54 protein-coding genes (1 of these 54 only partly in view) are annotated in these 56,841 nt (G+C 64.8%); 35 read left to right on the top strand and 19 right to left on the bottom strand.

Annotated features, from left to right (window positions below):
• The first annotated feature begins 153 nt into the window (after window positions 1–153).
• From AB4Z51_RS08675 to AB4Z51_RS08655, 5 genes are read left to right on the top strand one after another with little or no spacing between them, the layout of a single operon-like run.
• A complete protein-coding gene (locus AB4Z51_RS08675) occupies window positions 154–1,893 on the top strand; it encodes a dipeptide ABC transporter ATP-binding protein (protein ID WP_441497289.1) in 1,740 nt (579 codons plus the stop codon).
• A gap of 30 nt (window positions 1,894–1,923) precedes the next feature.
• Window positions 1,924–2,103 carry a DUF4089 domain-containing protein gene (locus tag AB4Z51_RS08670; RefSeq protein WP_063979946.1) on the top strand — a complete coding sequence of 60 codons (180 nt, stop codon included), beginning with the start codon at window positions 1,924–1,926 and terminating at the stop codon, window positions 2,101–2,103.
• Window positions 2,104–2,110: 7 nt separating this feature from the next.
• Window positions 2,111–3,505: an AtzE family amidohydrolase gene (locus AB4Z51_RS08665; RefSeq protein WP_441497288.1), complete on the top strand. Its 1,395-nt coding sequence runs from the start codon at window positions 2,111–2,113 to the stop codon at window positions 3,503–3,505.
• 1 nt (window position 3,506) lies between these two features.
• Window positions 3,507–3,899, top strand: a complete 393-nt coding sequence (gene hpxZ, locus AB4Z51_RS08660) for an oxalurate catabolism protein HpxZ (RefSeq protein WP_071909099.1) — start codon at window positions 3,507–3,509, stop codon at window positions 3,897–3,899.
• A 4-nt stretch (window positions 3,900–3,903) separates the two neighbouring features.
• Window positions 3,904–4,626 carry a GntR family transcriptional regulator gene (locus AB4Z51_RS08655; RefSeq protein WP_441497287.1) on the top strand — a complete coding sequence of 241 codons (723 nt, stop codon included), beginning with the start codon at window positions 3,904–3,906 and terminating at the stop codon, window positions 4,624–4,626.
• A 111-nt stretch (window positions 4,627–4,737) separates the two neighbouring features.
• Here AB4Z51_RS08655 and atzF read toward each other — a convergent pair whose 3' ends face one another.
• Both atzF and AB4Z51_RS08645 read right to left on the bottom strand, forming a co-directional pair.
• Window positions 4,738–6,543 carry an allophanate hydrolase gene (gene atzF / locus AB4Z51_RS08650; protein WP_441497286.1) on the bottom strand — a complete coding sequence of 602 codons (1,806 nt, stop codon included), beginning with the start codon at window positions 6,541–6,543 and terminating at the stop codon, window positions 4,738–4,740.
• Between the two features lie 204 nt (window positions 6,544–6,747).
• Complete coding sequence (locus AB4Z51_RS08645) at window positions 6,748–7,254, bottom strand: MarR family winged helix-turn-helix transcriptional regulator (protein WP_441497285.1); 507 nt, start codon at window positions 7,252–7,254, stop codon at window positions 6,748–6,750.
• 149 nt (window positions 7,255–7,403) lie between these two features.
• On the opposite strand from AB4Z51_RS08645, the gene AB4Z51_RS08640 reads away from it, so the two are divergent.
• Window positions 7,404–9,254, top strand: coding sequence for a feruloyl-CoA synthase (locus AB4Z51_RS08640; protein WP_441497284.1), 1,851 nt, complete (start codon window positions 7,404–7,406; stop codon window positions 9,252–9,254).
• A gap of 352 nt (window positions 9,255–9,606) precedes the next feature.
• Here the strand turns inward: AB4Z51_RS08640 and AB4Z51_RS08635 are convergent, their stop codons facing one another.
• Complete coding sequence (locus AB4Z51_RS08635) at window positions 9,607–10,113, bottom strand: MarR family winged helix-turn-helix transcriptional regulator (protein WP_208067636.1); 507 nt, start codon at window positions 10,111–10,113, stop codon at window positions 9,607–9,609.
• 83 nt (window positions 10,114–10,196) lie between these two features.
• Between AB4Z51_RS08635 and AB4Z51_RS08630 the strand changes: the two genes are divergently transcribed.
• The 3 genes from AB4Z51_RS08630 to AB4Z51_RS08620 are packed head-to-tail and all read left to right on the top strand — an operon-like array spanning window position 10,197 to window position 13,005.
• Window positions 10,197–11,405, top strand: coding sequence for a cytochrome P450 (locus tag AB4Z51_RS08630; protein WP_441497283.1), 1,209 nt, complete (start codon window positions 10,197–10,199; stop codon window positions 11,403–11,405).
• A gap of 12 nt (window positions 11,406–11,417) precedes the next feature.
• Window positions 11,418–11,741 carry a 2Fe-2S iron-sulfur cluster-binding protein gene (locus AB4Z51_RS08625; protein ID WP_441497282.1) on the top strand — a complete coding sequence of 108 codons (324 nt, stop codon included), beginning with the start codon at window positions 11,418–11,420 and terminating at the stop codon, window positions 11,739–11,741.
• A gap of 52 nt (window positions 11,742–11,793) precedes the next feature.
• Window positions 11,794–13,005: an ABC transporter substrate-binding protein gene (locus AB4Z51_RS08620; protein ID WP_441497281.1), complete on the top strand. Its 1,212-nt coding sequence runs from the start codon at window positions 11,794–11,796 to the stop codon at window positions 13,003–13,005.
• A 220-nt stretch (window positions 13,006–13,225) separates the two neighbouring features.
• On the opposite strand, the gene AB4Z51_RS08615 is transcribed toward AB4Z51_RS08620, so the two are convergent.
• Window positions 13,226–14,488, bottom strand: coding sequence for an NAD(P)/FAD-dependent oxidoreductase (locus AB4Z51_RS08615; RefSeq protein ID WP_071909108.1), 1,263 nt, complete (start codon window positions 14,486–14,488; stop codon window positions 13,226–13,228).
• A 300-nt stretch (window positions 14,489–14,788) separates the two neighbouring features.
• Here AB4Z51_RS08615 and AB4Z51_RS08610 point away from each other — a divergent pair, with 300 nt between their 5' ends.
• Window positions 14,789–15,961, top strand: a complete 1,173-nt coding sequence (locus tag AB4Z51_RS08610; protein WP_247312836.1) for an ABC transporter substrate-binding protein — start codon at window positions 14,789–14,791, stop codon at window positions 15,959–15,961.
• A 179-nt stretch (window positions 15,962–16,140) separates the two neighbouring features.
• Here the strand turns inward: AB4Z51_RS08610 and AB4Z51_RS08605 are convergent, their stop codons facing one another.
• From AB4Z51_RS08605 to AB4Z51_RS08565, 9 genes are all read right to left on the bottom strand, one after another.
• Complete coding sequence (locus AB4Z51_RS08605; RefSeq protein WP_441497280.1) at window positions 16,141–18,012, bottom strand: bifunctional sugar phosphate isomerase/epimerase/4-hydroxyphenylpyruvate dioxygenase family protein; 1,872 nt, start codon at window positions 18,010–18,012, stop codon at window positions 16,141–16,143.
• Window positions 18,009–18,746, bottom strand: coding sequence for an ABC transporter ATP-binding protein (locus tag AB4Z51_RS08600; protein ID WP_441497279.1), 738 nt, complete (start codon window positions 18,744–18,746; stop codon window positions 18,009–18,011). Before AB4Z51_RS08600 ends, AB4Z51_RS08605 begins: the two co-directional genes overlap by 4 nt.
• 9 nt (window positions 18,747–18,755) lie before the next feature.
• Window positions 18,756–19,499 carry an ABC transporter ATP-binding protein gene (locus AB4Z51_RS08595; RefSeq protein WP_441497278.1) on the bottom strand — a complete coding sequence of 248 codons (744 nt, stop codon included), beginning with the start codon at window positions 19,497–19,499 and terminating at the stop codon, window positions 18,756–18,758.
• Window positions 19,496–20,494 carry a branched-chain amino acid ABC transporter permease gene (locus tag AB4Z51_RS08590; protein WP_441497277.1) on the bottom strand — a complete coding sequence of 333 codons (999 nt, stop codon included), beginning with the start codon at window positions 20,492–20,494 and terminating at the stop codon, window positions 19,496–19,498. The genes AB4Z51_RS08595 and AB4Z51_RS08590 overlap by 4 nt, the downstream gene beginning before the upstream one ends.
• On the bottom strand, window positions 20,491–21,366 hold the full coding sequence (locus tag AB4Z51_RS08585; protein ID WP_028148063.1) for a branched-chain amino acid ABC transporter permease: 876 nt from the start codon (window positions 21,364–21,366) through the stop codon (window positions 20,491–20,493). Before AB4Z51_RS08585 ends, AB4Z51_RS08590 begins: the two co-directional genes overlap by 4 nt.
• Window positions 21,367–21,596: 230 nt before the next feature.
• A complete protein-coding gene (locus AB4Z51_RS08580) occupies window positions 21,597–22,727 on the bottom strand; it encodes an ABC transporter substrate-binding protein (protein ID WP_063979908.1) in 1,131 nt (376 codons plus the stop codon).
• Window positions 22,728–22,776: 49 nt separating this feature from the next.
• Window positions 22,777–23,655, bottom strand: coding sequence for a shikimate dehydrogenase (locus tag AB4Z51_RS08575; protein ID WP_085399241.1), 879 nt, complete (start codon window positions 23,653–23,655; stop codon window positions 22,777–22,779).
• A gap of 144 nt (window positions 23,656–23,799) precedes the next feature.
• Window positions 23,800–24,738: a LysR family transcriptional regulator gene (locus AB4Z51_RS08570; RefSeq protein WP_441497276.1), complete on the bottom strand. Its 939-nt coding sequence runs from the start codon at window positions 24,736–24,738 to the stop codon at window positions 23,800–23,802.
• Between the two features lie 249 nt (window positions 24,739–24,987).
• Window positions 24,988–25,164 carry a hypothetical protein gene (locus AB4Z51_RS08565; RefSeq protein WP_014491261.1) on the bottom strand — a complete coding sequence of 59 codons (177 nt, stop codon included), beginning with the start codon at window positions 25,162–25,164 and terminating at the stop codon, window positions 24,988–24,990.
• 165 nt (window positions 25,165–25,329) lie between these two features.
• Here AB4Z51_RS08565 and AB4Z51_RS08560 point away from each other — a divergent pair, with 165 nt between their 5' ends.
• From AB4Z51_RS08560 to AB4Z51_RS08520, 9 genes are all read left to right on the top strand, one after another.
• Window positions 25,330–26,067 (top strand): helix-turn-helix transcriptional regulator, encoded by a 738-nt coding sequence (locus AB4Z51_RS08560; protein ID WP_063979905.1) that lies wholly within the window; start codon window positions 25,330–25,332, stop codon window positions 26,065–26,067.
• An 83-nt stretch (window positions 26,068–26,150) separates the two neighbouring features.
• Complete coding sequence (locus tag AB4Z51_RS08555; RefSeq protein ID WP_441497275.1) at window positions 26,151–26,810, top strand: acyl-homoserine-lactone synthase; 660 nt, start codon at window positions 26,151–26,153, stop codon at window positions 26,808–26,810.
• A 1-nt stretch (window position 26,811) separates the two neighbouring features.
• Window positions 26,812–27,030, top strand: coding sequence for a hypothetical protein (locus AB4Z51_RS08550; protein WP_008540920.1), 219 nt, complete (start codon window positions 26,812–26,814; stop codon window positions 27,028–27,030).
• Window positions 27,031–27,326: 296 nt separating this feature from the next.
• Entirely contained in the window at window positions 27,327–28,244 is a 918-nt protein-coding gene (locus AB4Z51_RS08545; protein WP_008143427.1) for a branched-chain amino acid ABC transporter permease, read from the top strand.
• The gene (locus AB4Z51_RS08540; RefSeq protein WP_354113895.1) at window positions 28,241–29,185 is read left to right on the top strand and encodes a branched-chain amino acid ABC transporter permease; all 945 of its coding nucleotides are present in this window, start codon (window positions 28,241–28,243) and stop codon (window positions 29,183–29,185) included. Before AB4Z51_RS08545 ends, AB4Z51_RS08540 begins: the two co-directional genes overlap by 4 nt.
• On the top strand, window positions 29,178–29,945 hold the full coding sequence (locus AB4Z51_RS08535) for an ABC transporter ATP-binding protein (RefSeq protein ID WP_441497274.1): 768 nt from the start codon (window positions 29,178–29,180) through the stop codon (window positions 29,943–29,945). The genes AB4Z51_RS08540 and AB4Z51_RS08535 overlap by 8 nt, the downstream gene beginning before the upstream one ends.
• Window positions 29,938–30,666 (top strand): ABC transporter ATP-binding protein, encoded by a 729-nt coding sequence (locus AB4Z51_RS08530; RefSeq protein ID WP_441497273.1) that lies wholly within the window; start codon window positions 29,938–29,940, stop codon window positions 30,664–30,666. Before AB4Z51_RS08535 ends, AB4Z51_RS08530 begins: the two co-directional genes overlap by 8 nt.
• A 152-nt stretch (window positions 30,667–30,818) precedes the next feature.
• A complete protein-coding gene (locus tag AB4Z51_RS08525) occupies window positions 30,819–31,700 on the top strand; it encodes a helix-turn-helix transcriptional regulator (protein ID WP_441497272.1) in 882 nt (293 codons plus the stop codon).
• Window positions 31,701–31,810: 110 nt separating this feature from the next.
• The gene (locus AB4Z51_RS08520) at window positions 31,811–34,102 is read left to right on the top strand and encodes a TonB-dependent siderophore receptor (RefSeq protein ID WP_441497271.1); all 2,292 of its coding nucleotides are present in this window, start codon (window positions 31,811–31,813) and stop codon (window positions 34,100–34,102) included.
• Window positions 34,103–34,420: 318 nt separating this feature from the next.
• Here AB4Z51_RS08520 and AB4Z51_RS08515 read toward each other — a convergent pair whose 3' ends face one another.
• Window positions 34,421–35,857, bottom strand: a complete 1,437-nt coding sequence (locus tag AB4Z51_RS08515) for a glutamine synthetase family protein (RefSeq protein ID WP_441497270.1) — start codon at window positions 35,855–35,857, stop codon at window positions 34,421–34,423.
• 163 nt (window positions 35,858–36,020) lie between these two features.
• The gene (locus tag AB4Z51_RS08510; protein WP_441497269.1) at window positions 36,021–37,379 is read right to left on the bottom strand and encodes an aromatic ring-hydroxylating dioxygenase subunit alpha; all 1,359 of its coding nucleotides are present in this window, start codon (window positions 37,377–37,379) and stop codon (window positions 36,021–36,023) included.
• Between the two features lie 113 nt (window positions 37,380–37,492).
• On the opposite strand from AB4Z51_RS08510, the gene AB4Z51_RS08505 reads away from it, so the two are divergent.
• The 4 genes from AB4Z51_RS08505 to AB4Z51_RS08490 all read left to right on the top strand — a co-directional run bounded on the left by AB4Z51_RS08505 (window position 37,493) and on the right by AB4Z51_RS08490 (window position 40,709).
• The gene (locus tag AB4Z51_RS08505; protein WP_085399249.1) at window positions 37,493–38,278 is read left to right on the top strand and encodes an IclR family transcriptional regulator domain-containing protein; all 786 of its coding nucleotides are present in this window, start codon (window positions 37,493–37,495) and stop codon (window positions 38,276–38,278) included.
• Between the two features lie 68 nt (window positions 38,279–38,346).
• Window positions 38,347–38,679: a PRC-barrel domain-containing protein gene (locus AB4Z51_RS08500; RefSeq protein WP_014491274.1), complete on the top strand. Its 333-nt coding sequence runs from the start codon at window positions 38,347–38,349 to the stop codon at window positions 38,677–38,679.
• Between the two features lie 85 nt (window positions 38,680–38,764).
• Window positions 38,765–40,498 carry a YbaL family putative K(+) efflux transporter gene (gene ybaL / locus AB4Z51_RS08495; protein ID WP_441497268.1) on the top strand — a complete coding sequence of 578 codons (1,734 nt, stop codon included), beginning with the start codon at window positions 38,765–38,767 and terminating at the stop codon, window positions 40,496–40,498.
• Window positions 40,449–40,709: a hypothetical protein gene (locus AB4Z51_RS08490; RefSeq protein ID WP_441497267.1), complete on the top strand. Its 261-nt coding sequence runs from the start codon at window positions 40,449–40,451 to the stop codon at window positions 40,707–40,709. The genes ybaL and AB4Z51_RS08490 overlap by 50 nt, the downstream gene beginning before the upstream one ends.
• Window positions 40,710–40,774: 65 nt before the next feature.
• Here AB4Z51_RS08490 and AB4Z51_RS08485 read toward each other — a convergent pair whose 3' ends face one another.
• A complete protein-coding gene (locus tag AB4Z51_RS08485) occupies window positions 40,775–41,170 on the bottom strand; it encodes a group II truncated hemoglobin (RefSeq protein WP_441497266.1) in 396 nt (131 codons plus the stop codon).
• A gap of 268 nt (window positions 41,171–41,438) precedes the next feature.
• The gene (locus AB4Z51_RS08480) at window positions 41,439–42,455 is read right to left on the bottom strand and encodes a helix-turn-helix transcriptional regulator (RefSeq protein ID WP_441497296.1); all 1,017 of its coding nucleotides are present in this window, start codon (window positions 42,453–42,455) and stop codon (window positions 41,439–41,441) included.
• Between the two features lie 28 nt (window positions 42,456–42,483).
• Between AB4Z51_RS08480 and AB4Z51_RS08475 the strand changes: the two genes are divergently transcribed.
• From AB4Z51_RS08475 to boxB, 5 genes are all read left to right on the top strand, one after another.
• A complete protein-coding gene (locus AB4Z51_RS08475) occupies window positions 42,484–44,025 on the top strand; it encodes a benzoate-CoA ligase family protein (RefSeq protein ID WP_441497265.1) in 1,542 nt (513 codons plus the stop codon).
• A 247-nt stretch (window positions 44,026–44,272) separates the two neighbouring features.
• Window positions 44,273–45,091, top strand: a complete 819-nt coding sequence (locus AB4Z51_RS08470) for an alpha/beta fold hydrolase (RefSeq protein ID WP_441497264.1) — start codon at window positions 44,273–44,275, stop codon at window positions 45,089–45,091.
• An 18-nt stretch (window positions 45,092–45,109) separates the two neighbouring features.
• Entirely contained in the window at window positions 45,110–45,637 is a 528-nt protein-coding gene (locus AB4Z51_RS08465; protein WP_441497263.1) for a DUF309 domain-containing protein, read from the top strand.
• Between the two features lie 116 nt (window positions 45,638–45,753).
• Entirely contained in the window at window positions 45,754–47,442 is a 1,689-nt protein-coding gene (boxC, locus tag AB4Z51_RS08460; protein WP_441497262.1) for a 2,3-epoxybenzoyl-CoA dihydrolase, read from the top strand.
• A gap of 128 nt (window positions 47,443–47,570) precedes the next feature.
• Entirely contained in the window at window positions 47,571–49,007 is a 1,437-nt protein-coding gene (gene boxB, locus AB4Z51_RS08455) for a benzoyl-CoA 2,3-epoxidase subunit BoxB (protein WP_441497295.1), read from the top strand.
• A gap of 187 nt (window positions 49,008–49,194) precedes the next feature.
• Here the strand turns inward: boxB and AB4Z51_RS08450 are convergent, their stop codons facing one another.
• Both AB4Z51_RS08450 and AB4Z51_RS08445 read right to left on the bottom strand, forming a co-directional pair.
• Entirely contained in the window at window positions 49,195–49,995 is an 801-nt protein-coding gene (locus AB4Z51_RS08450; protein WP_441497261.1) for an SDR family oxidoreductase, read from the bottom strand.
• A gap of 182 nt (window positions 49,996–50,177) precedes the next feature.
• On the bottom strand, window positions 50,178–51,236 hold the full coding sequence (locus AB4Z51_RS08445) for a polysaccharide deacetylase family protein (RefSeq protein WP_441497260.1): 1,059 nt from the start codon (window positions 51,234–51,236) through the stop codon (window positions 50,178–50,180).
• Window positions 51,237–51,400: 164 nt separating this feature from the next.
• Here AB4Z51_RS08445 and AB4Z51_RS08440 point away from each other — a divergent pair, with 164 nt between their 5' ends.
• The 7 genes from AB4Z51_RS08440 to AB4Z51_RS08410 all read left to right on the top strand — a co-directional run.
• Window positions 51,401–52,795: an OmpA family protein gene (locus AB4Z51_RS08440; RefSeq protein WP_441497259.1), complete on the top strand. Its 1,395-nt coding sequence runs from the start codon at window positions 51,401–51,403 to the stop codon at window positions 52,793–52,795.
• Between the two features lie 2 nt (window positions 52,796–52,797).
• Window positions 52,798–53,094, top strand: coding sequence for a hypothetical protein (locus AB4Z51_RS08435; RefSeq protein WP_063979886.1), 297 nt, complete (start codon window positions 52,798–52,800; stop codon window positions 53,092–53,094).
• A 336-nt stretch (window positions 53,095–53,430) separates the two neighbouring features.
• Window positions 53,431–54,021: a TetR family transcriptional regulator C-terminal domain-containing protein gene (locus AB4Z51_RS08430; protein WP_441497258.1), complete on the top strand. Its 591-nt coding sequence runs from the start codon at window positions 53,431–53,433 to the stop codon at window positions 54,019–54,021.
• Entirely contained in the window at window positions 54,018–54,950 is a 933-nt protein-coding gene (locus AB4Z51_RS08425) for a haloalkane dehalogenase (protein WP_441497257.1), read from the top strand. Before AB4Z51_RS08430 ends, AB4Z51_RS08425 begins: the two co-directional genes overlap by 4 nt.
• 11 nt (window positions 54,951–54,961) lie before the next feature.
• Window positions 54,962–55,189 (top strand): Rdx family protein, encoded by a 228-nt coding sequence (locus tag AB4Z51_RS08420; protein WP_354118930.1) that lies wholly within the window; start codon window positions 54,962–54,964, stop codon window positions 55,187–55,189.
• A 445-nt stretch (window positions 55,190–55,634) separates the two neighbouring features.
• The gene (locus tag AB4Z51_RS08415; RefSeq protein ID WP_441497256.1) at window positions 55,635–56,690 is read left to right on the top strand and encodes a UPF0104 family protein; all 1,056 of its coding nucleotides are present in this window, start codon (window positions 55,635–55,637) and stop codon (window positions 56,688–56,690) included.
• 33 nt (window positions 56,691–56,723) lie between these two features.
• On the top strand, window positions 56,724–56,841 hold the 5' end (the start) of the coding sequence (locus AB4Z51_RS08410; RefSeq protein WP_441497255.1) for an ATP-binding protein. Its footprint extends 1,181 nt past the window's final position; only the first 118 of its 1,299 coding nucleotides appear in the window; it begins with the start codon at window positions 56,724–56,726; its stop codon lies beyond the right edge, outside the window.

The raw sequence follows: 56,841 nt of genomic DNA, 5'->3' as shown, positions 1-56,841 counted from the left end.
ACCCCTCTCCCCAACCCTCCCCCGCAAGGGGGGAGGGAGCGAGAGGCTCGTGCCCGCCTCACACGCAAATTTCCCGCCGAAATTCTCCAATGATTCCAACCCCATTCTACTGTGCATGGGGTTGTTTTCGACATTTTTGATCGGGAGGCCCTCGTGACCGCCCAGCCCCTGCTCGACGTCCAGGACCTCACGGTCGAATTCACCACCCGCCGCGGCATCGTCAAAGCCGTGCAGCACGTCAACATCTCCGTCGCCAAGGGCGAGACGCTCGCCATCGTCGGCGAGTCCGGCTCCGGCAAGTCGGTGACGTCCTATGCAGTGATGCGCATCCTCGATCGCGCCGGGCGGATCGCCGAAGGCTCGGTGATGTTCTCCGGCATCGACGTGAAGGCGGCCAGCGAAGACCAGATGCGCGATCTGCGCGGCCGCGAAGTCTCGATGATCTTCCAGAACCCGCGCGCGGCGCTGAACCCGATCCGGAAAGTGGGCGACCAGATCGAGGACGTGCTGCGCACCCATGTGCAGCAGGCGATGGTTTCGGACCACGGAGAAAAGGCGATCGAGGCGCTGGAGCAGGTCAAGATCGCGCGCCCGCGCGAGCGCTACCACGCCTATCCGTTCGAGCTGTCAGGCGGCATGTGCCAGCGCGTCGTCATCGCGCTTGCGCTCGCCTGCAATCCGCAGCTCCTGATCGCGGACGAGCCGACGACGGGTCTCGACGTCACCACCCAGAAGGCGGTGATGGACCTGATCGTCGAGCTGACCAAGCGCAAGGCGATGTCGACGATTCTCATCACCCACGATCTCGGTCTCGCCGCCGCCTATTGCGACCGCGTCGTGGTGATGGAAAAGGGCCGCGTTGTCGAGACCGCGAAAGCCGCCGATATCTTCGCCAACCCGCAGCACCCCTACACCAAGAAGCTGATGCGCGCCACGCCGCGGCTCGGCGTGTCCTTGCGGGATTTGTTGGCCGAGGAGGAGGGCGCGTCCTCATCCGCAGCCGTCATGGCCGGGCCTGACCCGGCCATCCATCAGCCTTCGCAAGGTGAGACCTCCAAGCCCCTCCTGCTCATCGAAAAGCTCGTGAAAGAGTATCCCCGCCAGGGCGCCACCGCCACGCTCGGAAAACTGTTCGGCCGCAAGCCGCCGGTGGAGCCGGACGTCTTCCGCGCCGTCGACGGCATCAGCCTCTCCATCGGCCATGGCGAGAGCGTCGGCCTGGTCGGCGAGTCCGGCTGCGGCAAATCGACGACGTCGATGATGGTGATGCGGCTGCTCGACCAGACCTCGGGCCTGATCCAGTTCGACGGCGAGGACATCGGCGCCATCCAGCCGGCGTCGTTTGCCCGGCTGCCGCAGCGCAGCCGCATCCAGATGGTGTTCCAGGACCCGACCGACAGCCTCAACCCGCGTTTCACCGCCGCCCGCGCCATCGCCGACCCCATCATGCAGCTCGGCGACATCAGGGGCCGCGATGCACTGCGAGCGCGCTGCGAGGAGCTCGCCACCATGGTCGGGCTGCCGCACAATCTGCTGGATCGGTTTCCGCACCAGCTCTCCGGCGGCCAGAAGGCCCGCGTCGGCATCGCGCGCGCCATCGCGCTGCATCCAAAACTCGTCATCCTGGACGAGCCGACCGCGGCGCTGGACGTCTCGGTGCAGGCCGTGGTCCTCAATCTGCTTCAGGACCTGAAAGCGCGCTTAGGTATGAGTTATCTGTTCGTCTCGCATGATTTGAACGTAGTGCGCTTGTTGTGCGATCGTGTCATTGTCATGCGGACAGGTCGAATCGTCGAAGAGGGCCCTTCCGAAAAGGTCCTCAGCGATCCGCAGGACGACTATACCAAGGAGCTGCTGACGGCGATCCCGCATCCGCCGTTGCAGGTCCACTAAGAGTGCACTGAGAGATTGTTTGGGAGCGTGATGGCCGAGCCGCTGGACGAGTATATCGACGCCGTATCGAAAGCGCTGGCGCTGCCGGTCGAGGAGGCCTGGAGGCCGGCGGTGCGCGCCAATCTCGAAGTCTCGCTCCGGCTTGGCCGACTGGTCGACGAATTCGCGCTGCCGGACGAGACCGAGCCCGCGCCGATCTTCACGGTCTGACCCCGCCATGACCACCAAGCCAGAGATGACGGCTGCGGACATCGCCAAGGCTGTGGCCGGCGGCAAGATGTCGGCACTCGATGCCACCGAAGCAGCGCTCGCGCGCATCAAGCAGCACGATGGCGTCCTCAACTCCTTCACCGACGTCACCGCCGACCGTGCCCGTGCGAAGGCGCGTGCTGTTGATGCCGACATTGCTGCCGGCAAGGAGGTTGGCCCACTCGCCGGTGTTCCCTTCGCGGTGAAGAACCTGTTTGACGTCGCGGGGCTTCCGACGCGGGCCGGCTCGAAGATCAACCGCGACCTTGCGCCTGCCAAGCGCGACGCCACGCTGATCGAGCGGATGGAAGCCGCCGGTGCCGTGCTCGTCGGCGCGCTCAACATGGGCGAGTACGCCTATGACTTCACCGGCGAGAACGTCCATGACGGTCCCTCGCGCAATCCGCATGACACGACCCGGATGACCGGCGGCTCGTCCGGTGGTTCGGGGAGCGCAGTTGGCGGCGCGCTGGTGCCGATCGCACTCGGCTCGGACACCAATGGCTCGATCCGCGTGCCGTCCTCCTTCTGCGGCATCTTTGGTTTGAAGCCGACCTATGGCCGGCTGTCGCGGGCGCGCTCGTTCCCGTTCGTCGCGAGCCTCGATCATCTCGGCCCGTTCGCGCGCTCGGCGACCGATCTCGCGCTCGCCTATGACGCGATGCAGGGACCGGATGCGGATGATGCTGCCTGCACCACGCGCGGTCTGGAGCCGACGCTGCCGCTACTCGCCAATCCGGTGTCGGACCTGCGCATCGCGATTGCCGGCGGGCACTTTCAGAACAACGTGTTTCCCGAGGCCGTCGAGGCCGTCAGCCGCGTCGCCAAGGCGCTCGGCGCGACGAAGATCGTTGACGTGCCCGAAGCCTCGCGCGCCCGCGCGGCGGCCTATGTCATCACCACCACCGAAGGCGCCTCGCTGCATCTCGATCGCCTGCGCAAGCGCCCGAACGATTTCGATCCCGCCGTGCGCGACCGGCTGATCGCCGGCGCCATGGTGCCGGCGCCGCTGGTCGACCGCGCGCAGAAATTCCGCCGCTGGTATCGCGCGCAGCTCGCCGAGATCTTCAAATCCGTCGACGTGCTGATTGCGCCGGCCACGCCCTGCACCGCGCCGAAGCTCGGCCAGGTGAATTTCACGCTCGACGGCGTGGAGTTGCCGGTTCGCGCCAATATCGGCATCCACACCCAGCCGATCTCGTTCATCGGATTGCCGGTGGTCGCCGTGCCGGTACCGCTCGAGCCGCTGCCGATCGGAGTCCAGATCATCGCCGCGCCCTGGCGCGAGGACATCGCGCTGCGCGTGGCGCACGCATTGGAGAAGATGGGCGTGGTCTCCGCGCCGTCGCCGAGAGGAATCTAAAATGGAGATCGATCTCCCCGAGGTGATCGCGGAAGTCAAAGCCGCGTTCGATCGCTATGAGCAGGCGCTCGTCACCAACGACGTCGCCGTGCTCGGCGAGCTGTTCCGCAACGATCCCCGCACGCTGCGCTACGGCATCGGCGAGAACCTTTACGGCTATGAGGCGATCTCCGGCTTCCGCGCCGGCCGCTCGCCGGTCGGCCTGAACCGCCGCACCGCGAAAACCGTGATCACCAGCTATGGCCGCGACACGGCCGTGGCCTCCACTCTGTTCTACCGCGACACGGCTCCCGGCAAGGTCGGCCGGCAAATGCAGACCTGGATTCGCTTCGCGGAGGGCTGGCGCGTCGTCGCCGCCCATGTCAGCATCATCGACGAGTCGAAAGAGACCTGATCGTATGACGCTTGACGATCTTCCGCCCGGAATATTGCCGGCCGAGCCGGTGGTGCCGCGCGTCGACCGGGCCCAGCCCAGCCTGCACAAGATCACGCGCGCCGAGGAACTGCGGCTTCAACTCGCCGACGAGATCGTGCGTGGAACCCTGGCGCCCGGCGCGCCGCTTGATGAAACCGACATCGCGCGGCGCTTCAGCGTCTCGCGCACACCGGTCCGCGAGGCGTTGCGCCAGCTGGTGGCGAGCGGCCTCGTCGAATCGCGCGCCCATCGCGGCGCGGTGGTGGCGCAGCCCTCGGTCGARCGTCTCAAGAGCATGTTCGAGGCAATGGCGGAGCTCGAGGCGCTGTGCGCGGGCCTTGCCGCCGAGCGCATGTCCACTGCCGAGCGCCACGGTCTCGAAGCCATCCACGAAGAGCTGCGCGTGCTCAGTTACGCCGGCAATCCCGATCGCTTCCACGAGGTCAACGAGCGCTTCCACAATGCGATCTATGCGGGATCGCGGAACGGCTACATCGCCGAGATCACGCTGGCGACGCGCGTCCGCGTGCAACCGTTCCGCCGCGCCCAGTTCCGCAACCTCGGCCGATTGGCAAAGTCGCAAGCCGAGCACGACCGCGTCGTCGTTGCCATCATGCGCGGCGACAAGCAGGGCGCCGCCGCCGCCATGCGAGCGCATATCGAGCTGGTGCGCGGGGAGTATGAGATTTACGCGGTGTCGGTTTAGAGCGGCAAACGCGATACCGTAGGGTGGGCAAAGGCGCAAGGCACCGTGCCCACCGTCTCTCCTGGCCAATAGTGATGGTGGGCACGCTACGCTTTGCCCACCCTACGAGACCTACGCCGTCGCGGCCTCCGCCATGAACTTCCGCCAGCCACCATACGCCGTGATGTCCCGCGCCTCGCCCAGCACCTCCGGCTCGACGAGAAACCCCTTCACACTGCGGCCATCCGCAAGCCTGATTGTGCCGATTGCCATCGGCGCGGGAATCGCATTCACGAACTTGCCGAAAGCCGACGACGACAGCGACCAGATCTCCAGCTCGATCGACGCGCCCGTGCCAGCCTCGACGCGCAGCATGCCCGGCTTCGGTGGCGTGGTCTTGAGTGCGTAGAGCTTGTAGTCGGGCGCGGTCTTGGTCGCTTCGATCAGTTGACCGTTCAATGCCTGCAATTCGCCGTTCAGTGCCATGCCGGACAGGTGCGCGCCGACGACCGCGATCGGAATCTCGTCGCTGCCGTTTGCTGCGAGCGGCGCCAGCGGTGCCTGCGCAACGCCCTTCGCGCCGACGGTCAGTTTCGTATCCGCATGGAATGCACGGCCGATGCTCGCAAGCAGCGCATCGCGCCCCGCAGGCGCGAGCAGCGTGATGCCGAACGGAATGCCATCCGCGCGCATCGATGCAGGGACCGCAAGACCACAGAGATCGAGCAGATTGACGAAATTGGTGTAGGTGCCGAGCCGACTGTTGAGCTCGATCGGATTGGCCAGCACCTGCGCCGTCGTATACGCGGTCGGCGCCGTCGGCAGCACCAGCGCGTCGATGTTCGCAAAGGTCCGCTCGGCGATCTTGCGCAAGCCCTGCAAACGGTAGAGCGCAGAGAAGGTTTCCGCAGCGGTCAGCCGCACGCCGGCGGCGGTGATCTCGCGCGTCACCGGATGAATCGAATCAGGCGCGGACGCCAGCAGATCCTTGATCACGAGATAACGCTCGGCGACCCACGGCCCCTCATAGAGCAGCCGCGCCGTCTCGTAGAACGGCTCGAGGTCGAACTCGACAAGCTCAGCGCCGAGCGCGGTCCAGCGCTTCAGCGCATCGCCGTAAGCGGCTTCCGCCTTCCTGTCGCCGAAGAAGATCAGTTGTCCGTTGCGAGGTACGCCGAGGCGCAAATTCGTGGGGGGCGGCGTGATCGCGCCCAGCGGCCGGTCACGCGAGAACGGATCGGCCTGGTCTGGACCCGCCATCACGGCGAGTGCCAGCGCGGCGTCGTCGACGGTCAATGCGAACACCGAGATGCAATCGAGCGTGCGGCAGGCCGGCACCAGGCCGGCAGTCGAGATCATGCCGAGGCTCGGCTTCAGCCCGACGATGTTGTTGAGCATCGCCGGCACCCGGCCGCTGCCGGCGGTGTCCGTGCCCAGCGACAGCGGCACCAGTCCGGCACCGACCGCGACCGCCGATCCCGAGCTCGATCCGCCGGGAATGAGATCCTCGCGGATCGAATTCTTGGGGATGCCATAAGGCGAGCGCACGCCGACGAGGCCGGTTGCGAACTGGTCGAGATTGGTCTTGCCGATGATGATCGCGCCGGCCGCGCGCAGGCGTTCCACCGCGGTCGAATCGTGCGTCGGCGTATACGAGAAGGCCGGGCAGGCCGCGGTGGTCGGAAACCCGAGCGCGTCGATATTGTCCTTGACCGCAACCGGCACGCCGTAGAGCGGCAGGCTGGTGGCATCCCTTGCGCCAAGCTTCTCGGCTTCCGCGATCGCGTCCTTCTCGTCGCGCAGGCTGATGAAGATTGCGGGATCGTTGTGATCGCGGATGCGCTGATAGGTTCGCGCGACGGTCTGCGCAGGCGTGATCGCGCCCGCGCGATGCGCGGCCACAATCGCGGCGATCGTTTCAGGCTGCTCAGCCCCCATTTCAGCCCCCATGGTGACAAAACTCCGGCAACAGGTCTTACCCGGATTGAAGCAAGCGATGTGCCATTGTGTACACAATCCGGGCAGGCGCGATGCCTCGGATATTATCGAAGGATCAGTGGCTTGTAAGATATTTCGAGGATTGTTGGGCCGTCGTGCCAGCGCCCCGATACGGGCATTTGCGCAAATATTGGGCAGCGTCGATCAGGTGAAGCCGGCGAGGATCTGGAGCAGCCGCTCCCGGTTCTCCTTGCCGATCTTCTCCACGACATGCCGCTCGTGCTCGGCAGCGAGACGCTTGAACTTCGCCAGCGCCGTCTCACCCGGTGCGGTGAGGTGCAGCGCGTGAGAGCGGCGGTCTGCCTTCGACTTGATCCGCTTCACCAGCTTGCGCTGTTCGAGGCTGTCGAGCAGATGCACCAGCCGGGCGCGCTCGATGCCGAGACGCTTCGCCACCGCCATCTGCGACAGGCCCGGATTGGCGCCGATCACCGTCAGCACGGAATACTGCGTCGGCTTGATGTCGACCTCGCCGAGCGTCTTGATGAAGTCCTGAAAGATCCAGATCTGGAAGCGCCGCACCGCATAACCGGCGTGCCCGACCAGTGCGTCGAGGCCGATCTCGTCCGCGTCGTTCGGCCGCGCCGCGCCGTTGCCGGCACGCTTGCGTGGGTAGGGGCGGGGCTCAGTTCGGGCTGCGCTGGCTGTCACGTGATCTCTCCTGCCGTGCAACCTTAGCGCCCCGAAGGCCCCCGTGGAAGATTGTTGTTGACGACAACAATTGTCGTGCCCAACAATATGGCCAAAGCGGCCCGGAACGAGGCTGTAGCCGATCCCTTGATAAGGGCGAGGAGGAAACCATGACAACCGCCGCACGCGGTGACGCTTCGAGCCTGTTCGCAACACCCAAGACCGTCGCCGAGCGTCGCGCCGACGGCAGCATCGTGCTGCGCTCGCCGGAGCCCTTGCGCGGCAGTGCCCGCTGCATCGGCGACTGGCTGGAGCATTTTGCGCGGCAGACGCCTGACACGATCTTCCTCGCCGAGCGTGACAACGCCGACACGCCCTGGGCCACCATGACCTACGCGGGCGCCCTGCGGCGGGTACGCGCAGCAGCGAGCTGGATTTTGGCGCAAGAGCTCAGCGCCGAGCATCCCGTCGTCATCCTCTCCGACAACAGCATCGACCACGCGCTGCTTGCGCTGGCCGCCCAGCATGTCGGCGTTCCCTCGGCCGCGATCTCGCCGGCCTATTCGCTGATGTCGAAAGATTTCGACAAGCTCAAGAGCATGATCGCGCTGCTCGAGCCGGGCGTCATCTATGTCTCTGCAACCAAGCCATTCGCTGCCGCACTCGCCGCGATCAAGCCGCTGCACGAGGCGCAGATCATCAGTGGCAATGCTGGCGATGCCGATGCGCTGGCCTTCCGTGACATCGCGGCGACGCCCGAAACGGGCGACGTCGCAAAAGCCTTCGCCGCGGTGACACCGGACACGATCGCAAAATTCCTGTTCACCTCGGGCTCGACCGGCACGCCGAAAGCCGTCATCAACACCCAGCGCATGCTGACCTCGAGCCAGCAGGCCAAGGCGCAAACTTGGACGTTCCTGGAGCAGGCTGCCAGCGATCTCGTCATTCTCGATTGGCTGCCCTGGAGCCATACCTTCGGCGCCAACCACAATTTCAACCTCGTGCTGCGCAACGGCGGGTCGCTCTATATCGACGGCGGCAAGCCCGCGCCCGGTCTCTTCGCAACGTCACTCGCCAATCTGAAGAGCGTGATGCCGACGGTCTATTTCAACGTGCCGCGCGGCTTCGACATGCTGATCGCAGCGCTGCGCGGCGACGAGGAGCTGCGCCGCCGCTTCTTCGGCGAAGTGAAATTCGCCTTCTATGCCGGCGCCGCGCTGCCGCAGAACCTCTGGGACGCGCTCGAACAGCTTTCGGTGGAGACTGTTGGTCGTCCGCTGCCGATGGTGTCGGCCTGGGGCTCGACCGAGACGTCACCGCTCGCGACCGACTGTCATTTTCTCGCGGAGCGCTCGGGCAATATCGGCGTGCCCATTCCCGGGACGGAACTGAAGCTCGTCACGTCCGGCGACAAGCTGGAGGTGCGCGTGCGCGGCCCCAATGTCACGCCGGGTTACTGGAAGGCGCCGGAGCTGACGAAGCAGGCTTTCGACGACGAGGGCTTTTATCTCATTGGCGATGCCGTGAAGCTTGCCGATGCGAACAGGCCGGAGCGCGGGTTGTTTTTCGATGGTCGTGTTGCGGAAGACTTCAAGCTCAATTCCGGCACCTGGGTCAGCGTCGGCACGCTGCGCGTCGCCGGCATCGCGGCACTCGCGCCGCTGGCGCAGGATATCGTCGTCGTCGGCCATGGCGGCGACGAGGTGCGCTTCCTGGTCTTCCCGAACATGGCCGCGTGCCGTGCCCATGCCGGCTTGCCCGAGACGGCAGGCGTCAACGATGTGCTTGGCGATGAGAGGGTCAGGGCTGCGATCGCGCAGGGCCTGGCGAAGCTGAAGCAGCAGGGCACCAACTCCTCCGGCCACGCGACGCGCGCGCTGCTGCTCGCCGAGCCGCCGTCGGTTGACGGAGGAGAGATCACCGACAAGGGTTACATCAACCAGCGCGCCGTGCTGACGCGGCGTACCGATGCGGTGGCGCGGGTGCATGATGATGCGTCGGGTGAGTGGATCGGTCTGTAGCCACTGGCAGATCAAGTCGGAGTGAGGCCACGCTCTGTCCACATCGTCATTGCGAGCGCAGCGAGCAATCCAGAATCTTTCCCCGGTGGGGCTCTGGATTGCTTCGCTGCGCTTGCAATGACGGGGATGGGTCGAGCAGCTCGCAAAATACGCCAGCCATTCTGCCGCAATATCCTGCATGATTCTTTTTGTTGCTTAAGCAACTAATTTATGCGAACCGTTCCAGACAAGGATGACGGCGGGGGAACCGCTGCGCCTGATCCTGGAGGAAACGATGCTCGGCAGAGAGGGTGCCGCGGGCAAATGCCGGCGTATGCCTGAAGGCGGCGATGCCGCGCGCTTCACGCGCGCGTCAGGTGGTGCTGCTGCCGGTCACTGCGCCGAGATTTTCGTGCAGCCGGCGCAGCAGATCGATCAGCACCTCGCGCTCGTCCTTGCTCAGGCAGGACAACAGCCGCCGCTCGCGATCGAACGCCGCGACGATCACCTTGTCATGGGTGGCGCGGCCCTTCGCCGTCAGCGAGATCGAATGGGTGCGGCCATCGTTCGGGTCGGTTCGAATCGAGACCAGTCCGCGCTTCTCCAGCCCCGCGAGCGTCCGGCTCACCGGCCCCTTGTCAAAACCGATGACGTGGCAGATCCGCGAGGCGGGAATGCCGGGCTCGATCGCCAGCAGCGACATGATCCGCCATTCGGTGACGTTGACGCCGAACTCGCGCTGGTAGAACGCGGTGGCGCTGTTCGAGAGCTTGTTGGCGATGAAGGTGATGAAAGCCGGGACATAACGGTCGAGATCGAGCGTCGGCCCGGTTTCGGCGGGTGCGGGCCTTTGGCGGGCTCTGGTCGAAGACGGCGGCATATCGGTCTTTTGTCTCGCGGCGTGTCCGAAGACCTAAGGGCAAGCGCGGCCCTTTCACAAGATCAAAATGAGGGAGGACTCCAATGAGCGCACCTGGCTCCGCCGTATCAGGCGTCCCGCATCTCGACGTCGATCCCTTCGACATCAATTTTTTCGCCGACCCCTATCCCACGCACGAGCTGCTGCGGGAGGCAGGTCCGGTCGTCTATCTCGACAAGTGGAACGTCTACGGCGTGGCACGCTATGCCGAGGTCCACGCCGTGCTGAACGATCCCGCGACGTTCTGCTCCAGCCGCGGCGTCGGCCTCTCCGATTTCAAGAAGGAGACGCCGTGGCGGCCGCCGAGCCTGATCCTCGAGGCCGATCCGCCCGCGCATACGCGGACCCGCGCCGTGCTCTCGAAGGTGCTGTCGCCGACCGTGATGAAGCAGGTGCGCGACCGCTTTGCCGCGGCGGCCGAGGAGCGGGTGGACGCGCTGATCGAAAGGCGCAGCTTCGACGCGATCGCCGACCTCGCCGAGGCCTATCCGCTCTCGATCTTCCCGGATGCGCTCGGGCTGAAATCCGAGGGGCGCGAGCATCTGATTCCCTACGCGAGCGTCGTGTTCAACGCATTCGGGCCGCCCAACGAGCTGCGCCGGCAGGCGATTGCGCGTTCGACGCCCCATCAAGCCTATGTTGCCGAGCAGTGCCAGCGCGAGAACCTTGCGCCCGGCGGCTTCGGCGCCTGCATTCATGCCCAGGTCGACGAGGGCGCGATCACGGCCACCGAAGCGCCACTGCTGGTGCGCTCGCTGCTGTCGGCTGGTCTCGACACCACTGTCAACGGCATCGGCGCGGCCGTCTATTGCCTCGCGCGCTTCCCCGAACAATGGCAGCGCCTGCGCGGCGATTTCACGCTCGCGCGGAGCGCCTTCGAGGAAGCGGTTCGTTTCGAAAGCCCGGTGCAGACCTTCTTCCGCACCACCACACGTGAGGTCGAGCTGTCAGGTGCGACGATCGGCGAAGGTGAGAAGGTGCTGATGTTCCTTGCCGCCGCCAATCGCGATCCGCGCCGCTGGGACAAGCCCGACAGCTACGACATCACGCGCCGCTCGTCCGGCCATGTCGGCTTCGGCTCCGGCATCCACATGTGCGTCGGCCAGCTCGTCGCGCGCCTCGAAGGCGAAGTGATGCTGACGGCGCTGGCGCGGCGTATCGCGAAGATCGAGATCACGGGCGAGCCGAAACGCCGCTTCAACAACACGCTGCGCGGGCTCGACAGCCTGCCTGTCACCATCACCCCGGCCTGACGAGGAGCCTTGATGCCCGCCATCACTTTCATCCATGCCGACGGCAAGTCCGATCGTGTCGAAACTTCAGGCGACGAAAGCGCCATGCAGGCCGCGACCCGCCATGGTCTCGACGGCATCCTGGCCGAGTGCGGTGGCAATGCCATGTGTGCGACCTGCCACGTCTATATCGACGCAGCCTGGCTCGCGCGCCTGCCGGCGATGGCTGATGACGAAGACGCGCTGCTCGACGGCACCGCCGCCGAGCGGTTGCCGAACAGCCGGCTGGCCTGTCAGATCATGATCACGCCCGTGCTCGACGGACTGGTGCTGAGATTGCCGGAACGGCAGGTCTGAATTCCAGAACATTCCGGCGGCGACCGGCGCGACACACAAAGGGGAGGGAACGATGAAACACCTGAAATGGACGCTCGCGCTGGCGGCGAGCCTGATGAGCGGCGCGGCAAGCGCCGAGATCTCCGACAATGTCGTGCGCATCGGCGTGCTCAACGACATCTCGGGCATCTTCCAGGACACCAACGGCATGGGCTCGGTCGAGGCCGCGCGCATGGCGGCCGAGGATTTCAATGGCGGCGGCAAGAACATCAAGGTCGAGATCGTCTATGCCGACCACCAGAACAAAGCCGATGTCGGCAACGCGATCGCGCGCAAATGGCTCGATGTCGAGGGTGTCGATGCCATCGTCGACGTGCCGAATTCGGCCGTCGGCCTCTCCATCAACACGCTGCTGCGCGACAGCCGCATGACCTTCCTGGCGTCGTCCACGGCGAGCTCGGATCTCACCGGCAAGGCCTGCTCGCCCAATACGATCCAATGGGTCAACGATGCCTGGGCGACCGGCAACACCACCGCGGCGGCGATGATGGCGCGCGGCGGCAAGGACTGGTATTTCCTCACGGTCGACTATGCGCTTGGCAAGGGCATCGAGGCGGAGGCGCAGAAATACATCGAGGCGCATGGCGGCAAGGTGCTTGGCTCCTCGAAACATCCGCTCGGCACCTCCGACTTCGCCTCCTTCCTGTTGCAGGCGCAGGGCTCGAAAGCGCAGGTGGTCGGCCTCGCCAATGCCGGCGGCGACACCATCAACGCGGTGAAGCAGGCTGCCGAGTTCGGCATCCAGCAAGGCGGGCAGAAGCTCGTCGCCTTCCTGCTCTTCATCAACGACGTCCATGGCATGGGTATCAAGGTCGCCCAGGGCCTCCAGCTCATGGAAGCGTTTTACTGGGACATGAACGACGACACCCGCGCGTTTGCAAAACGCTTCGCCGCGCGGCCCGGCATGAACGGCAAGATGCCGAGCGGCAACCAGGCCGGTGTCTATGCCTCGACGCTCGCTTATCTGAACGCGGTCGCCGCGACCGGCAGCGACAATGCGAAGGACGCCGTGCCCGAGATGAAGAAGTTCAGGGGTAAGGACAAGCTGTTCGGCGACACCACGATCCGCCAGGACGGCCGCGTCGTGCATCCCATGTATCTGTTCGAGGTGAAGAAGCCGGAGGAGTCGAAATATCCGTACGACTACTACAAGCTGGTCTCGACGATCCCAGCGGACCAGGCGTTCCGGCCGCTCGCGGAGGGCGGATGTGAGTTGGTGAAGTAAAAAATAGCTACGAGCGCTGCTGCACCCTCGCCCCTTGTGGGAGAGGGTGGCTTCGCGAAGCGAAGCCGGGTGAGGGGTCTCTCTCCTCACGAATGGTCGTGCGAGTGGAGAGAACCCCTCATCCGGCGCCATAACCGAAGCTTTGCTTCGGCGTTCTTGAGAACGGCGGCCGAGGGCCGCCTATGCCACCTTCTCCCACAAGGGGAGAAGGAAGAAAGAGCTACGCCACCTTGCTACTCCCCTGCGTGATCAACCTCGCCGCGCGCTGGTCGCGGGCGTAGATCCAGAGCCAGCTCAGGGCGACGCTGAGGCGGTGGCGCAGGCCGATCAGGAAGTAGATGTGGGCAATGCCCCAGATCCACCATGCGATGGTGCCGCGCAGTTTGACCTTGCCGAAATCGATCACGGCGAGCCGCTTGCCGATCTGTGCGAGGCTACCGGAGTGCTTGTAACGGAATGCACCTTTGTTCTCGCCACGCAGGCGCGCCTTGATGGTCTCGGCGACGTGCCGGCCCTGCTGCTTGGCGGCCGGCGCGATGCCGGGCACCGGCTTCCCCTCCCAGGCGTTGATCACAACAGTGTCGCCGATCGCAAAGATTTCGGGATGACCAGGTATCGTCAGATCGTCTTGGACCTCCACGCGCCCGGCGCGATCGCTTGGTGCGCCCAGCCATTCGGCGGCGGGCGAAGCGCGCACGCCGGCGGCCCAGATCCGCGTCTTTGCTTCGAGCAGCTTGCCGCCGAACACGACGCCCTCACGGTTGATCTCGGTGACGGCCTGGCCCAGCACGACCTCGACGCCGATCTTTTCCAGCGACGCTTGCGCATAGGCCGAGAGATCATCGGGGAAGCCCGCGAGCACGCGCGGTCCGGCCTCGATCAGCACCACGCGTGCCTTGTGGGTGTCGATGTTGCGGAAGTCGGCGGGGAGCGTGTGGTGCGCCATTTCGGCGATGGTGCCGGCGAGCTCGACGCCGGTGGGGCCGGCGCCGACGATGACGAAGGTCAGCCGCGCCGCGCGTTTGGCCGGATCGGTCTCGCGCTCGGCGCGCTCGAATGCCACCAGGATGTGACGGCGCAGCGTGGTCGCGTCTTCCAGCGTCTTCAGGCCGGGGGCGAACTGCTCCCACTCGTCATGGCCGAAATAGGCGTGGCGCGCGCCGGTGGCGAGCACCAGCGTGTCGTAGGGCACCTCGCTGCCGTCGTCGATCAGCACGCAGCGCCGGTCGGCATCGACGCCGCTCACCGTCGCAAACAGGGTCGTCACCTCGCGCCGGTCGCGCATCAGATGCCGGACCGGCCAGGCGATTTCGCTGGTCGCGAGCGAGGCGGTCGCGACCTGGTAGAGCAGCGGCTGGAACAGATGATGGTTGCGGCGGTCGATCAGCGTGATCTCGACCGGCGCGCCCGCAAGCCGGTAGGTCGCCTCCAGCCCGCCGAAGCCGGCTCCGACGATGACGACGCGGTGGGGATTTGCGGCCATGATAACACCCTCGAATCTCGCTGCTGCTCTCCTTCATGTAAGTGCGCATTGGGCGCCGTAGTCCAATAGCCGTCATCAATCGCGGCATAGGCTGGGCGTATCGTCATCCCGCGAAAAAGCGCCGCAGCCTTGGTCGAAGTGAGTAGAATTATATTTCTTGCCATCCTCGATTGGGGCGAAATATGGTGCAGGGGCGGGCGCTGAGCCATTGGCGGCGCGACAGATTTTACGTTCAATAGAGACGACCCGGGGGCGGCGATCACCCCGTTTCCGGGATCAATAATAAGGAGGGGAGTGGTTATGAGGACGGCATTCTGGCTGGCGGGCGCAGCGGCGCTGGTGCTGGCAAATCAGGCTTTCGCCGGCGACACCATCAAGATCGGCTTCGTTTCGACCTTCAGCGGCCCGACCGCCGTGATCGGCAACGACATGCGCAATTCCTTCGAGCTCGCGCTCGACCACATCGGCCGCAAGATGGACGGCAAGCCGGTCGAGGTGATCTACGAGGACGACGGGCAGAAGCCCGATGTCGGCAAGCAGAAGACCGAGAAGCTGGTGCAGTCCGACAAGGTCGATTTCATCGTCGGCTACATCTGGTCGAACGTGCTCCTGGCCTCGCTCAAGACCGCGGTGGATTCGCAGACTTTCCTGATCTCGGCCAATGCCGGTCCGTCGCAGCTCGCCGGCGAACTGTGCTCGCCTTACGTGTTCTCGACCTCCTGGCAGAACGACCAGACGCCCGCCGCCATGGGCCTCTACATGAACCAGAAGGGCGTCAAGAGCGTGTTCCTGATCGGGCCGAACTACGCGGCCGGCAAGGACATGCTCGCGGGCCTGAAGAGCACGTTCAAGGGTGAGGTCAAGGGCGAGGAGTACACGGTCTGGCCGAGCCAGCTCGACTTCTCCGCCGAACTCTCCAAGGCGCGCGCCTCGGGCGCCGAGTCGATCTTCGTGTTCTATCCCGGTGCGGCCGGCGTGCAGTTCCTCAATCAATATGCGCAGGCCGGCCTGAAGAGCACGATGCCGCTCTATACCGCCTTCACGGTCGACGAGCTGTCGCTGCCGCTCCAGAAGGAGAACGCGCTTGGCGTGCCCGGCGCGCAGGAATGGGTCAACGACCTCCCAAACGAGCAGAACAAGCGCTTCGTCGCCGACTACCGCAAGAAGTACACCAACCTGCGCCCGACCTACTACGGCGCCCAGGCCTATGACGCCGCCCAGCTCATCAACAGCGCGGTGGTCGCGGTGAAGGGCGACACCAGCAAGAAGGACGCGATGAAGGCCGAGATGGAGAAGGCCAACTTCAAGTCGCTGCGCGGCCCGTTCAAATACGGCAAGAACCACATCCCGGTGCAGAGCTTCTATCTCCAGGACGTGGTCAAGGACGGCGAAGGCCAGCTCTCGCTGAAGACGGTCGCGACGATCGTGGAGAACGACCAGGATCGATTCCACGACAAGTGTGCGATGAAGTGAGGCTGATTTAGCCACAAGCACGGTGCGCTCCCTTCTCCCCTTGTGGGAGAAGGTGGCGCGAAGCGCCGGATGAGGGGTCGGCTCCGCAAAGCAACTTCTATCGAGTCTGCGGAGAGATACCCCTCACCCGCCTCGCTTCGCGAGGCACCCTCTCCCACAAGGGGAGAGGGGAAACAGACCTACACCCGCGGCATGTTCGCGGGCCTTACCTCGCGGGCCTGCGCCGCAAGCCTGATCCCGGCATTGGCTGCGCCGAAGCCCTGATAATCCCTTCGCTCCACGATTTCGAAGAAGAAGCGCTCGTCGAAGATGTGGGTGTAGACCTGGAAGAACTCGCCGTCGCCCTCACGGTCGTAGAGGATGTGGTTGGCGCGCAGCTGCGCCATCAGGTCGGGCGCGAGGTCATATTTGGCTTCGATGTCGTCGTAGTAATTATCAGGGATATCCAGGAAATCCGCGCCACGCTTGCGCATCGCGGCGACCGTCGCAAAAATGTCCCGGCAGGAGAACGCGACGTGCTGCACGCCCGAGCCGAAGAACTCCGAGATGAAGCGCGCCGGCAGGGTACGGTTGGCGGATGAGCCGTTGAGCACGAAGCGCAGGCTCTGGTCGGCGTTGACGACGGCCTGGCTCTGCACGAGGCCACGCGGATCGGCGATTTCCATCTGCGGCAGCCGCTTCAGGTCGAGGATGCCGGTGTAGAACAGCAGCCAGGACAGCATCTCGTCATAGGGCATCGACTGCGCGATGTGATCGACGGCGAGCAGGGCGTCGGCGTTCGCGTCACTTGCGACCGGCTCGAAATCGGTATCCCAGTTCTTGCCGGCCTGGTCGAGGAAATAGAGCAGGCTACCGCCGACGCCATGGATCGCGGGAATCTCCAGCTCGCCCGGCCCGACCGGCTGGTAGAAGGTGCGCGTCTTCAGCGCTTCGGCGCGCTGCATGGCAAGACCGGCATTGTCGACGTCGAGCGCAATCGCGCAGACGCCGGGGCCGTGCGTGACGTAATGCGAATGCGCAAAGCCGTCGGTCTCACAATTGATCACGAGCTCGACCTTGCCCTGCGACCAGCGCTCCACGGCCTTGCTGCGATGCTTGCCGGTTTTGCGAAAGCCGAGCTGCGCGAACAGGCGGGCGAGGTCGACCGCCTTGGTCTCGTTGACGGCAAACTCGATGAAGCCGGTGCCATGGCTCCTGGCCTTCGGCGCCAGCGGCTCGCTGACAAGCTTCGGCCAATCAGGTGCGAGCTGGTCTTCCAGCAGGATGAGCGAACGCAGGCCGTCGACCGCGGTCTGCGCGGACGAGCCGGCGCGGAACTGGTCGTTGAAGATTTCGAGCGAAAGCGGCCCGGCATAGCCGGTCGCCGCGATGGCCTGCATGAATTCACCGACCGGGAGGTCGCCCTGACCGGGGAAGGAGCGGAAGTGCCGGCTCCACGAGAGGATGTCGAGCTCGAGCTTCGGCGCGTCGGCGAGCTGCACCAGAAAGATCTTGTCGCCGGGGATCGAGGCCATGGCGCGAACCGGAAAGCCGGGCGCGAGTGCATGAAAGCTGTCGAGGATGACGCCGATCGCGGGATGATCGGCGCRGCGTACGATCTCCCAGGCGTCGCGGTAGTCGTTGACATGGCGGCCCCAGGCCAGCGCCTCATAGCCGACGCGCAAGCCGCGCTTGGCCGCGCGCTCGCCGAGCTCGCGAAAATCGTCCGCGGCGCGATCGATGCCGCCGAGCGAGGCGGGCGAGACGTTGGAGCAGATCAGCAGCAGGTCGGTGCCGAGCTCCTGCATCAGATCGAACTTTCGCTCGGCGCGGGCAAAGTTGCGCGTCCGCTGCGGCTCCGGCATGCCCTCGAAATCGCGGAACGGCTGGAATGCGCAAATCTCGAGATTGAGGTCCTTGCACAGCTGCGCCACCTCGCGCGGGCCCGAGCCGAACGACAGCAGATCGTTCTCGAAGATCTCGACCGAGTCGAACCCGGCTGATGCGATGGCGCGGAGCTTTTCGTCCAGGCTGCCTGAGAGCGAGACGGTCGCGATCGAACGCTTGTTCATGCTGCGTTGTCCTCCATGGCGCCGCCGAGAAAGAGCTGGCCGATGCGCGGATCGTTCAGAATTCGCTTCGCGCCATCGACCATGCGGGTCTGGCCGAGCTCGAGCACGATGCCGATGTCGGAAATCTCCAGCGCCGAGCGCGCGTTCTGCTCGATCATCAGGATGGTGACGCCGCGGTCGCGCAAGCCTTTCAGGATGTCGAAGGTCTGCTGCACCATCAGCGGCGACAGGCCGATCGAGGGCTCGTCGATCAGCACTAGCTTGGGCTCGAGCAGCAGTGAGCGCGCGATCTCGAGCTGCTTCTGCTCGCCGCCGGAGAGCGTGGAGGCCTGCTGCACCGACTTGCGGCGCAGCGCGGGAAACAGGTCGAGCGCGGCCTCGATCCGTGCGGGCAGGTCGATGCCCTTGCCGGCCGAGACGCCGCCGAGCTCGATATTGTGGCGCACCGACAGCTCGGGAAAGATGTTGCGGCCCTGCGGCACGTAGCAGATGCCGGCATTGAGCAGCGCGCGCTGGCTCAAATTGGTGACGTCGCGGCCGGCAAAGGTGATCTTGCCTTCGCGCAGCTTCAACAGGCCGAAGATCGCCTTGAACACGGTCGACTTGCCGGCACCGTTGGGGCCGATGATCGTGGTGATGGTCGCCTGCGGCACGGCGAATGTCGTGCCGTTCAGGATCGTCATCTTGCCGTAGCCGCCGACGAGATTGTGAACCGAGAGGATCGGGTCGCTCATGATGGCTTCCTAATGTCCGAGATAGGCTTCGATCACGGCGGGATTTTTCCGCACTTCGTCCGGCCGCCCCATCGCCAGCACCTTGCCCTCCGCCATGACCATCACGCGCGAGCACAGGGACATCACGAATTCCATGTTGTGCTCGATCACGACGAAGGTCGCGTTCTTCTCGCGGTTGATCGCGACCAGGCGATCCTTCAGGTCCGACAGCATCGACGGGTTGACGCCGCCGGCGGGCTCGTCGAGCAGGACGAGGCGTGGCCCGCCCATGAAGGCCATCGCGGCATCGAGCAGTTTTTGCTGGCCATAGGAGAGCCCGCCGGCCGGCTCGTCGGCGAGATGGTCGAGCTTGAAGAAGCCGATCATCTGGTTGGCCGCCTCAGTCAGCCCGGCATCGGAACGGCCGACCAGGCGCGAGGCCATGCTGCCCTGGTGCTCCTGCCCCGCGAGGATCAGGTTCTCGCGCACCGAGAGCTTTGGGAAGACCTGCAAGAGCTGGAAGGTGCGGCTGACCCCAAGCTTGTTGAGCTCGGCAGGACGCAGGCCCGTGACCACCTTGCCGTCGAGCTTGACCTCGCCGCCTGATGGTGTGAGCTGGCCGAGGATGCAGTTGAACAGGGTCGACTTGCCGCAGCCGTTCGGGCCGATCAGGCCGAGGATCTCGCCCTCGCGGACGTCGAATGAGACGCCATCGACCGCGCTGATGCCGCCGAAATTCTTCTTGATGCCGGTGACTTCCAGGACCGCGCTCATTGCACCGTCTCCAGCCGGGACTTTGCCACGGCGCGCAGCGCGGAGGCCGCCTTGGTGCGGCGCTCGGCGAGATAGCGATCGAGAATCCCCAGAATGCCGGTCGGCGACCAGATCAAGAGCAGCATCACCGCGACCGCGTAGAGCATCAGATAATACCCTTCCGTGAAGCGCAGCCATTCCGGCAACAGCACCGCGATCATCGCGCCGAGGAACGGGCCGAAATAGAAGCCGGCACCGCCGACGATCACCATCATCAAGAGGTCGAGCGAGAGCGACAGGTTGAACGGCACGGGATCGATATATTGTGTCAGCGGCGCATAGAGCGCGCCGGCGACGCCGCCGAGCGCCGAGCCGATCGCGAACGCCATCAGCGTATAGCGCCTTGTGTCGACGCCGAGCGACTGCGCGCGCAGCGGATTTTCGCGCAATGCCATGAAGGCGCGGCCCCAGGGCGAGCGGATCAGCCACCACACCGCCAGCGACACGACCGCAAGCGAGCCGAGGCAGACATAGTAGAACGGTAGCGGCTTGCTGGTCGCGATGCCGAAGATGTGCGGCCGCGGAATGTTGGAGATGCCGTAGATGCCGCCGGTGAGCCAGCTTTCGTTGCGGAACACCAGGAAGGCGAGGGTGGAGAAGGCGAGGGTGACGAAGGCGAGGTAATGGTGCTGCACGCGCAGAGCGGGATAGCCGAGCACCCAGCCGACCGCGAAGCTCAAGGCAATCGCGACTACGATCGCCGCCGGCAGCGGCCAGCCATGGGTGGTCATGATCGCGGCCGCATAGGCGCCGATGCCGACGAAGGCGCCTTGCGCCAGCGAGACCTGGCCGGCATAGCCGAGCGTCAAATTGAGCCCCATCGCGGCGATGCTCATCACCGCCCACTGGCTCAGGATGAACAGGCCGTAGCGGTTGAAGTTCATGGGGACGATGATCAGGCCGGCAATGACGATGAGGCCGAGCGCGATCTTCAACGGTTTGGCGAAGCCGCTCATACGGTGCGCTCCTCGGCGCGGCCGAGCAAGCCCTGCGGCCGGAACAGGATGACGGCGATCAGGAAGATCATCGGCACGGCGGCGCGGTACTGCGTCGAGACATAGGCGGCTGCGAGATTGTCGAGCACGCCGATCAGGAGGCCGCCGGCGATGGCGCCGCGCACCTGGTTGAAGCCGCCGACGATCGCGGCGATGAAGGCGGCTTGGCCGAGCACCTCGCCGGAGGAGAATTTTGCGAGATAGATCGGCGTGATCAAAAGCGACGCCAGCGCGACCAGGAAGGCGTTGATCAGGAACGTCAGCAGGATCATGCGCTCGACCGGCACGCCGATGATGCGCGCCACCGTCGGGTTCTGCGCCGCCGCCTGCATCTGGTGGCCGAGCGAGGTGCGGTTGAGAAGGCTCGTCAGGCCGAAGACGGCAAGAATGGCGAGGACGAGGACGCCGATGCTTTGCAGCGAGACGGCATGTCCGAGAATGGAGATATCACCGGTCGGCACGATCGAGGGGAAGGGCGAGGCCTCCGCGCTGAAGAACTGCTTCACGGCCTCCTTGATGCCGATCGCGAGCGCCATCGTCGCGATCGCCAGCGGCAGCACGCCATGGCGCATCATCGGATCGACCAGGAGCATCTTGAAGGCGAGGCCCAGCAGGATCATCGAGAGCAGGATGCCGAGGATGATCGCGAGCCAGAACGGCGCGCCGGCATGCATCGCCGCCAGCATCAGGAACGCCGGCAGCATCACGAACTCGCCTTGCGCGAAATTGATGGTCTGCGAGGTCTGCCACAGCAGCGTGAAGCCGACCGCGACCAGCGCATAGATCGCGCCGGTGGCAAGTCCCGCGACCAGAAGATCGAACAGATTGGACATTTTCCCCTCTCGTGTCCCTCGCCCAGCTCTGTCGTCTCCCTCGCCCCGTTCTTACGAGGAGAGGGCGGGGTGAGGGGCTCTATCCGCGAACCCATCTCTCACCGTCCTTGCAGAATCACCCCTCACCCCAACCCTCTCCCCGCGAAGAGCGGGGCGAGGGAGAAGAGAGGCCCCCGCATCCGCCTTCGCTGAAGCTTCGGCGGGACGGGCGCGGGGAGAGGCGAAGATCGTCACTTCACCTTGGGCAGTACCTGCTTCACCACCTGCTTGCCTTCGACCACCTCGACCAGAAAGCTCTGCCGGTCGATGTCGCCGGTCTCGCTGAAGGTGACGTCCATCAGAATGCCCGGCTCGTCCGCGGCCTTGATGGTCAGGCCGTGCAGCGTGTCGGCGAACGCCTTGCTGTCGACCTTCCCCATCTTCTCGGTGGTGGCTTTCACCATGTAGACGGCGAGATAGCCCTTCAGGCCGTTATGGTCGGGCACGTAATTGTACTTCTTGGCGAACTTGTCGCGGAACGCCTTGATCAGGTCGACCGGCGCGTCCGTGGTGAGGCCGACATGGCCGCGCGCGCCGTTGGCGGCATCGCCGGCGAGCTCGATCACCTTCTGGCCGATCAGCGTGGTCTCGCCCATCAGCGGCGCGGTGACGCCCTGGCGTTTCAGCTCTTTCAGGATGCGCGCGCTCTCTTCTTCATTCAGGTAGACGAACACGGCGTCGGGATTGGCGGCCTTGATCTTACCGACGTCGGCGGCGAAGTCGGCTTGTCCCGCTTCAGTCGAGAGATCGGCGACCACCTTGGAACCAAGCCGGTCGAGTTCCTTCACGACGACGTCGCGTCCGCCACGGCCGAAGTCGTTGTTGACCCAGACCACCGCGACCGTCTTCGCCTTCATGTCGTCGTGGATGTACTTTGCGACCTTCGGCATCGACGATTGCTGGCCGAACGAGGTGCGGAACAGGAACTTGTTGCCGGCTTGCGTCAGCTCGGCGGCTTCGCCGCCCATGATCTGAGCGATGCCGGCCTCGGCCGCGAGCGGCGCCGTCACCTTGACCGAGCCGGAATAGCCGGGCCCGAGCAGCACATAGGGCTCGGCGTCGAGCGCCTTCTGCACCTGGGCGCGGGCAACGCCGGGGTTGGACTGCGAATCGGCATGGGTGACCTCCAGCTTGCGTCCGAGCACGCCGCCCTTGGCGTTGATCTCCTCGATCGCGAGGTCGATGCCGTTCTTCCAGTTGGTGCCGACGGTGGCGCCGCCGCCCGAGAGCTCGGCGACGTCGGCGAGCTTGATCGCCTGCGCATGGACGCTGGTTGCAGTCGCGAAGGCAAGCAAGGCGCCTGCCACTAGGGTCGATTTCATGGTCACTCTTCGTTGATGCTGTCCGCGGCCTTGTGTCCGGCCGCTTCGGTTACGCGGCGTGGTAGGCCGCGCTTCGTGCCGCCATCACCTCGTCAAATGCCTCTCCCATGACCTCGGTCGATGGGGCAAGGCCGGTGAACAATTCGAAGGCGTCAGCGGCCTGGTAGATCGCGAGCTCCCGCCCGGTCATGATCCGCGCGCCCTTGGCCTGTGCCGCCGCCAGCAGCGGCGTGATCAGCGGCGAATAGACGGCGTCCGCGACCCACATTTTCTCGTGCAGCAAGGCCGCCGGGACCGGCATGCCCCGGTTCGGCAGCATGCCGACCGGCGTGCCGTTGACGAGGCCGGTTGCGCCATCGAGCGCGTCCTCGACGCTTTTCGCCACCGTGGCGCCGCCGTGCCTGGCAAGCAATGAAGCGAGCTTTTCGGCGCGCGCCGTCTCGCTGTCGAAAATGCGGAGGCCGGAGACCTTCAGGCTCGCCAGCGCAAAGGCGATTGCCTTGCCGACGCCGCCCGTTCCGATCACGGCGACTGCATTTGCGGACGGTGCCAGCAGCGGCGCGACCGCGCGCGCAAACCCGGTCGTGTCGGTGTTGTGGCCGATCAGCCGGCCGTCCTTGACGACGACGGTGTTGACCGCGCCCATGGCGGCCGCGCCCGGCGCCAGCTCGTCGAGCAGCGGGACCACCGCTTCCTTGTAAGGGTAAGTCACGTTGACGCCGGCAAAGCCGAGCCGCCGTACGCCCTCGAGCATCATGCGGAGCCCGGCCGCATCGGCGCCGGCGACCTCGATGAGCTGGTAGTGACCGCGCAGGCCAAGCGCCTCGGCGGCCCGCTCGTGCATGGCAGGGGAGGCGGAATGCGCGATCGGCGCCCCGATCAGGCCGGTGAGAAGCTTCTTGCTGGCGGCGTATCCGCGCTTGGACATGGTTGGCTATCGTCTCGTTGGGAGCGTTGGGTCCTGGCCATTAGCGGGGAAATCCGCACAATTCCAAGGGGGCTACCAGTTGCGACGATAGCCTTTCCCGTGCCTAACACAATTACCCATTTATTGGGCAAACCTAACATAATGTTATTTCTTCCGCCCGCGTGCCGGGGCCGCCATGCCCTCGGTGCGGGACGGCTCCACCGCGCGCATCTCGGCGCGCAGGGACTCGATGAAATACTCGACATGGAGCGACAGCGGCGCGCCGCGCTTCACCGCGATATAGGTCTCGAACCGCGTCGGCTCGGTGATCTTCAACAGCTCGATTCCCGGATAGCCGCCATGGGCCACCGTGAACTGGTCGATGATGGCGATGCCGAGCCCGGCCTTCACCAGCGCGCACACCGTGGTGCCGAAGCGCGCGCGGATCGTGATGTTGTAGTCGAGCCGGTGGCGCGCAAAGATCCCGGCCATGATCCGGCCGTAGGGATCGTTGGGATCGATGCCGATCAGCGGATAGCGGGTGATCTCGGCCGCCGAGACCTGCTTGCGGCCGGCAAGCTCGTGACCCGGCGGCACGATGCAATAGAGCTCACCCGAGGCGAGCGGCATGAAGTCGAGCCCGGAATGGTCGAGCCGATAGCTCATCGCCACACATTCGCCGCGGCCGAGCAGGAGGTAGTCGATGGCCTCCTCGAGCTTGAGGATGTTGATGTCAATGCCGAGATCGGGGTAGCGGCGCCGGACGCGCTCGATCGCGCGCGGCACCATCACCTGGGAGATGCTCGGCACCGAGCCGATGCGCAATTCCGACAAACCGCCGCGGCCGATCTTGGAGATGAGCTCGGAGAGGTCGTCGACCTTCTTGTAGACGCCGTTGATCTGCTCAAAGATGTTCTCGGCTTCCGGCGTCGGGAAATAGCGCCCGTTCTGGCGCTGGAAGAAGCGAATGCCGAGCGTGCGCTCGGTGTATTTGACCAGCCGGCTGATCCCCGGCGCCGACACGTTGAGCAGCTTCGCCGCGCCGCCGATGGTACCCGTCACCATCACGGCACGGATCACTTCAACCTGGCGCAGCGTCATCATGTCGTGGGCATCCCAAAGAGGATCGTGGTGGCGATCATCTCACGAGAGCCGTGATGTCATCCAGCGGCAAGTGTGCGACGGAGCGGGCGGCGCTTCACCCTCCCCCTCCAGGGGAGGGTAAGAGCGCAGCTCGCTCACCGGCAACAATTGCTGATTAACTTCGCAGTCAGAATGTTTCGGCCAAAATCGGCACGTTCGAATGGAAGGGCGCCGCTCGCGCAGAACGTACGCCTCACCTGTAACCGCGTTCTAGCTCGCCGGGCTCTCGGGCGACGCGCTGCCGGGCCGCTCCGCGCGTTCGCGCTGCAGCACTTCGCGCGCGTACTCGATGATCTTCTGCTTGTTTGCCGTTTCGCGGACGGCGAAAAACACGCGGTTGAGTTCCAGGCCGAGCACGCTGTTGAGGGCGATGTCCTCGTCTTCCATCGTGATTTTCCCGCTTCAGACGCCATAGGTGTAACTTGACGTCACTTCCTCCACAAGTAGATTAAATCTCGGGTGCAGACGACGGCCGGTAAACTACGGAAGCAGCGAATTGAGGCAGCTCCCAAATACGTGCTATACCGACGGCGAGGCTCAGGAAACGCACCGATGTCCGCCGTAGACGCCGTAGATTATGGCCGGGAAGCGCTCGACTTCATCGAAGGCCTGGGGACCTATCGCAAGGTACCGGACGCCATGAATGCGCTTGAGGCGGCGTTCGGTCGCTTCGGCTTCGAGACCATCATCGTGACGGGGTTGCCGAATCCCGATCAGCGGTTCGCGCAGATGGTGCTCGCCAAGCGCTGGCCGGCAGGATGGTTCAATCTCTACACCCAGAACAATTACGACCGCGTCGACCCCGTGGTGCGGCTGTGCCGGCAATCGGTCAATCCGTTCGAGTGGTCGGAAGCGCCCTATGATGCCGAGCTCGAGCCGAGCGCGGCCGAGGTGATGAACCGCGCCGGCGATTTTCGCATGTCGCGCGGCTTCATCGTGCCGATCCACGGGCTCACCGGCTACGAGGCGGCGGTGTCGCTCGGCGGCGTCCATCTCGACCTCAATCCCCGCAGCAAGCCGGCACTGCACCTGATGGCAATGTATGGCTTCGACCATATTCGCCGCCTGCTGGATCCGGCGCCGCATCTGTCGACGCGTCTCACCCCGCGCGAGCGCGAGGTGATCGCCTGGGCCTCGCAGGGCAAGTCGGCCTGGGAGATCGGCGAGATCCTGCACATCACGCAGCGCACCGCAGAAGAGCATCTTGCAACCGCCGCGCGCAAGCTCGGTGCCGTCAACCGTACGCATGCGGTTGCACTGGCGATTCGCAACAAGCTCATCAATCCCTAAGCGACGTACTGGGAAATTTCCCAATATCGAACCTGCCTCTTTTCGCAGAGGCTGCCCCTCATTCCGGCTGAATGGGGGTTTTCATGATTYACGCAATTTCTTCGGTCAATCGCCACCTTTACGAAGACGTACTCGAGCAGCACTTCCGACTACGCCACGACATCTTCGTCGAGGAGCGGCACTGGGAGACGCTGCGCCGGCCTGATTGCCGCGAGGTCGATTCCTACGACGACGAGGACACGGTCTATCTGCTTGCGCTGGAAGGCCGGCGCGTCGTCGGCGGTCACCGGCTCTACCCCACCACCAAACCCTCGATGATGAGCGAGGTCTTCCCGCATCTGGCATCGGTTCGCGGCTGCCCTGCGAATCCGCTGGTCTGGGAATGGTCGCGCTACTTTGTCGTGCGCGATCGCCGCGACGGCACTCTCAACCTGCAACTGATGGCAGCGGTGCAGGAGTTCTGCCTCGATCAGGGAATCGCGCAGGTCAGCGCGATCATGGAGACCTGGTGGCTGCCGCGCTTCCATGAGGCCGGCTTCGTCGTGACCCCGCTTGGTCTGCCGGAGCTGGTGGAGAACGCCTGGACCATGGCGGCGACCATCGACATTCGCCGCGAGACCCTCGATGCCCTGCATGATCGCATCGGCATGGATTCGATCGTACAACAGGACGGCCCGCGTCTGGACGCCGTCGCCCGTGCCAACCTCTGCGGCCTTGCTGCCGCGCAACGAAAGAGCGCCTGAAATGTCGAACATGATGCGGGACAGCCAGATCATGGCGCAGACCAAAGACGAGAATCTCGGCTACATGTCCGACATGGCGCTCGAGCTGGCGCAGATGGCGGAAGACACCGGATTGGCAACGCTCGCCTATCTGTTCCGGATGGCGGCGCTGGAAGCCTCGACGGCGAACAGCGTGCTGGCCGAGCCGGATGATCTCCCCCGGCAGATGACGTCGCACTAGACGCCTTCTCCGACTTCCGTCGACCTTCGCGCCCTCTCCCAGGCATGCCTGGGGGAGGGCGATCGTTTGGGTGCGGCAGGTTGACCCATCCTGCGCGGCAGCCTTCTTGCAAGGCCAATTTCGATCGCATGCACCGGCATGCAACAAAGTGCATGTCTGGTGTTGAATCGCTCTTGCCTCGGAACGATACTGCCATTACCCATTTTTCCGCCTTGAAGAGGCAGGGGGAGCTCTTTCACTGATGGCGACCGAGTTCGAACATCGGCGCGACACCGCGTGCGCCTGAAAGAGTTTTGATGCTGCTCGTCGTCGAACAGTTCTTGAACGGATTGCAGTTCGGCCTGCTCCTGTTCCTGCTCGCCGCCGGCCTGACGCTGGTGTTCGGGATCATGGATCTCGTCAACCTCGCGCACGGCTCGCTCTACATGATGGGCGCCTATTTCGCCGCGACCTTTGCGGCCTGGACCGGCAGCTTCCTGCTCGGTGCGCTGCTGGCGTTAGGTGCGACTTTGGTGCTCGGCATCGTGCTGGAGATGTCGGCACTGCGGCATCTGTACGGGCGCGACCATCTCGACCACGTGCTCGCGACCTTCGGCCTGATCCTGTTCTTCAATGAAGCCGTGCGGCTGATCTGGGGTCCGGCCGGGCTTGCGCTGCCGCTGCCGGCCTGGCTCACGGTGCCGGTGCCGATCCTGCCCGGCATCCACTATCCCGCCTATCGTCTCGCCATCATCGTGGTGGCGCTGCTGGTCGCGCTGCTGCTCTATCTCGGCGTGATGCGCACCCGCATCGGCATGCTGATCCGCGCCGGCGCCTCCAACCGCGAGATGATCGGCGCGCTCGGCATCAACATCAAGCTGCTCTACACGCTGGTGTTCGGCCTGGGCGCCGCGCTCGCCGGCCTCGCCGGCCTGATGCAGGCGCCGATCCTCACCGTGCAGATCGGCATGGGCGAGAACATCCTGATCCTCGCTTTCGTCATCATCGTGATCGGCGGCATCGGCTCGATCCGCGGCGCGTTCCTCGCCGCGATCTTCGTCGGCATGATCGACACGCTCGGCCGCGCCTTCCTGCCCAACCTGTTGCGGCAGGTGCTGAGCGGCGCTGCCGCCTCCACCGCCGCGCCCGCGCTATCGTCCATGCTGATCTATCTGCTGATGGCGATCGTGCTGGTGGTGCGCCCGGAGGGGCTGTTTCCGGCCAACCGTCGATGAAGGCTTTCACTGTGAGCAAGGCCGTCACGGCCCTGATGCTGGCGGGCCTCGTGCTGCTGCCGCTCTATTCGCAGCTGTCCGGCAACATCTTCATCCTGACGCTGTTTACCCGCATCGTCATCCTGGCGCTGGCGGCCGCGAGCCTCAACCTCATCATGGGTTTTGGCGGCATGATGAGCTTCGGCCACGCCGCCTATCTCGGCATCGGCGGCTACGCGGTCGGCATGCTCGCGCAGGAAGGCGTCGGCTCCGGCTTCATCCAGTTCCCGGTCGCGCTCGCAGCTTCCGCGATCTATGCACTGGTGATCGGCGCGCTCTCGCTGCGCACGCGTGGCGTCTACTTCATCATGATCACGCTGGCCTTCGCGCAGATGGCCTATTACGTCGCCTCGGGCCTCGCGCGTTACGGCGGCGATGACGGTCTCACCGTCTACAAGCGCAGCGACTTCTCCGGCCTGATCAACCTGTCGAACCGCACGCAATTCTATTATCTCTGCCTCGCCTGCCTGTTCGCCGTGGTCGTCCTGATCTGGCGCATCGCCAATTCGCGCTTCGGCCTCGTCTTGCAGGGCCTGCGCTCCAACGAGCAGCGGATGCAGGCGATCGGCTTTCCGGCAAAACGCTACCAGCTCGTCTGCTTCGTCATCTCCGGTATGATGTGCGGCCTTGCCGGCGCACTGCTCGCCAACAACACCGATTTCATCAGCCCGGCCGTGATGTACTGGACCCGCTCCGGCGACCTCATGGTGATGGTGATCCTGGGGGGCATGGGCACGCTGTTCGGCCCGGTGATGGGCGCGGTGGTGTTTTTGCTGCTGGAAGAATTCCTGTCGCAGATCACCGAATACTGGGCGCTGATCATGGGCCCGCTCTTGCTGCTGATCGTGCTGTTCGGCCGCGGCGGTATCATGGGCCTGCTCGGGAGGCTCAATCGTGGCTGAACCGCTGCTCCGCGTCGAAAAACTGGTGCGCCGTTTCGGCGGCATCGTTGCGACGGACAACGTCTCGCTCGACGTAGCTAGCGGCGAGCTGCACGCCATCATCGGCCCGAACGGTGCCGGCAAGACCACGCTGATCAGCCAGCTCACCGGGCACCTCGAACCGCATTCCGGCAGCGTCTCGCTCGGCGGCCGCGACATCACCTATCTGCCGGCCTATCGCCGCTGCGCGCTGGGGCTGGCACGCTCGTTCCAGATCACCTCGCTGCTGCTCGACTTCACCGCCGCCGACAATGTCGCGCTGGCGGCGCAGGCGCATGCAGGCCACTCGTTCCGCTTCTTCGCCAATGCGCGCAAGGAGAAGGGCCTGCGCGATGCCGCCCATGCCGCGCTCGACCGCGTCGGGCTCGGCCATCGCGCCGATGTCCTGGTGTCCAGGCTCAGCCATGGCGAGCGCCGCCAGATCGAGCTCGCGGTCGCGCTCGCGAGCAAGCCGAAGCTGCTGCTGCTGGACGAGCCGATGGCGGGTCTTGGCGTCACCGAATCCCAGCGCATGGTGCTACTGCTTCAGGAGCTGCGGAAGGAAGTCTCGATCGTGCTGGTCGAGCACGATATGCCGGCGGTATTCGCGCTCGCCGACCGCATCTCGGTGCTGGTCTATGGCCGCGTCATCGCCTCCGGTGATCCAGCCGCGATCCGCGCCAATGAGGACGTCAAGCGCGCCTATCTCGGCGACCAGCATGTGGTGACGCACCATGTCTGAAAAGGCGATGGCTGACACGCTGCTCGACGTCGACGGCATCGAGACCTGCTACGGCCTCTCCCAGGTGCTGTTCGGCCTGTCGCTGTCGATCAAGCCGGGCGAGATGGTCTCGCTGATGGGCCGCAACGGCATGGGCAAGACCACGACGATCCGCTCCATCATGGGCCTGACACCGGCACGATCAGGCACGATTCGCTTTGCGGGCGCCGAGGTGCGGCAGCTGCCGTCCTATCGAATTGCAAAACTCGGCGTCGGTCTCGTTCCTGAGGGGCGCCAGATCTTCCCGAACCTCACCGTGCGCGAAAACCTGGTGGCGGCCGCGGCCGATCGCTTCGCTAGCCCCAATCCCTGGACGCTCGCCGCGATCTACGTGATGTTTCCGCGCCTCGCCGAGCGTGCCTCCAACATGGGCAACCAGCTCTCCGGCGGCGAGCAGCAGATGCTCGCGATCGGCCGCGCGCTGATGACGAATCCGAAACTGCTGATCTTGGACGAAGCGACCGAAGGCCTTGCGCCGCTGATCCGCGAAGAGATCTGGAATTGCCTGTCGCTGCTGAAGAGCCGGGGACAGTCGATCCTGGTCGTCGACAAGAACGTCGACCACCTCGCCCGCATCTGCGACCGCCACTACATCATCGAGCGCGGCAAGACGGTGTGGAGCGGCACGTCCGTCGAGCTGATGGCGGAGCCGGATCTGCAGCATAAATATCTGGGTATCTAACGCGCTCCTGGATCTGGTTGCCGTATCGTCCGTGCAGATCGCCTCGCGCGCAGAACCTCGTCGAGGACGTCAGTTTCGAAGCTCTCCAAACTGCGCGCAGAGGTCTTGAGTGCGCCGCCGCCAGCCGCCAATGTCGCGGCGTAGCGGATTCGATGCAGGACTATTACAATCAAATTGCCGGACGGCCTGACGACGACATCATCGGCTCCGCACAGCGAGGCGCTTCGACAGCGCCTCAATGGCTGGATTTCCCGGGCTGTGTGTTCATCAGAGGTGAGTTTCGCGCCGATCCCGATCGGCCGGCGATCGTAGCGCCGGGCTTGTTCATCTCTGTCGCACTCGATGAAGGCGCAGGCCGCGGCATTCTGACGCGCACAACGGGTGCAGGGCAGATGACGGCGATTGCCGTGCGCGAATCCCTCGCCGTGGGAGGCTCTGTTCGCTGCGGCGAACGTCCTGCGATCGGCCTGGCGCTTCCCCAAGCCTCCATCGACGGGCTTGGACTCGGCGACGAGGTTCGGGCGCTGTTCAAGACCGATGCGTTGGGCACGGCCATCGTCTCTCTCCCGGCGTCTCCGCGTGTGCAGGCCCTCGCGGCAGAAATGTTCTCGCCACCGGTGGCCGGAAACGCGACGCAATTGCTGCTGTCGGCGCACGCCGCCGAGATCGTGGTCCACGCCTTGTTCGGCGAGCGCGGGATCGCGCTAGATCCTGCAGCCGACCTCCAGCGGGTGCGGTTGCAATCGGTCAAGGCGCGAATGGATGCCGATCTCGCTTATCCCTGGAGCATCGACGAGCTGGCGCGGAATGCGGGGCTGAGCCGCCGGTCCTTCAACCAGAAATTCCAGATGGCGTATGGCGAGAGCGCGATCGACTATTTGCGGGCCCGCCGGCTCGATGCCGCACGTGACCTTCTGATTCATCAACGGTTGTCGGTCACCGAGGCGGCCTTTCGGGTCGGCTATGCCCATCCGGCCAATTTCGCGACGGCATTCCGCAGGCACTTCGGCTATTCGCCGAGCCACTGTCAGTAAACTTGAACGCCTCCACGTGCGATCAAAGGTGATTTGCGCGCGCGCAAAGGCGGTGTGCGCCTCGATCTGGTTACTCCCGGGTTGTTCGAACACGGAACTCGGGGAAGACAATGACGCGCAACGACGGGCGGACGCTCGGCTGGGAACGGATGGCGAGAACTGGTCTGGGAGCGGCCGGCCTGGGAATAGTCCTGCACGCAACGCCGTCGGTCGCACAGACCTCCGGGACCAATTCGACGTCGACGGCGGCGACATTGCCTCCCGTCACGGTGGAGGCACCGATCCAGGCGCGTCCGCGCACCCAGCCCGCTCAGCGAGCTTCGCAGTCGTCGCGCGGCCGCGTCGCGACGCAACGCAATGCCCGGCCCGCGCCAGCCGGAAATTCCGGCGTGCGCGAGGCCGGTGCCGGTCGCGCCAACGCGTCGAGCGAGAGCAGCTATGTTGCAGACAGCAGCTCGGCGGGTACCAAGACCAACACGCCGTTGCTCGAGACGCCGCAGTCGATTTCGGTCGTGACGCGCAAGGAACTCAACGACCGCGCCGTCCAGACGCTGACGGAGGCGGTTGGCTATGAACCCGGCGTCCGCATCGATGCTTCAGGCTACGATCCGCGTTTCGACGCGATCGCGATCCGCGGCTTCGACATCACCTATAACGGCGTTTATCTCGACGGCTTGCGCCTCGTGGGAGCCGGTCTCAGCGTGTTCAAGACCGAGCCTTATGGAGTCGACAGCATCACTGTGGTCCGCGGGCCCAGCTCGGCGCTCTATGGCCTCGGCTCGCCCGGCGGATTGATCGATCTGTCGAGCAAGCTGCCGACCAGCCAGCCGTTTCACGAAGTGCAGACGGTGTTCGGCGACCGCGATCGCATCCAGGGCAATTTCGACCTGTCGGGCCCGGTCGATGCCAACGGTCAGTTTTCGTATCGRCTGACCGGCGTGATGCGCGACGCGAACGTGTTCGTGCCCGGCGGCAAGGATAACAGGACCTACATCGCGCCCGCCGTCACCTGGAAGCCGGATCAATCGACGACCCTGACGATTCTCGGGTCCTATCAGAAGTCGAAGACGCCCGGATCCATGTTCACCTACTCCACGGGCACCGGCACCGCCACGGACATCTTCACGGGCAGTCCGTCCTACAATTCGCTCGACCAGGAGCAGGGACGCGTGGGCTACCTGTTCGAGCACGCGTTCAACAACGACGTGACCGTCCGCCAGAAATTCCGTTACGTCGATGTCGACGCGGTCACCCGCTATGTAGGCTTTCTCGGCGCGCCGGTGGGCAATGTCGTCTCGCGCTACACCGGCTACGTCCACGACACGCTGCAATCTGCCATCATGGACAACCAGGTCGAGGCCAGGCTATCGACCGGGCCCGTGCAGCACACACTCCTGATCGGCACCGACTACACCTCGTCGAAGTTCAACGACAAGCAGGGATTCGGCTTCGGCGTCTCCGATCTCAACCTGGCTGCGCCGGTCTACGCGCCGGAATCCATTCCCGATCCCGCGATCTCGTCCTCGACGGCCCAGCGGCAAACCCAGTCCGGCGTGTATGTTCAGGACCAGGCCAGGCTCGATCACTGGATCCTGACATTGAGCGGCCGCAGCGACTGGGTCAGCACCACGGGTGAGGATCTGTTCGCGCTGACCCGGCAGACGCAGTCCGATCAGGCCTATAGCGGGCGAGCCGGGCTGACCTATGTGTTCGATTCCGGCGTTGCGCCTTACGTTGCCTATTCGACCTCGTTCTTTCCCAATCTCGGCGTCGATCCGTCGGGCGCCTTCTTCAAGCCGACCACCGGCAAGCAGACCGAAGTCGGTGTGAAGTACCAGCCGCAGGGCACGAGGAGCTTCATTACCGCGGCGGTGTTCGATTTGACCCAGGACGGCGGCCTGGTCACGACGGGGACGGGCGTGACGGTCCAGCGCGGGGAGATTCAAAGCCGCGGCTTCGAATTGCAGGCGCTTGCCAGCCTGGGCGGTGGTTTCGACATCACCTCGTCGTACACCTATCTCGACATGGTGACCAAGCAGGCCGCTGAYGACTCGCTGATTGGCAAGTTTCCCTCGGGCAATCCCCCGCATACCGCGACGCTGTGGGCGAACTATGCCCTGCCGCTGGCCGGACCGTTTGCAGGATTGAGCGTCGGCGGCGGCGCGCGTTACATGTCCTGGAGCTACGGCGATGATGCGAACACGTTCAAGAACAGCTCGGTAACCCTGATCGACGCGGCGCTGAAATATGATTTTGGCCAGGCGATGAAGGAGCTGAAGGGCCTCCAGTTCCAGGTCAATGCCAAGAACCTGTTCAATCTGCACTACACCACGTGCCAGGTCGGTTATTGCTACCGCGGCGCGCCGCTGACCGTCATCGCAACGCTCGGGTATCGCTGGTGAACCAGCTTGCGCATGAAAACCCCGGTTATCCGGTCAATATGTCTTACCCAAATCGCTGGCGCCGGCGACTAACGCGCCAGATGGTGGGTGCCGATTTCAACCAAGGTGGTCCGGCAGGACAGGCGGTAGATCAGGCTGAACAATTGAACCCACATGATCGAACTCCACTGTTGATCACATGCAGGGATATTAGGCCCCAAGTCTTTCCGGCCGTTTTCGAGGGACAGGGAAAATGGCTTCGTCGGCGAGCGCCGTGATGTCGTCGGAACAGACCGGACGAAGTCGCCTCACGCGGGCGTGAGACGTATCTCCTCTCCGTCAAAACACCTCGAAATATTCGCGGTGCTCCCAGTCGGTCACCTCTGACAGGAAGCGGTCGATCTCGGCATTCTTGATGTGGGTGTAGTAGTCGACGAACTCGGGCCCGAACTTCTCGCGGAAGAACGGATCGTCCTTCAGCGCGGCGACCGCATCGCGCAAGCTCTTCGGCAACGGCGGAGCCTTGGTCTCGTAGGGCGTGTCGGCGGACGGGCCGGGGTCGAGCTTGCGGTCGACGCCGTCGAGGCCCGAGAGAATCTGCGAGGCCATGTAGAGATAGGGATTGGCGGCGGGCTCGCCGATGCGATTCTCCAGGCGCGTTGCGGCATCATTGGCGCCGCCGAGCACGCGGATCATCACGCCGCGATTGTCGCGGCCCCAGATCGCGCGGTCCGGCGCCAGCGAATAGGAGCGGTAGCGCTTGTAGCCGTTGATGGTCGGGGTGGTGAACACGGTCGAGGCGCGGGCGTGGTCGAGCAGGCCGGCAAGGTACGCCTTGCCGAACGCACTGAGCGGCTCGCCGCCGTTTGTCGCCATGAACTGATTTTCGCCAGACGCGCGCGAGACGATCGACTGGTGCAGGTGCCAGCCGCTCGCGAACACGTTCGGCAGTTTCGGCCGGCACATGAAGGTGGCGTGATAGCCGTGGCGGCGCGCGATCTGCTTCACGGCAGAGCGGAACAGCACCATGTTGTCGGCGGGCTCCAGCCCCTTCCTCGGCGCGAAGGTGAATTCGCACTGGCTCGGCCCGAACTCGACCTCGACCGAGCGCAAGGGCAGTCCGAGCGCGACGATATCGCGGCGCAGGATCTCCAGCACCGGCTCCATCTGATCGAAGCGCTGCTCGGTGAGGTATTGATAGCCGTGGCTGAGCAGGCTCACCGACGGCGGCGTGCCGGGCTGGCCGGCATCCTCGGGCCGCATATGCGCGTCGTCGAGCTTGAAGATGTGGAATTCAACCTCGAGGCCGGCGACGAAATCGTGGCCGCGGCCGCTGAGATCATCGAGCACCTTGCGGTAGAGGCCGCGGGTCGCGAACGGCACGGGACGGCCGTCGCCAAAATAGAGATCGCAGAGCACCCAGCCCGTCGCGGGCGCCCATGGCAGCACGCGGAACGTGGTTGGGTCGGCGACCATCAACACGTCGGCCGCGCCCTCCATCTCCTTCATGCCGAATCCGCCGCCTGACGTGAACACCGGAAACACCGTGCGGTGCGAGGTATCCTTGGCGAGCATGGTCGTGGTGATGGAGCAGCCGCTCTCCAGCGAGGCGATCGCCTCGGCGGCGATGATGGTCTTGCCGCGCAAAATGCCGTGCTGGTCCGGGAAGGCGAGGCGGATGACCTCGAGGTTCTTTTCCTCGACGATGCGGCGCAGGCGCGCTGCGGCGTCCCTCTGCTCATCCGACCACAGCGCATGACGCGCGACGAAAGTCACTCGGTTGCTCCTTCAGTCCGTGCTGTCATCGCCCGCGAAGGCGGGCGATCCAGTATTCCAGAGACGGCGACGTGTCCACGAGAGGCCGCGGCGTACTGGATGCCCCGCCTTCGCGGGGCATGACAGTGGAATATGTGGCGCCCGCCGCTGATTGACGGCATTATCACTCCGCCGCCGTCAGCCGGTGCACGTTGTCCGCGATTTCCTTCGGCACCGGCGCGGCCCAAGGTGCGCCGCGGCGGCGCTTGACGTCGACCTCCATCCAGTAGAGCTCCCAACCCTGGGTCGGACCGATGCCGTCCATGGTGGCCGGTCCCTGGATGCTGCGCGCCCTGCTCTCGTCCAGGAACAGCATCGGCTTTTCGCCGCCGCCGACCTTTTCGATCTCAGCCCGCAACAGGCGGCGGTACTGCACGATCGCCTTGTCGCTCGAGCCGAGATGCTCCTTGGTGCGGTCCTGGATCGCGCCCATCGATTCCACCGCCCACTGGTCGTGGACGTTGATGTCGGTGCCCATGCCGGTATAGGTCGCGGTCGCCTGCTCGTGCGGATCGAAGCCGTAATCGTTGCCGCTGTTCTTGCGCGACTTGTAGTCGGGCAGCTCATAGAGCTCGAGCCGCTGATCGCGCATCTTCTGCTTGTCGACCGGGTTGGTGTAGCTGGTGAAGATCGCGTACCAGTAGCAGTTCTCGTCGTCGACCGGCACGTGCCACTGCGTGATCGTCATTTCCGTGCTCATGGGGATGACGAAGCCGTGCGGGAAGAGCTGGTTGGTGACGCGCACATGGGTGCGCTCCTCGTCGATCTCGCGCAGCGCGATCAGCCGCAGGCCATATTCGGTGTGCTCGACATTGATGATCGGACGGTCGTATTCGCGCAGGATCTTTGTCATCGGCAGGTCGCTGCCGGCGGAGGCGCCGCGGAACTGCTTGCCGTAAGCCGTCGACGTATCCTCGTCCTCGAAGAAGCGGTGCAGATAGGAGGCGTGCGCGGGATCGATGCCGACCTCCAACGCCTGAAGCCAGTTGCAGGCCATGTGGCCCTTGAACGCAAAAACGTGCGTGCCGGGCGCGACAAAGCAGTCGAGCTCCGGAAAGGCCGGCGGCTCACCCTCGCCGAGATAAGCCCAGAGGATGCCGCTCCTCTCGACAACGGGATAGGAACGCTGCCGAATGTTCTGGCAGAGTTTTGAGTCCTTCGGCTCGGCCGGCGTCTCGATGCACTGGCCGGTGGCGTCGAACAGCCAGCCATGGAAGGCGCAGCGCAGGCCGCCATGTTCGAGACGTCCGAAGGCGAGGTCGGCGCCGCGATGGGCGCAGTGACGATCGATCAGGCCGTAGCGTCCGCTCTCGTCGCGGAACAGCACCAGATTCTCGCCGAGCAGTTTGACGGGACGGATCGGGCGTGCGCCCTCCAGCTCGTCGACCAGCGCCGCCGGCTGCCAATAGCTCCGCATCAGCTTGCCGCAGGGGTCCTTCGGACCGGTACGGGTGATCAGGTCGTTCTGCTCCTGGCTCATCATGGCGGGTGCGTCCTTTATCGGAGAGGCGTTTGTTCGCCTATTGAACGAATGGGCGAATTATGCCATGCCTTGGTCCGGCGGCAAGCAATATTTTGCAGGATGTTCCCGGACCTATGCCCAAGCTGAAGCGCAGCGAAAACGACGAGCGGGCGACGGATTTCGTCGAGAGCCTCGATCGCGGCCTGCGCCTGCTGCAATGTTTCGGCGCGACCACCGGTCCGATGACGCTGAGCGATCTCGCCCGGGCCGCAGAGCTGCCGCGCGCCACCGCACGGCGCATGCTGTTCACGCTTCAGCGCGGTGGCTTCGTCGCCGGCGACGGCAAGCTGTTCTCGCTGACGCCGCACGTGCTGACGCTCGCTGCGTCCTACCTGCGCTCCAGCCAGCTCGTCGCCGTGCTTCAGCCGGTGCTCGATCGCGTCGCCACGGCAGCGCAGGAAATCTCCTCGCTCGCGGTGCTCGACGGCGACGACGTCGTGTTTGTCGCGCGCAGCAGCCCGGCGCGGATGTTTTCGGGTGGGCTCGAGATCGGTTACCGGCTGCCGGCGTTCTGCACCTCGGTCGGCCGCGCCATGCTCGGGCAGTTCGATGATGCAGCGCTTGCCGCACGCCTGAAGACAATGAAGCGCGAGATGTTGACGCCGCAGACGGTGACCGATCCGAAGGCGCTGCTGGCCAGCATCACAGCGGATCGCGACCAAGGCTATTCGCTGGTCGATCGCGAGGCAGAGCCGCATTTCCGCTCGATCTCGGTTCCGGTGCGCCGCTACGACGGCGTGATCGTCGCCGCCATCAACATGGGCGCCCATGTCGACCGCGTGCCGGCAGGGGAGCTGGTCGATCGGTTGCTTCCGCTGCTCCGCGAGGGCGCAGAGTCCGTGCGGTCGCAGCTGCTATAGCAACGATCGTTGGCGCCGCGCGTCCGCGGGCCTATAATCTCGTCACGCAAGACAACAGGGAGGACGCCATGAAACACACCATGGTTCCCAGTGATCGCGTGGAGCACGTCTGCGTCTACGGGCGCGACGGCGCGAAGCTCGGCTCGATCGAGCGGCTGATGCTCGACAAGGTGACCGGCACGGTCGCCTACGCCGTGATCAGGACTGGCGGGCTGCTCGGCACGCACCACCATTATCCGGTGCAGTGGGGCGCGCTGAAATACGATCCCGCGCGGCAGGCTTTCCGTGTCGAGGTGACGCAGGACGAACTCGCCAGCGGACCGTGCGAGTTCGACGGCGACGAATTCGACTGGGGCGATCGTTCGCGGCCCTACGCGCACCCGAATTATTGGTCGATCTGACGGCGCGATTGCCGCAGGCGTCGCGCGCTGAGCCGCCTCACTTGGTCGCGGTGCGCCGGCGCGCGCGCTGTGTCAAAAGGCAAAAATGCCGCATGACACACCTCTCATCGCCACCATCGTCGTCGGACTTGGACTCGCCTTCGTACTTGGAACTATAGCGCAGCGGTTCCGCATTCCGCCGCTTGTCGGCTACCTGCTTGCCGGCGTTGCCGTCGGGCCGTTCACGCCGGGCTTTGTCGCCGACCAGGCGCTTGCGACCGAGCTCGCCGAACTCGGCATTATCTTGCTGATGTTCGGCGTCGGCCTGCATTTTTCGCTCCAGGATCTGCTGAGCGTCCGGCACATCGCCGTTCCGGGCGCCGTCGTGCAGATTGCGGTCGCCACACTGATGGGGCTCGGCCTTGCATGGCTGATGGGCTGGGGCGTTGGTGCGGGACTCGTGTTCGGACTGGCGTTGTCGGTCGCGAGCACGGTGGTCCTGCTTCGCGCGCTGCAGGAGCGGCGCCTGATGGAGACCGATCGCGGCCGCATCGCGGTAGGCTGGCTCATCGTCGAGGACCTCGCGATGGTGCTCGTGCTGGTGCTGTTCCCGGCGATCGCAAGCCTTCAGAGCGGCGGCGACAAGCCAGCCTTCGAGCCGCTGGCCGCGCAGGCTGGCTTCGGGCTTGCCGGCATCGTGATGCTGACCCTGGCCAAGATCATCGTGTTCATCGGGCTGATGCTGGTGGTGGGGCGCCGGGTGATCCCCTGGATCCTGCACTATATCGCGCATACCGGCTCGCGCGAATTGTTCCGTCTTGGCGTGCTTGCGATCGCGCTGTGCATCGCATTCGGGGCAACGAAGCTGTTCGACGTGTCGCTGGCGCTGGGCGCGTTCTTCGCCGGCATGATGCTGCGGGAATCGCCGCTCAGTGCACGCGCCGCGCAGGAATCGCTGCCGCTGCGCGATGCCTTCGCCGTGCTGTTCTTCGTCTCGGTCGGCATGATGTTCGATCCGATGAGCGTGGTCCGCGAGCCCTGGCCGCTGCTGGCGACGCTGGCGATTATCATGCTCGGCAAATCACTCGCGGCGTTCCTGATCGTGGTCCTGTTCCGGCATCCGGTCGCGACCGCGCTGACGATCTCGGCGAGCCTGTCGCAGATCGGCGAGTTCTCTTTCATCCTGGCCGAGCTCGGCGTCGCCTCGCAGATCCTGCCCAGCGACGGTCGCGACCTGATCATGGCCGGCGCGATCCTCTCCATCATGCTCAACCCGCTGATGTTCGCGGCCGCCACCTGGCTCGCGCCGCGTCTCGACCCGCGCCGGGATTCACCGCAGGCCGCGGCCGCCGTGCCCGAACCGATCCGCACCACGGACCTGACCGACCATACGATCGTGATCGGCTATGGCCGCGTCGGCGCGCTCGTCGGCGATGCCCTGAAACAGCGGCAATTGCCGTTCCTTGTCGCCGAGGTCGGCGAGAGTGCGCTGGCGAAGCTGAAGCAGGGCGGCATCGAGACCGTCATGGGCAATGCCGCGCAGCCCGAAATTCTCGGCGCCACCAATCCGTCACGGGCGCGGCATCTCGTCATCGCGATCCCCGAGGCGTTCGAGGCAGGGCAGATCGTGCAGCAGGCGCGTGCGGCCAATCCGGATATCCGCATCATCGCGCGGGCGCATGCGGATGCCGAGGTCGATCATTTGAAGGGGCTGGGGGCGGATGTCGTCATCATGGGCGAGCGGGAGATCGCGCGCGGCATGATCGAGGAGCTGGAGAGGAGAGTTCCAGATGCTGCCCGGCAAGATCCCCGTGCGCTCGCGGTCGGTTCGATCGTTTGACCTGATCACGCCGCAGGGCCGGACCTACCGCTTCCCGCCGCCGACATTGTTGCAGCGGCTGTTGCGGTGGGGGCTCGCGCATGCGGAGACAATGGCGATTTCGGCGGCGATCCTGGCGTTGATCTATGTGGCGGGCTTTGCCGCCGAAGCACTCGACCGTTCGGTGTTCGATGCGTGCAACGATCGGGTTGGGGTGCGCAGGGTGGGTTAGGCTGCAGCCGCGCGAAGCGCAGTCCCGCTGGCGTAACCCACCGCGTCCCCACCTCGCGCTCTGTGTCACTGCCGGTTGCGCATCCAGTCGGCAAGGCCTGATATCGCCTTGTCGAGATCCTGCCGCGCGGCGGTGTCCGTGACCGTCTCGTCCAGCGCGCCGCGCATGCAGAGCAGCCACGCATCGCGCTCGGCGTCGCCGATGGCAAAGCCGATATGCCGCTGCCGCAGCCGCGGATGGCCCTTCTCGACGGAATAGAGTTTTGGGCCGCCGGTCCATTCGGTGAGGTAGCGCTTTAGCACGTCCCTGATCAGTCCGAGGTCATCCGCGTGCATCGCGCGGATCATTTTCGCCTCCGGCAGCGTGTCCATGCGCTCGTAGAAGCGGTCGACCAGAAGGTCGATCGTGCCGCTGCCGCCGATCCGCTCGAACATGGAGGTGGTGACGTCGCTGGAGGTCATCGTGAGTCCTGTCTGGTGCAAGGCTCTTCATATCGTCTCCCTTTGCGAAACGAAAAGGGGACGCATGGCGTGGCTGCGCGCTCAGCTCTGCTCCCTCCCCCCTTGCGGGGGAGGGCAGGGGAGAGGGGGCGCCCAGGAAATGGTGTTGGTTGTCGCGAAGAAGAAGCGCGTTGCGCGAGTGATGGAGTCCCCGTGTGGTACCCCTCTCCCTAACCCTCCCCCACAAGGGGGGAGGGAATGCAGCGGAGAACGGAGTTAGCAGATCGCCCTACAACGCCACGCTGCGCAGCCCAAAGCTGCGCGCTTCGTTCTGCAGCACCGGCCGCACCGCATCGATCAGCCGTGCAGCCGCTGCATCGACCGACAGCCCCGCCGTATCGACCACAGCCGTCGCGCGCGAATAAAGCGGTTCGCGGCTCAGCAGGATGTTGCGCAGCTCGGCCATCGCGGAGCGGTCGTCCGCCATCGGGCGCGGGTCGCCCTGGCGGCGCACGCGGGCCATGTGCTCCTCAGGCTCGGCCTTCAGCCAGATCGTGTAGAACGACGACAGGATCTGGTCGAAGGTCAACGGCTCCGACACGATGCCGCCGCCGGTCGCCAGCACCATCAGCTCGTTGCGCGCGAGCAGCTGTTGCAGCGCGGCCTGCTCCATGCGGCGAAAGCCTTCCTGGCCGTAGAGCGCGATGATCTCGGCGACCGAGAGCCCGTTCTGCTGCTCGACCTCCTTGTTGAGCTCGACGAAACTCCAGCCGACCTTCTTCGCCAGCATCCGCCCAAGCGTCGATTTGCCGGCGCCGCGCAGGCCGATCAGCGCAATGCCGCAGAACGGCGCGCGCCGCGGCGCCGATGCGCTGCCGCCGGCGAGAACGTCCTTGGCCTGAGCGATTTGCGCCGGCGTCGCCTTGCGCAGCAGGTCGCGAAACATCTGCCAGTCCGGCGTCGGGTCGGCCGAGGGAAGCAAATCTTCCAGATGCGCGCCCATCGCGTCGGAGACGCGGCGCAGCAGCACGATCGAGACGTTGCCCTTGCCGCTCTCGAGCTGCGCGATGTAGCGCTCCGAAATTCCTGATACCTTGGCGAGCACCTTGCGCGACATGCCGCGCAGCGCGCGCATGGTGCGCACGCGCTGGCCGAGCTGTTCGAGAAATCGGGATTCGGCGTCGGGACTGTCGGTCATGGACTGCAGATCATGGGCCTTCTTGAGAGGGTGTCCTGCGGCGCGTTTTAATGAAACATAATGCCTGCCAGCATTGACAGCAAGCCGCGGCGGTGTCTTTCTATGAATTATAATTCTAAATTCGGGGGAGAAGTCCGTGAGCGAGGGATCCTATAACGCGGTGACCTGGCTGCTCGACCGCAACGTCGAGGACGGCAGGGGCGGCAAGCTCGTCTTCGACGACACCGTCTCGCGGCTCACCTATGGCGAGCTCCAGCGCGAGACCCGGCGCGCCGCCAACATGCTGCGCCGGCTCGGGGTCCGCCGCGAGGAGCGCGTGGCGATGATCATGCTTGATACGATCGATTTCCCGATCGTGTTTCTGGGCGCGATCCGCGCCGGCATCGTGCCGGTGCCGCTGAATACGCTGCTGACCGCGGACCAATACGCCTACATCCTCGCCGATTGCCGCGCGCGTGTGCTGTTCGTCTCCGAAGCGCTCTACCCTGTTATCAAGGACGTCGTCGGCCGCATGCCGGATCTCGAGCATGTCGTGGTCTCCGGCGCCAAGATGAACGGCCACAGGCAGCTCGCGGAAGAGATCGCCGGCGAGAGCGACCAGTTCACCACCGCCGCGACGCATCCGGACGAGCCTGCGTTCTGGCTGTATTCGTCGGGCTCAACCGGCATGCCCAAGGGCGTGCGCCACATCCATTCGAATTTGCAGGCGACCGCGGACACCTATGCGAGCCAGGTGCTCGGCATCCGCGAGAACGACGTCTGCCTCTCCGCGGCAAAATTGTTCTTCGCTTATGGCCTCGGCAATGCGCTGACTTTTCCGATGTCGGTCGGCGCCACCGTGGTGTTGAACAGCGAGCGCCCGACGCCGGCGCGCATGTTCGACCTGATGAACAGGTACAATCCCTCGATCTTCTTCGGCGTGCCGACATTGTTCGCGGCGATGCTCAACGACGAGACGATGAAGGCCGAGCGCGGCGGCAAGTCGCTCCGCATCTGCACCTCGGCCGGCGAGGCGCTGCCGGAATCCGTTGGCAACAGCTGGAAGGCGCGCTTCGGCGTCGACATCCTCGACGGCGTCGGCTCGACCGAGCTCTTGCACATCTTCCTGTCGAACGCGCCCGGCGACATCAAATACGGTTCGTCCGGCAAGCCGGTGCCGGGCTATGCGGTGCGGCTCGTCAACGAGGCCGGCCAGGATGTCGCCGACGGCGAGGTCGGCGAGCTCCTGGTCGATGCGCCCTCCGCCGGCGAGGGCTACTGGAACCAGCGCCACAAGAGCCGCCGCACCTTTGAAGGTCCGTGGACCCGCACCGGCGACAAATATGTCAGGGATGGCGAAGGCCGCTACACCTTCTGCGGCCGCGCCGACGACATGTTCAAGGTGTCCGGCATCTGGGTCTCGCCGTTCGAGGTCGAGAGCGCGCTGATCACGCATCCCGCCGTGCTCGAAGCCGCCGTCGTGCCGGAAGCCGATCCGGAAGGCCTGCTGAAGCCGAAGGCCTTCGTCGTGTTGCGTCCGGGCGCTGCGACGGCGGACTTGCAGGAGATGCTGAAGGAGCACGTCAAGCAGAAGATCGGCCCGTGGAAATATCCGCGCTGGATCGACGTGGTGGACTCCTTGCCGAAGACGGCGACGGGAAAGATCCAGCGGTTCAAATTGCGGGAAGGCGCGAATTGAGCGTGCAAGCGGCGGACTCGCTTGCTTACCCTCCCCTGGAGGGGTCCGAGACGAGCGAAGCTCGCTCGTGGGTCGCTTCGCATGGAGCGAAGCGCAATGCGGAGCGGGGTGGGGTGATCTCTCCACTCGGGCACCGCATCCGCCGAGAGACTGTCACCCCACCCCGTCTCACATCTCGCTGCGCTCGATGTGAGCCGACCCTCCCCCTCCAGGGGAGGGTGCAGACGGAGCGAACAGGAATGCGACCATGACCAACCTCACCCCCACCGGCTTCCTCGCCATCGGCAGTGCCAGCCTCGAATACAAATGGCTCGCCCCGCAGGACGCCGATGCACCCACCATCGTCATGCTGCACGAAGGCCTCGGCTCCGTCGGCCTGTGGGGCGACTTGCCCGAGAAGCTCCAGCAAGCCACCGGCGCCGGCATCTTCGTCTATTCGCGCGAGGGCTACGGCCAGTCGAGCCCGGTCACACTGCCGCGGCCGCTCGATTACATGCAGCGCGAGGCGCTGGATGTGCTGCCGAAGATCCTCGATGCGATTTCCTTCAAGCGCGGCCTCCTGCTCGGCCATTCCGATGGCGCCTCGATCGCGACGATCTATGCCGGCGCGCATCAGGATCACCGCCTGCAAGGCCTCGTGCTGATGGCGCCGCATTTCATCGTCGAGGACATTTCGGTGAAATCCATCGCTGCGATCAAGACGACCTTCGAGACCACCGACCTCAAGGCGAAGCTGGCGCGCTGGCACAAGGATGCCGACAACGCCTTCTATGGCTGGAACGGCGCCTGGCTCGATCCGAAATTCCGCGACTGGGACATCTCGGAATACCTCGCCTACATCCGCGTTCCCATCCTGGTCGTGCAGGGCAAGGACGACCAATATGGGACACTGCGACAGGTCGATATTGCGCAGGAAGAGTGCTACTGTCCGGTAGATTTGAAAATTATTTCAGACGCGGGACATTCCCCGCATCGTGAAGCGCCGGGGGCGACGCTTGACGCGATTGAACAATTTGCAAGAGCGGCTCTGCGCGACGATCAGGGACTTCAGGGACGCGCCGCATGATCCTGCGGAGGCACATCCATGAATGTGCCTTCGGATGCGAGCGGCCCGTTGCCGTGGCCGCGATGGGCCTATGTGCCGGGCGAGACCGACGGGGTCGACGCGGATTACGAGACGCTTGACCTGGCCAAGGCGCTGGTGCCCTCGGCGTTCAGGAGCTACGTGCCGGCGCGCCATCCGGCGTTGCGCTACGGGCTCGCGCTCAACGACCTCGGCTATTTCTGGGAATCGCAGGAGGTGCTGGAAGCGGTCTGGGCCGCAGCCCCGCAAGGCGGCCGCGAGCGCATCCTGCTGCGCGCCTGCATTCACATCGCCAATGCCAATTTGCGGCTGCGCATGCAGCGGCTGCATTCGGCCGCGCGCCTGTTCGGCGACGCGCAGGCAGAGTTGCGGGCGCTGAACTCGCGCAAGGCAGCCGCGGGCGGCGACGGCTTTGTCGAGAGCTTCCCCATTCCAGCGCTGACGGGTCTGCTCCAGGCCAAGCTGGGCCGCTCCGAACTCTCGAAGGCGGACTGGATCACCCTCGGCGCCATTGTGCGGTCTCAATAGGTCTCATGAAACAAAGTGCATGCGATGGCCGTTAAGGGCTAGACGCTTTCAAAAAGATGCACTATTGTGCATCTAACGCTACAGCCAAAACGCATAACCAAGCTCAAGGGTGGCCCATGGCCGGGGAAGATCGGCGCCTCGCAGGCGGCGCGACATTCATCGATTTCCAGACCGAACCGTCCCGCTACAAGCACTGGAAGCTCGCGGTCGATGGCGACGTCGCCACCCTGACCATGGACGTCGACGAGAATGGCGGCCTGTTCGAGGGCTATCTGCTCAAACTCAATTCCTACGATCTCGGCGTCGACATCGAGCTGGCGGACGTCGTCCAGCGCCTGCGCTTCGAACACCCCGAGGTGAAGGTCGTGGTGATGCGCTCGGCCAAGAATCGCGTGTTCTGCGCCGGCGCCAACATCCGCATGCTCGCGGGCTCGACGCATGCCCACAAGGTGAACTTCTGCAAATTCACCAACGAGACCCGCAACGGCATGGAAGATTCGTCGGAGAATTCCGGCCAGCGCTTCATCACGGTGGTGAACGGCTCGGCCGCCGGCGGCGGCTATGAGCTGGCGCTCGCGACCGACCACATCATCCTCGCCGATGACGGCTCGTCGGCCGTTGCGCTGCCCGAAGTGCCGTTGCTCGCGGTATTGCCGGGCACCGGCGGCCTCACCCGCGTCGTCGACAAGCGCAAGGTGCGGCGCGACCACGCCGATTTCTTCTGCACCATCGAGGAAGGCGTGAAGGGCAAGCGCGCCGTCCAGTGGCGTCTCGTCGACGAGATCGCGCCGAACTCGAAGCTCGAGGCCAAGATCGCCGAGCGCGCCAAGGAGTTCGCAGGCCAGTCGAAGCGCAAAGGCAGCGGCAAAGGTGTTGCGCTGACACCGCTCAGGCGCGTCATCGACGAGACCAGCATCCGCTACGGTTTTGTCAGCGTCGACATCGATCGCACGGCGCGCATCGCCACCATCTCGATCAAGGCGCCGGAGGCCGCTCCGCCGGCCGACATCGACGGCGTGATGGCGCAGGGATCTTCGTTCTGGCCGCTCCAGGTCGCGCGCGAGCTCGACGACGCCATCCTGCATCTGCGCATCAACGAGCTCGAGATTGCGATGCTCGTCTTCAAGAGCCATGGCGACCGCGCCCATGTGCTGTCATCCGACGCCTTCCTCGAAGCCAACAAGGCGCACTGGCTGGTCAACGAAATCAGGCACTATTGGAAGCGCGTGCTGAAGCGCATCGACGTCACCTCGCGCACGCTGGTGACGCTGGTCGAGCCCGGCTCCTGCTTTGCCGGCACGCTCGCCGAGCTCGTCTTCGCCGCCGACCGCTCCTACATGCTGATCGGCACGCGCCAGGGCRACAACCGTCCGCCGCCGTCGATCGAATTGTCGGCCATGAACTTCGGTCCGTATCCGATGAGCCACGGCCTGACCCGGCTGGAATCGCGCTTCCAGGCCGATCCGTCCGACGTCGAGCGTGCGGAAGCTACCATGGGCACCGCGCTCGACGCCGAGCAGGCGGAAGAGCTCGGCCTCGTCACCTTCGCGCTCGACGACATCGACTGGGACGACGAGGTGCGCGTGTTCCTCGAGGAGCGCGCCAGCTTCTCGCCCGACAGCCTCACCGGCATGGAAGCGAGCCTGCGCTTCGTCGGCCCCGAGACGATGGAATCGAAGATCTTTTCGCGTCTGACCGCGTGGCAGAACTGGATCTTCCAGCGCCCGAACGCGGTCGGCGAGGAAGGCGCGCTGCGCCGCTACGGCAGCGGCCAGAAGCCGAAATTCGATATGACGAGAGTTTAGCGAGTAGGAGTGGTGAATGGCGAATAGGGATTTCCATTCGCTACTCACCATTCGCCATTCGCAAGCTCACGGTTGGATGCCAATCGTTGAATGAATCAGTCCCCCACGGGAGGTCCACCATGAACATCATGAACGTCGACTACTCGACCAAGATTCCCAACAACGTGAATCTCGCCGAAGACCGCCAGGTGCTGAAGGCGCTGGAGGGCTGGCATCCCGGCTATATGGACTGGTGGAGCGACATGGGGCCGGAAGGCTTTCAGGAGTCGCTGGTGTACCTTCGCACCGCCTACTCCGTCGATCCGCGCGGCTGGGCCAAGTTCGACTATGTCCGCATGCCCGACTATCGCTGGGGCATCCTGCTTGCGCCGCAGGAGGAAAATCGCGTCGTTCCGTTCGGCGAGCATTTCGGCGAGCCTGCGTGGCAGGAAGTCCCGGGCGAGTATCGCGCCATGCTGCGCCGCCTGATCGTGATCCAGGGCGACACCGAGCCGGCTTCCGTCGAGCAGCAGCGTCACCTCGGCAAGACCGCGCCCTCGCTCTACGACATGCGCAATTTGTTCCAGGTCAATGTCGAGGAAGGCCGTCACCTCTGGGCGATGGTCTACCTGCTCCAGAAGTACTTTGGCCGCGACGGCCGCGAGGAAGCGGATGACTTGCTGCGCCGTCGCTCGGGCGATGCCGATGCGCCGCGCATGCTCGGTGCCTTCAACGAGGCGACGCCGGACTGGCTGTCCTTCTTCATGTTCACCTACTTCACCGACCGCGACGGCAAGATGCAGCTGCACTCGCTCGCGCAGTCGGGCTTCGATCCCTTGTCGCGCACCTGCCGTTTCATGCTGACGGAAGAAGCGCACCATATGTTCGTCGGCGAGACCGGCATCACCCGCGTCGTGCAGCGCACTTGTGACGCGATGCGCGAAGCCGGCATCACCGATCCCACCGACATCGCAAAGGTTCGCGCGCTCGGCGTGATCGACCTGCCGACGATCCAGAAGAAGTTGAACCTGCACTACACGCTGTCGCTCGACCTGTTCGGCTCGGAGGTCTCGACCAACGCTGCCAACGCCTTCAACACCGGCATCAAGGGCCGCTATCACGAGACCCAGATCGACGACGATCACCAGCTCAAGAACGCCACCTATCCGGTGCTCAAGTTCATCGACGGCGAGATCAAGCTGGTCGACGAGCCGGCGCTGACGGCGCTCAACATGCGCCTGCGCGACGATTACAGCCAGGACTGCGTCAAGGGCATGCTGCGCTGGAACAAGGTGATCTCGACCGCGGGCTATAACTTCCAGCTCAAACTGCCCAACGTCGCTTTCCATCGCCATATCGGCGAGTTCAAGGGCATCCATGCGACGCCGGATGGTCTTTTGATCGACGACGCCACCTGGGCCAGGCGCAAGGACGAATGGCTGCCCTCGACCGCCGACGGCGACTTCATCACCTCGCTGATGCAGCCCGTCACCGAGACCGGCCAGTTCGCCTCCTGGATCTCGCCGCCGAAGGTCGGCATCGACAACAAGCCCGGCGATTTCGAGTACGTGAAGATCGAGTCGTAGGCGTTAGACGCCGCTCGCGCCACACGAATGCTGTCATCACCCGCCTTGTGCGCGATTGCGCACTGGAGCGGGTGATCCAGTATTCCAGAGGCGGCTGTGCTTTAGCCGAGAGGCCGCGGCGTACTGGATGCCCCGCCTTCGCGGGGCATGACAGCGGAGTGTGCGGCGCGGCTTCTCCCTAAGCCGCCTACCCCGCGATCTCCAGCCCCGCATTCGCGTACACCACGCCGCCATCCACCGCGATGGTGTTGCCGACCACGTAATCACCCGCACGCGAGGCGAGATAGATCGCCACACCGGCCATGTCCTCATCGGTTCCGATACGCCGCGCAGGAATGCGCTTGGCGACGTCGTCCGCGTGGTCGCGCGCGGCGCGGTTCATGTCGGACTTGAACGCGCCCGGCGCGATCGCGGTGACGTTGATGTTGTCCTTGATCAGTTTCGTCGCCATGCGCCGCGTCAGATGGATCACGGCGGCCTTGCTGGCGGCGTAGGAATAGGTCTCGCTCGGATTGACGAAGATGCCGTCGACCGAGGCGATGTTGATGACCTTGGCGGGCCGCTCGTGCGACGCCGCCGCGCGCAGCGGCTTTGCCAGCGCCTTGGTCAGGAAGAACAGCGACTTGACGTTGAGGTCCATCACCTTGTCCCAACCGCTCTCCGGGAATTCGTCGAACTCCGCGCCCCAGGCCGCACCCGCATTGTTGACGAGGATGTCGAGCTTCGGCTCCAGCTTGATGATTTCGGAGGCCAGCCTGTCGCAGCCTTCGATGGTCGAGATATCGATCGGCAGCGCGATRCATTCGCCGTCATATTGGGCGGAGAGCTCTTTCGCCGTCGCCTCGCACGGCCCGGCCTTGCGCGCGGTGATGTAGACCTTCGCCGCGCCTTGCGCGAGGAAGCCCGCTGCGATCATCTTGCCGATGCCGCGCGAACCGCCGGTCACGAGCGCGACACGGCCTTTGAGCGAGAACAGATCGTTGAACATGGTGCCTCCCTTGGTTAGCGACGTTCTGAGCGCGGCGGAGAGGGGAGTCAAGGAAGGCGCTGGCCAGCTCCGCCCTCATCCTGAGGAGCGCGTCAGCGCGTCTCGAAGGATGCAGGCGGCCATCCTTCGATACGCGCTCCTTTGGAGCGCTCCTCAGGATGAGGTCTGAGTGTGCAGATGGATCAGGCCGCCGCAATCCGGCGAAAGCCGTTCCACATCGCGGTCGCGGCGCCTGAGGTCAGCACCGGCAAAATTCGCGCGTCCTGGTAATTGCCGTTGAGCGAGACGCGCGGCAGCGCCGTCATGTGGCCGGCGTTCTCGGCGAACAGCATGCCGGGCCGGGTCGTCACCGCGGTCTTGAATCCGGCCGATGCAGCGAGTGTGAATTCGCGCTCGCCCGCCGCTTCGCGGTCGCCATAGGGGTAGGCGAAGTGCAGCACGGTACGGCCGAGCGCCTGCTCGATCCGCGCGCGGCTTACCGCCATCTCCTGTGCGGCGATCCCCTCGCTCTGCCTGGCGAGATTGCAATGGCTGATGGTGTGCGCGCCGATCGTGACCAGCGGATCGGCGGCAAATGCCTTCACCTCGTCCCAGGACAGGCACAGGCTGCGGCACAGTGCGGCCATGTCGACGTCGTATCTGGCGCAGAGCGCCTCGATCTCGCGCTTGAGATCATGTTCGCCCGGCAGCGCGCGCAGCCAATCGTGCAGGCGGTCGAACGCCATTTGTTTTGCGGCAGGGGTCGTTGCATCCAGCCGCAGTGCGGAATTGCCGATCTGGACGTCGATCTGTTCGGCCTTGGCGATCACGGTTTCCAGCGCGGTCCACCACAGACGTCCGGTGCCCTCGGCAAACTCGCTCGCGACATAGACGGCCAAGGGCGCGTCAAATTCGCGCAGAACCGGCAGCGCGAATTCGAGATTGTCGCGGTAGCCGTCGTCGAGGGTGAAGGCGGCGAAGGGGCGGGTGAACCGGCCCTGCACCAGCCGCTCATGCAGCTCGTCCATGCTGACGATGTCGATCCCGCGCGAGCGCAAATGGCTCAGCGTGGCGCGCAGGAAATCGGGGGTGACTTCGAGGTGCCGGTTCGGCTGGAACGCGGCCTCGCGGGCCGGCCGCACATGGTGCAGCATGAAAATGGCGCCGACGCCCGACAAGAGCGGGCGCAACAGGTGGTGCGCCCCGCTGAAATAGAGTGCCCCCAGCCCGGCGCGGATAACGTTGTTTCGGAGTTGTTTCATGACCGGCTGGCGAACTCTGGCATTCCACTTTCAACTTACGGAAGAACCCTTGAAGAAAAAGTTATTCCAATTGTCGACGCATGGCCTTCGGAAGGGCATCATTTCCGGTTTGACAGCCCGCCAAGGGTTTGTTTTGTCTCCGGTTCCAGAGTTCGGGTCGTTGAATGCAGAAGCTTTTCAGGTGGGCCAGCAAATGGTGGCCAGGGCTGATCCCCCTGGCCGTCATGTGGGGATTTGCGGCCTGGAATAATACCTTGCCGGTCGAGGCGGACCTGTCCGCCCGCAGTTCGGCGGCGCTCAAGGAGACCGTTCTGGACAAGACCCGGATCGCGGTCGACGGCCGGGACGTCAGCCTGGCCGCGGACGCCTTTTCCGAGGAGGGGCGCCGCGATGCCGTGATGGCGGTCGAGCTCGTCCCGGGCGTGCGCCTGGTCGACGACCGGACCCGCCTTGTTCCCGAAGCAACGCCCTTCGTCTGGAATGCCGAGCGTGACGTGGTGCGGGTGACGCTGTCCGGCTCCGCGCCCCTGCCGTCGATGAAGGCGCGCCTGACCGAGGCCGCGCGCAAGGAGGTCAACGGGACCGAGGTCGCCGATCAGATGGGTCTCGCGCGCGGCGCGCCGCCGCGGTTCGAGGCGGCCGCGATGCTGCTGCTCGACCAGATCGGCAAGCTCAAGGACGGCAAGATCACGATCACCGACACCAAGGTCAATCTGTCGGGCATGGCGCGCGACCTCGGCGGCCGTGAGGCGATCGCGGCCGCGCTCAAGAACCTGCCGGAGGGCTTTTCGGTCGCCGCCAACGACGTCAAGGCGCCGCCCTACATCTTCCAGGCCTACAAGGACCCGGTCGCCGCGACCGTGACGCTGACGGGCTACGTGCCTGACAACAACGTGCACGCGGCCATTGCAACGAGTGCCTCGCGAAAGTTCTTCACCGAAAAGGTCGTCGACAATCTCAAGGCCAGCGTCGGCGCACCCGGCTCCTTCAATACTGCCGTGGTCGCAGCGCTCGGCGGGCTGTCGCGGCTGTCGACCGGTACGCTCGTGGTGTCCGATCGCGAGGTGAAGCTGTCGGGCGACGCGCTCTATGAAGGTGCCGCCAACGACATCCGCGCAGGCCTCGGCAAGGACTTCCCGAAGAACTGGCAGTACAAGCCGGAGATTACGGTGAAGCCTGCCGCGGGCCCGGTCGACGGCACGGTCTGCCAGCAATTGTTCACGGAGCTCCTGAACAAGGGCAAGATCCGCTTCGCAACGAAACGCGCCGACATCGACCCGGATTCCGCCGGCATTCTCGACCATCTGATCGAGACGGCGCTGCGCTGCCCCACCACCAATATCGAGGTGGCCGGGCACACCGATGCCGACGGTGAGGWCTCCTTCAATCAGGCTCTCTCGGAGAAGCGCGCGCAGGCCGTGATCGACTATCTGGTCAAGGCCGGGCTGCCGGCCACCCGCTTCACCCCGGTCGGCTATGGCGCCACGCAGCCCCTCGCCGGCAATGACACCGACGAAGGCAAGGCGCAGAACCGCCGCATCGAATTTCTGGTGAGGTGATGATGCCCTATCTCGTCTCGTTCCATCTGGGCTGGCTGATCGGCTCGCTACTGCTGGGCTTTTGCATGGGCTGGATCTCGGTGGTCCAGCGCGGCAACGGCACCTCGAAGGTGACCGCGCGCTGGCTCGCCGTGCTTGCCGCCGCCTTGGTCGCAGCCTCGTTCGCGCATGTGGTGCCCGGCCGCTTCGGCTATTGGCTCGATCTCGGGCTGGTCATGTTCGCCTGCTACCTCGTCGGCTGCACCATCGGCGCCTGGCTGCGCGACAGGGTGGTCTCGCGGAGCCAGCCGGCGGCCTGAGTCCTTGGGCTCGGTGAGCGATCGACAGTCGTCGCCGCGACGCATCGGAAAGTTTGGTTCGGGTGATTTGGGTGAGGCGGCCATCGCTCTCTCGCTCCCTCCCCCCTTGCGGGGGAGGGTCGGGGAGAGGGGTAGCTACAAACTCCGACCTCGCTTGCGGCCACCCCTCTCCCTAGCCCTCCCCCGCAAGGGGGGAGGGAATGCACCTCCATCGTGGCGCCGAGCGAGGCACATCCCTTTCGATCCAACATTGCGATAACGGCCTGATCGGGAAGCAAATTGCCGAGCRATCAGAATGCGCTTGACATTAATACGTACGTACGTATTATCTTCTTCATGCCAAAGCCCTCACTCAAAGACGCCATCCTCGATGCCGGCCTGAAGGTCATGTTCAGGACCGGCTATCACGGCACCAGCGTGCGCGACGTCACCGCTGCGGCAGGCGCGCCGCAGGGGTCCTTCACCAACCATTTTCGCTCCAAAGAGATATTCGCCTCCGAGGTGCTCGACCGCTACTTCGACACCACGAGGGGGCTGGTCGCGGAGGCGCTCGACGACACCTCGCTGACGCCGCGCGCGCGGCTGCGGCGCTATCTCGACATCATCACCGGCCGGCTGGAGGCTGACGGCTATGGCCGCGGCTGCCTGATCGGTGATCTCAGCCTGGAGGCATCAGCCAGCAGCGAAATGCTGCGCGCGCGTCTCGCCGAAATCTTCGCCGAGTGGCGCGCGCCGTTCGCCGCCTGCATCAGGGACGCCCAGACGTGCCGCGAGATCGCATCCGATTTCGAGCCCGAAGAGCTTGCCGATTTCCTGCTCGCGTCCTGGCAGGGCGCGATCCTACGCATGAAGGTCGACCGCAATCCCAACGCCCTCGAACGTTTCAAGACCATCGCCTTTCAAACCGTCTTCAGGGAGCTGACATGAGCAAGCCAACTGAAATCGAGATTCTCAAAGCGTCTGTGCTGGGAAGCACGATGRCCTATTGCGAGGCGGGAGATCGCGATGCGCCCGCTGCCCTGTTCCTGCACGGCAACCCGACGTCGTCGCATATCTGGCGCAACATCCTGCCGCTTGTATCGCCGGTCGCGCATTGCATCGCGCCCGATCTCGTCGGCTTCGGCCAGTCCGGCAAGCCCGACATCGGTTATCGCTTCGTCGACCACGTCCGCTATCTCGATGCATTCATCGAACAGCGCGGCATCAAATCGGCCTATCTTGTCGCGCAGGACTGGGGCACCGCGCTCGCGTTCCATCTCGCCGCGCGCCGGCCGGATTTCGTGCGCGGCCTTGCTTTCATGGAGTTCATCCGCCCGATGCCGACCTGGCAGGACTTTCACCACACCGAGGTCGCGGAGGAGCAGGACCACGCCGAGGCGGCGAGGGCGGCGTTCCGCAAATTCAGGACGCCGGGCGAGGGCGAAGCGATGATCCTCGAGGCGAATGCGTTCGTCGAACGCGTGCTGCCCGGTGGCATCGTCCGCAAACTCGGCGACGACGAGATGGCGCCTTACCGTGCGCCATTCCCGACGCCGGAGAGCCGCCGGCCCGTTCTCGCCTTTCCCCRCGAACTGCCGATCGCGGGCGAACCTGCCGACGTCTACGAGACGCTTCAATCCGCGCATGCTGCGCTCGCTGCATCGTCCTATCCGAAGCTGTTGTTCTCGGGCACGCCCGGCGCGCTCGTCGCGCCCGAATTCGCCGAGCGGTTCGCAGCCTCGCTGAATCACTGCGCATTGGTGCGCCTCGGACCTGGGCTGCACTTTCTCCAGGAGGATCACCCCGAGGCGATCGGCCGCTCCGTCGCCGGCTGGATCGCCGGCATCGAAGCCGTGCGCCAGCAGCGCGCTGCCTGAAGGCGGGCGAGATGGCTGATGTGACCATCATCTATTGCCGTCCCTGCGGCTACGAGAAGCGCGCCAAGGACGCCGCTGCTGCGCTGCGGCAGCATCTGGCGCTGGAGGCGGCTCTCGTGCCCGCCAAGGGTGGGATCTTCCAGGTCAAGGTCGGCGACAGCATCGTCGCCAGCCGCAGCAAGGGCCACTTTCCCGGTACCGACGAAATCGTGGCCGCCGTCACTTCCGCGTGGCACTGATCCGGGGCGGATTCCGATCGCTTCCTGAGGCCGCTACCGTCGCCGCGGCCTTTCGGCCCACCTGAAATCCCTGAACAACAGCGCCGGCCACCCCCTCTTTCGCCAGGCGGGGGCGGCCCATAGATTGACGTCGGCTTAAGTCGTGACGGAACATTGTGCGGTCGAAATCATCAAAACTTCATGGCGCCTGCGCAGGATTGCCATGGAGATTCGCGTCAGTCTTGCCGCCGAAAGCGCCAATCCGTGCATCAGGAGCCCGCAACCCTGCCTAAAATATTGAAGGCACGAGTTTTTGTTCGAATTGCTGAATTCCACTCCGCCCCAAAACGCGCTAGTGGAAGGGCATGGGGCATGCGCGATGCCGGAGCCGGCGGCAAGGGTTCGTTGAATGCCTGTGCGTCGTCCGCCGGCCACCCCGGCCGCTGAAGCGTTGTTCGAGGTCTAGATGCTGGAAGCCATACGCAGGGCGATGACGTTTCTGCGCCAGAAGCAAGTCCTGCATAAGCTTGGAGTTGTGATCAGCGTCGCGGTCATCGGCATCGCTTGCTATGTGCTCTACCACATGCTGCGGGGCATCGACGTCAACGAGGTCCTCGAAGCGATCAAGAGCACCGAGCCGAGCCAGATCGCAATGGCGGCGCTGTTCGTGGCCGCGGGCTATTTCACCCTGACCTTCTACGATCTGTTCGCCGTGCGCGCGATCGGTCACGCCCATGTGCCCTACCGGATCAATGCGCTCGCCGCCTTCACCAGCTATTCGATCGGCCACAATGTCGGCGCCAGCGTCTTCACCGGCGGTGCGGTGCGCTACCGCATCTATTCGGCCTATGGCCTGAACGCGATCGACGTCGCAAAGATCTGCTTCCTCGCCGGCCTGACCTTCTGGCTCGGCAATGCCGCGGTGCTCGGCCTCGGCATCTCCTACCATCCGGAAGCCGCTGCCGCGATCGACCAGCTTCCGCCCTGGCTGAACCGGATGCTGGCGATGATGATCATCGTGGGGCTGATCGCCTATGTGGTCTGGGTCTGGACCCAGCCGCGGGTGGTCGGCCGCGGGCCCTGGACCGTGGTGCTGCCGGGCGGCCCGCTGACGCTGCTCCAGATCGCCATCGGCATCATCGATCTCGGCTTCTGTGCGCTCGCGATGTACGTGCTGGTCCCGGACGAGCCCAATCTCGGCTTCGTCGTCGTGGCGGTGATCTTCGTCTCGGCGACCTTGCTCGGTTTCGCCAGCCACTCGCCGGGAGGGCTCGGCGTGTTCGATGCCGCCATGCTGGTCGGCCTCTGGCAGATGGATCGCGAGGAACTGCTGGGTGGCATGCTCCTGTTCCGCGTCCTCTATTATCTCTCCCCCTTCGTCATATCTGTAATCTTGCTGACGTTTCGCGAGGTTATAATCGGCGCTCGATCGAAGCGCTTGCAGCAGGCGGCGCTCAAGCTCGACCCCGGCCCGGCGCGTGAAGCCGCCTATGTGAGAGAGCGCAGCGACACCGGCGCCTGACCGGCGCATCCCCTTTAGGAGAAGCCCGCCCCGATGGCGATCGACGCACCATCTTCTCCCTCCGCGCAGCCCTGGTCTGACCGGCTGCGGCACTCGACCGTCATCCTGATCGCCGCAGCGCTGGCGCTGTCGGTGGTGGTCTCGCTCGGCG

This window comes from Bradyrhizobium sp. 2TAF36, from assembly GCF_052114925.1.
Taxonomy (GTDB): domain Bacteria; phylum Pseudomonadota; class Alphaproteobacteria; order Rhizobiales; family Xanthobacteraceae; genus Bradyrhizobium; species Bradyrhizobium barranii.
This window is presented reverse-complemented; position numbering and strand designations above follow the sequence as displayed.

Coding starts and splice junctions, on each gene's coding strand:
- AB4Z51_RS08670 (WP_063979946.1), top strand. CDS start 1,924: ATGGCCGAGCCGCTGGACGAGTATATCGACGCCGTATCGAAAGCGCTG.
- AB4Z51_RS08665 (WP_441497288.1), top strand. CDS start 2,111: ATGACCACCAAGCCAGAGATGACGGCTGCGGACATCGCCAAGGCTGTG.
- hpxZ (WP_071909099.1), top strand. CDS start 3,507: ATGGAGATCGATCTCCCCGAGGTGATCGCGGAAGTCAAAGCCGCGTTC.
- atzF (WP_441497286.1), bottom strand. CDS start 6,543: ATGGGGGCTGAGCAGCCTGAAACGATCGCCGCGATTGTGGCCGCGCAT.
- AB4Z51_RS08640 (WP_441497284.1), top strand. CDS start 7,404: ATGACAACCGCCGCACGCGGTGACGCTTCGAGCCTGTTCGCAACACCC.
- AB4Z51_RS08635 (WP_208067636.1), bottom strand. CDS start 10,113: ATGCCGCCGTCTTCGACCAGAGCCCGCCAAAGGCCCGCACCCGCCGAA.
- AB4Z51_RS08630 (WP_441497283.1), top strand. CDS start 10,197: ATGAGCGCACCTGGCTCCGCCGTATCAGGCGTCCCGCATCTCGACGTC.
- AB4Z51_RS08625 (WP_441497282.1), top strand. CDS start 11,418: ATGCCCGCCATCACTTTCATCCATGCCGACGGCAAGTCCGATCGTGTC.
- AB4Z51_RS08620 (WP_441497281.1), top strand. CDS start 11,794: ATGAAACACCTGAAATGGACGCTCGCGCTGGCGGCGAGCCTGATGAGC.
- AB4Z51_RS08615 (WP_071909108.1), bottom strand. CDS start 14,488: ATGGCCGCAAATCCCCACCGCGTCGTCATCGTCGGAGCCGGCTTCGGC.
- AB4Z51_RS08610 (WP_247312836.1), top strand. CDS start 14,789: ATGAGGACGGCATTCTGGCTGGCGGGCGCAGCGGCGCTGGTGCTGGCA.
- AB4Z51_RS08600 (WP_441497279.1), bottom strand. CDS start 18,746: ATGAGCGACCCGATCCTCTCGGTTCACAATCTCGTCGGCGGCTACGGC.
- AB4Z51_RS08595 (WP_441497278.1), bottom strand. CDS start 19,499: ATGAGCGCGGTCCTGGAAGTCACCGGCATCAAGAAGAATTTCGGCGGC.
- AB4Z51_RS08590 (WP_441497277.1), bottom strand. CDS start 20,494: ATGAGCGGCTTCGCCAAACCGTTGAAGATCGCGCTCGGCCTCATCGTC.
- AB4Z51_RS08585 (WP_028148063.1), bottom strand. CDS start 21,366: ATGTCCAATCTGTTCGATCTTCTGGTCGCGGGACTTGCCACCGGCGCG.
- AB4Z51_RS08580 (WP_063979908.1), bottom strand. CDS start 22,727: ATGAAATCGACCCTAGTGGCAGGCGCCTTGCTTGCCTTCGCGACTGCA.
- AB4Z51_RS08575 (WP_085399241.1), bottom strand. CDS start 23,655: ATGTCCAAGCGCGGATACGCCGCCAGCAAGAAGCTTCTCACCGGCCTG.
- AB4Z51_RS08570 (WP_441497276.1), bottom strand. CDS start 24,738: ATGATGACGCTGCGCCAGGTTGAAGTGATCCGTGCCGTGATGGTGACG.
- AB4Z51_RS08565 (WP_014491261.1), bottom strand. CDS start 25,164: ATGGAAGACGAGGACATCGCCCTCAACAGCGTGCTCGGCCTGGAACTC.
- AB4Z51_RS08560 (WP_063979905.1), top strand. CDS start 25,330: ATGTCCGCCGTAGACGCCGTAGATTATGGCCGGGAAGCGCTCGACTTC.
- AB4Z51_RS08550 (WP_008540920.1), top strand. CDS start 26,812: ATGTCGAACATGATGCGGGACAGCCAGATCATGGCGCAGACCAAAGAC.
- AB4Z51_RS08545 (WP_008143427.1), top strand. CDS start 27,327: ATGCTGCTCGTCGTCGAACAGTTCTTGAACGGATTGCAGTTCGGCCTG.
- AB4Z51_RS08540 (WP_354113895.1), top strand. CDS start 28,241: ATGAAGGCTTTCACTGTGAGCAAGGCCGTCACGGCCCTGATGCTGGCG.
- AB4Z51_RS08530 (WP_441497273.1), top strand. CDS start 29,938: ATGTCTGAAAAGGCGATGGCTGACACGCTGCTCGACGTCGACGGCATC.
- AB4Z51_RS08525 (WP_441497272.1), top strand. CDS start 30,819: ATGCAGGACTATTACAATCAAATTGCCGGACGGCCTGACGACGACATC.
- AB4Z51_RS08510 (WP_441497269.1), bottom strand. CDS start 37,379: ATGATGAGCCAGGAGCAGAACGACCTGATCACCCGTACCGGTCCGAAG.
- AB4Z51_RS08505 (WP_085399249.1), top strand. CDS start 37,493: ATGCCCAAGCTGAAGCGCAGCGAAAACGACGAGCGGGCGACGGATTTC.
- AB4Z51_RS08500 (WP_014491274.1), top strand. CDS start 38,347: ATGAAACACACCATGGTTCCCAGTGATCGCGTGGAGCACGTCTGCGTC.
- ybaL (WP_441497268.1), top strand. CDS start 38,765: ATGCCGCATGACACACCTCTCATCGCCACCATCGTCGTCGGACTTGGA.
- AB4Z51_RS08490 (WP_441497267.1), top strand. CDS start 40,449: ATGCTGCCCGGCAAGATCCCCGTGCGCTCGCGGTCGGTTCGATCGTTT.
- AB4Z51_RS08485 (WP_441497266.1), bottom strand. CDS start 41,170: ATGACCTCCAGCGACGTCACCACCTCCATGTTCGAGCGGATCGGCGGC.
- AB4Z51_RS08470 (WP_441497264.1), top strand. CDS start 44,273: ATGACCAACCTCACCCCCACCGGCTTCCTCGCCATCGGCAGTGCCAGC.
- AB4Z51_RS08465 (WP_441497263.1), top strand. CDS start 45,110: ATGAATGTGCCTTCGGATGCGAGCGGCCCGTTGCCGTGGCCGCGATGG.
- boxB (WP_441497295.1), top strand. CDS start 47,571: ATGAACGTCGACTACTCGACCAAGATTCCCAACAACGTGAATCTCGCC.
- AB4Z51_RS08445 (WP_441497260.1), bottom strand. CDS start 51,236: ATGAAACAACTCCGAAACAACGTTATCCGCGCCGGGCTGGGGGCACTC.
- AB4Z51_RS08435 (WP_063979886.1), top strand. CDS start 52,798: ATGCCCTATCTCGTCTCGTTCCATCTGGGCTGGCTGATCGGCTCGCTA.
- AB4Z51_RS08430 (WP_441497258.1), top strand. CDS start 53,431: ATGCCAAAGCCCTCACTCAAAGACGCCATCCTCGATGCCGGCCTGAAG.
- AB4Z51_RS08420 (WP_354118930.1), top strand. CDS start 54,962: ATGGCTGATGTGACCATCATCTATTGCCGTCCCTGCGGCTACGAGAAG.
- AB4Z51_RS08415 (WP_441497256.1), top strand. CDS start 55,635: ATGCTGGAAGCCATACGCAGGGCGATGACGTTTCTGCGCCAGAAGCAA.